The 57,671-nt window shown below is 59.5% G+C and carries 52 protein-coding genes, 1 other RNA gene and 2 pseudogenes (1 of these 55 running past the window's edge); 28 read left to right on the top strand and 27 right to left on the bottom strand.

What is annotated here, in order from left to right:
- The 3 genes from BUC36_RS07035 to BUC36_RS07045 all read left to right on the top strand — a co-directional run.
- Positions 1 to 35: the end of a hypothetical protein gene (locus tag BUC36_RS07035; RefSeq protein ID WP_073273080.1), read on the top strand. 847 nt of this gene lie to the left of the window's left edge; the window shows 35 of its 882 coding nt (coding positions 848-882); its start codon lies off the left edge, out of view; its stop codon occupies positions 33 to 35.
- A 156-nt stretch (positions 36 to 191) separates the two neighbouring features.
- Positions 192 to 1,073, top strand: coding sequence for a hypothetical protein (locus BUC36_RS07040; protein WP_073273082.1), 882 nt, complete (start codon positions 192 to 194; stop codon positions 1,071 to 1,073).
- A gap of 532 nt (positions 1,074 to 1,605) precedes the next feature.
- Entirely contained in the window at positions 1,606 to 2,484 is an 879-nt protein-coding gene (locus BUC36_RS07045) for a hypothetical protein (protein WP_159435995.1), read from the top strand.
- 72 nt (positions 2,485 to 2,556) lie between these two features.
- On the opposite strand, the gene greA is transcribed toward BUC36_RS07045, so the two are convergent.
- The 7 genes and pseudogenes from greA to dapB all read right to left on the bottom strand — a co-directional run bounded on the left by greA (position 2,557) and on the right by dapB (position 11,325).
- A complete protein-coding gene (gene greA / locus BUC36_RS07050; protein ID WP_073273086.1) occupies positions 2,557 to 3,033 on the bottom strand; it encodes a transcription elongation factor GreA in 477 nt (158 codons plus the stop codon).
- 84 nt (positions 3,034 to 3,117) lie between these two features.
- Entirely contained in the window at positions 3,118 to 6,348 is a 3,231-nt protein-coding gene (carB, locus tag BUC36_RS07055) for a carbamoyl-phosphate synthase large subunit (protein WP_073273088.1), read from the bottom strand.
- Between the two features lie 149 nt (positions 6,349 to 6,497).
- Positions 6,498 to 7,631 (bottom strand): glutamine-hydrolyzing carbamoyl-phosphate synthase small subunit, encoded by a 1,134-nt coding sequence (carA, locus tag BUC36_RS07060; RefSeq protein WP_073273090.1) that lies wholly within the window; start codon positions 7,629 to 7,631, stop codon positions 6,498 to 6,500.
- A 350-nt stretch (positions 7,632 to 7,981) separates the two neighbouring features.
- A complete protein-coding gene (locus BUC36_RS07065; protein ID WP_234994913.1) occupies positions 7,982 to 8,569 on the bottom strand; it encodes a YfiR family protein in 588 nt (195 codons plus the stop codon).
- A gap of 489 nt (positions 8,570 to 9,058) precedes the next feature.
- Positions 9,059 to 9,988, bottom strand: coding sequence for a 30S ribosomal protein S6--L-glutamate ligase (rimK, locus tag BUC36_RS07070; RefSeq protein WP_234994956.1), 930 nt, complete (start codon positions 9,986 to 9,988; stop codon positions 9,059 to 9,061).
- An 84-nt stretch (positions 9,989 to 10,072) separates the two neighbouring features.
- Positions 10,073 to 10,477, bottom strand: a pseudogene (locus BUC36_RS19190) (ATP-dependent zinc protease family protein); the annotation flags it as partial.
- A gap of 26 nt (positions 10,478 to 10,503) precedes the next feature.
- Positions 10,504 to 11,325, bottom strand: a complete 822-nt coding sequence (gene dapB, locus BUC36_RS07075; protein ID WP_073273094.1) for a 4-hydroxy-tetrahydrodipicolinate reductase — start codon at positions 11,323 to 11,325, stop codon at positions 10,504 to 10,506.
- Positions 11,326 to 11,484: 159 nt separating this feature from the next.
- Between dapB and BUC36_RS07080 the strand changes: the two genes are divergently transcribed.
- A complete protein-coding gene (locus tag BUC36_RS07080) occupies positions 11,485 to 12,057 on the top strand; it encodes a hypothetical protein (protein WP_073273096.1) in 573 nt (190 codons plus the stop codon).
- 153 nt (positions 12,058 to 12,210) lie between these two features.
- Entirely contained in the window at positions 12,211 to 12,657 is a 447-nt protein-coding gene (locus BUC36_RS07085; RefSeq protein WP_073273098.1) for a hypothetical protein, read from the top strand.
- Between the two features lie 97 nt (positions 12,658 to 12,754).
- Here BUC36_RS07085 and dnaJ read toward each other — a convergent pair whose 3' ends face one another.
- From dnaJ to grpE, 3 genes are all read right to left on the bottom strand, one after another.
- On the bottom strand, positions 12,755 to 13,873 hold the full coding sequence (dnaJ, locus tag BUC36_RS07090; protein WP_073273100.1) for a molecular chaperone DnaJ: 1,119 nt from the start codon (positions 13,871 to 13,873) through the stop codon (positions 12,755 to 12,757).
- Between the two features lie 242 nt (positions 13,874 to 14,115).
- Positions 14,116 to 16,059, bottom strand: a complete 1,944-nt coding sequence (gene dnaK / locus BUC36_RS07095; RefSeq protein ID WP_073273102.1) for a molecular chaperone DnaK — start codon at positions 16,057 to 16,059, stop codon at positions 14,116 to 14,118.
- A gap of 124 nt (positions 16,060 to 16,183) precedes the next feature.
- Positions 16,184 to 16,825 carry a nucleotide exchange factor GrpE gene (grpE, locus tag BUC36_RS07100; RefSeq protein ID WP_073273104.1) on the bottom strand — a complete coding sequence of 214 codons (642 nt, stop codon included), beginning with the start codon at positions 16,823 to 16,825 and terminating at the stop codon, positions 16,184 to 16,186.
- 225 nt (positions 16,826 to 17,050) lie between these two features.
- On the opposite strand from grpE, the gene recN reads away from it, so the two are divergent.
- Together recN and BUC36_RS07110 are read left to right on the top strand one after the other, a co-directional pair.
- Positions 17,051 to 18,718 carry a DNA repair protein RecN gene (recN, locus tag BUC36_RS07105; RefSeq protein ID WP_073273106.1) on the top strand — a complete coding sequence of 556 codons (1,668 nt, stop codon included), beginning with the start codon at positions 17,051 to 17,053 and terminating at the stop codon, positions 18,716 to 18,718.
- Between the two features lie 141 nt (positions 18,719 to 18,859).
- Complete coding sequence (locus tag BUC36_RS07110; protein ID WP_073273108.1) at positions 18,860 to 19,453, top strand: 1-acyl-sn-glycerol-3-phosphate acyltransferase; 594 nt, start codon at positions 18,860 to 18,862, stop codon at positions 19,451 to 19,453.
- Positions 19,454 to 19,529: 76 nt separating this feature from the next.
- Here BUC36_RS07110 and fur read toward each other — a convergent pair whose 3' ends face one another.
- Positions 19,530 to 19,940, bottom strand: coding sequence for a ferric iron uptake transcriptional regulator (gene fur / locus BUC36_RS07115; protein ID WP_073273111.1), 411 nt, complete (start codon positions 19,938 to 19,940; stop codon positions 19,530 to 19,532).
- Positions 19,941 to 20,251: 311 nt separating this feature from the next.
- Here fur and BUC36_RS07120 point away from each other — a divergent pair, with 311 nt between their 5' ends.
- Positions 20,252 to 20,596: an outer membrane protein assembly factor BamE gene (locus BUC36_RS07120; RefSeq protein WP_073273113.1), complete on the top strand. Its 345-nt coding sequence runs from the start codon at positions 20,252 to 20,254 to the stop codon at positions 20,594 to 20,596.
- On the opposite strand, the gene BUC36_RS07125 is transcribed toward BUC36_RS07120, so the two are convergent.
- Entirely contained in the window at positions 20,593 to 20,931 is a 339-nt protein-coding gene (locus BUC36_RS07125) for an RnfH family protein (protein ID WP_073273115.1), read from the bottom strand. The genes BUC36_RS07120 and BUC36_RS07125 overlap by 4 nt on opposite strands.
- Entirely contained in the window at positions 20,928 to 21,368 is a 441-nt protein-coding gene (locus BUC36_RS07130) for a type II toxin-antitoxin system RatA family toxin (RefSeq protein WP_073273117.1), read from the bottom strand. The genes BUC36_RS07125 and BUC36_RS07130 overlap by 4 nt, the downstream gene beginning before the upstream one ends.
- 193 nt (positions 21,369 to 21,561) lie before the next feature.
- Between BUC36_RS07130 and BUC36_RS07135 the strand changes: the two genes are divergently transcribed.
- The 6 genes from BUC36_RS07135 to rnr all read left to right on the top strand — a co-directional run bounded on the left by BUC36_RS07135 (position 21,562) and on the right by rnr (position 28,543).
- Entirely contained in the window at positions 21,562 to 22,980 is a 1,419-nt protein-coding gene (locus BUC36_RS07135) for a sodium-dependent transporter (RefSeq protein ID WP_073273119.1), read from the top strand.
- A gap of 21 nt (positions 22,981 to 23,001) precedes the next feature.
- The gene (gene smpB, locus BUC36_RS07140) at positions 23,002 to 23,481 is read left to right on the top strand and encodes an SsrA-binding protein SmpB (protein WP_073273121.1); all 480 of its coding nucleotides are present in this window, start codon (positions 23,002 to 23,004) and stop codon (positions 23,479 to 23,481) included.
- A gap of 66 nt (positions 23,482 to 23,547) precedes the next feature.
- Positions 23,548 to 24,894 (top strand): sodium-dependent transporter, encoded by a 1,347-nt coding sequence (locus tag BUC36_RS07145; protein WP_073273123.1) that lies wholly within the window; start codon positions 23,548 to 23,550, stop codon positions 24,892 to 24,894.
- A 94-nt stretch (positions 24,895 to 24,988) separates the two neighbouring features.
- Positions 24,989 to 25,377, top strand: a transfer-messenger RNA (tmRNA) gene (gene ssrA, locus BUC36_RS07150).
- A 419-nt stretch (positions 25,378 to 25,796) separates the two neighbouring features.
- A complete protein-coding gene (locus BUC36_RS07155) occupies positions 25,797 to 26,006 on the top strand; it encodes a cold-shock protein (RefSeq protein ID WP_073273125.1) in 210 nt (69 codons plus the stop codon).
- A 263-nt stretch (positions 26,007 to 26,269) separates the two neighbouring features.
- On the top strand, positions 26,270 to 28,543 hold the full coding sequence (gene rnr / locus BUC36_RS07160; RefSeq protein ID WP_073273127.1) for a ribonuclease R: 2,274 nt from the start codon (positions 26,270 to 26,272) through the stop codon (positions 28,541 to 28,543).
- Between the two features lie 464 nt (positions 28,544 to 29,007).
- Here rnr and BUC36_RS07165 read toward each other — a convergent pair.
- Positions 29,008 to 29,631, bottom strand: a pseudogene (locus BUC36_RS07165) (glycosyltransferase family 8 protein); the annotation flags it as partial.
- A gap of 33 nt (positions 29,632 to 29,664) precedes the next feature.
- Positions 29,665 to 29,835 (bottom strand): hypothetical protein, encoded by a 171-nt coding sequence (locus BUC36_RS18975; protein ID WP_159435996.1) that lies wholly within the window; start codon positions 29,833 to 29,835, stop codon positions 29,665 to 29,667.
- A 440-nt stretch (positions 29,836 to 30,275) separates the two neighbouring features.
- Between BUC36_RS18975 and BUC36_RS07170 the strand changes: the two genes are divergently transcribed.
- The 6 genes from BUC36_RS07170 to BUC36_RS07195 all read left to right on the top strand — a co-directional run bounded on the left by BUC36_RS07170 (position 30,276) and on the right by BUC36_RS07195 (position 37,094).
- A complete protein-coding gene (locus BUC36_RS07170; RefSeq protein ID WP_159435997.1) occupies positions 30,276 to 30,941 on the top strand; it encodes an OmpW/AlkL family protein in 666 nt (221 codons plus the stop codon).
- A 119-nt stretch (positions 30,942 to 31,060) separates the two neighbouring features.
- Entirely contained in the window at positions 31,061 to 33,508 is a 2,448-nt protein-coding gene (locus tag BUC36_RS07175; protein ID WP_073273134.1) for an autotransporter family protein, read from the top strand.
- 112 nt (positions 33,509 to 33,620) lie between these two features.
- Complete coding sequence (gene bufA2 / locus BUC36_RS07180) at positions 33,621 to 34,082, top strand: BufA2 family periplasmic bufferin-type metallophore (RefSeq protein ID WP_073273136.1); 462 nt, start codon at positions 33,621 to 33,623, stop codon at positions 34,080 to 34,082.
- A gap of 28 nt (positions 34,083 to 34,110) precedes the next feature.
- The gene (bufB, locus tag BUC36_RS07185) at positions 34,111 to 34,989 is read left to right on the top strand and encodes an MNIO family bufferin maturase (RefSeq protein ID WP_073273138.1); all 879 of its coding nucleotides are present in this window, start codon (positions 34,111 to 34,113) and stop codon (positions 34,987 to 34,989) included.
- Positions 34,959 to 35,771: an HvfC/BufC N-terminal domain-containing protein gene (locus BUC36_RS07190; protein ID WP_084535686.1), complete on the top strand. Its 813-nt coding sequence runs from the start codon at positions 34,959 to 34,961 to the stop codon at positions 35,769 to 35,771. Before bufB ends, BUC36_RS07190 begins: the two co-directional genes overlap by 31 nt.
- A 15-nt stretch (positions 35,772 to 35,786) precedes the next feature.
- Positions 35,787 to 37,094 (top strand): MFS transporter, encoded by a 1,308-nt coding sequence (locus BUC36_RS07195; protein ID WP_073273140.1) that lies wholly within the window; start codon positions 35,787 to 35,789, stop codon positions 37,092 to 37,094.
- On the opposite strand, the gene BUC36_RS07200 is transcribed toward BUC36_RS07195, so the two are convergent.
- From BUC36_RS07200 to BUC36_RS19195, 4 genes are all read right to left on the bottom strand, one after another.
- Entirely contained in the window at positions 37,083 to 37,979 is an 897-nt protein-coding gene (locus tag BUC36_RS07200) for a glycosyltransferase family 2 protein (RefSeq protein WP_073273144.1), read from the bottom strand. The two genes, BUC36_RS07195 and BUC36_RS07200, sit on opposite strands and share 12 nt — an antisense overlap.
- Before the next feature lie 309 nt (positions 37,980 to 38,288).
- Positions 38,289 to 38,885, bottom strand: a complete 597-nt coding sequence (locus BUC36_RS07205; RefSeq protein WP_073273146.1) for an HD domain-containing protein — start codon at positions 38,883 to 38,885, stop codon at positions 38,289 to 38,291.
- 11 nt (positions 38,886 to 38,896) lie between these two features.
- The gene (locus BUC36_RS07210; protein ID WP_234994914.1) at positions 38,897 to 39,529 is read right to left on the bottom strand and encodes a class II aldolase/adducin family protein; all 633 of its coding nucleotides are present in this window, start codon (positions 39,527 to 39,529) and stop codon (positions 38,897 to 38,899) included.
- Positions 39,496 to 39,669: a hypothetical protein gene (locus BUC36_RS19195; RefSeq protein ID WP_234994915.1), complete on the bottom strand. Its 174-nt coding sequence runs from the start codon at positions 39,667 to 39,669 to the stop codon at positions 39,496 to 39,498. Before BUC36_RS19195 ends, BUC36_RS07210 begins: the two co-directional genes overlap by 34 nt.
- 85 nt (positions 39,670 to 39,754) lie before the next feature.
- Here BUC36_RS19195 and BUC36_RS07215 point away from each other — a divergent pair, with 85 nt between their 5' ends.
- Complete coding sequence (locus BUC36_RS07215; protein WP_073273148.1) at positions 39,755 to 40,447, top strand: Crp/Fnr family transcriptional regulator; 693 nt, start codon at positions 39,755 to 39,757, stop codon at positions 40,445 to 40,447.
- 40 nt (positions 40,448 to 40,487) lie between these two features.
- Here the strand turns inward: BUC36_RS07215 and BUC36_RS07220 are convergent, their stop codons facing one another.
- Positions 40,488 to 41,399, bottom strand: a complete 912-nt coding sequence (locus BUC36_RS07220; protein ID WP_073273150.1) for a bile acid:sodium symporter family protein — start codon at positions 41,397 to 41,399, stop codon at positions 40,488 to 40,490.
- A 136-nt stretch (positions 41,400 to 41,535) separates the two neighbouring features.
- On the opposite strand from BUC36_RS07220, the gene BUC36_RS07225 reads away from it, so the two are divergent.
- The 4 genes from BUC36_RS07225 (at position 41,536) to BUC36_RS07240 (ending at position 45,557) form a co-directional block, all read left to right on the top strand.
- Positions 41,536 to 42,441, top strand: coding sequence for a DUF1853 family protein (locus BUC36_RS07225; protein WP_073273152.1), 906 nt, complete (start codon positions 41,536 to 41,538; stop codon positions 42,439 to 42,441).
- A 96-nt stretch (positions 42,442 to 42,537) separates the two neighbouring features.
- Positions 42,538 to 43,095, top strand: a complete 558-nt coding sequence (locus BUC36_RS07230; protein ID WP_073273154.1) for a GbsR/MarR family transcriptional regulator — start codon at positions 42,538 to 42,540, stop codon at positions 43,093 to 43,095.
- A 66-nt stretch (positions 43,096 to 43,161) separates the two neighbouring features.
- Positions 43,162 to 44,541: a cytochrome ubiquinol oxidase subunit I gene (locus BUC36_RS07235; RefSeq protein ID WP_073273157.1), complete on the top strand. Its 1,380-nt coding sequence runs from the start codon at positions 43,162 to 43,164 to the stop codon at positions 44,539 to 44,541.
- 11 nt (positions 44,542 to 44,552) lie between these two features.
- Entirely contained in the window at positions 44,553 to 45,557 is a 1,005-nt protein-coding gene (locus BUC36_RS07240) for a cytochrome d ubiquinol oxidase subunit II (RefSeq protein ID WP_073274672.1), read from the top strand.
- A 132-nt stretch (positions 45,558 to 45,689) separates the two neighbouring features.
- Here the strand turns inward: BUC36_RS07240 and BUC36_RS18760 are convergent, their stop codons facing one another.
- A complete protein-coding gene (locus tag BUC36_RS18760) occupies positions 45,690 to 45,875 on the bottom strand; it encodes a hypothetical protein (RefSeq protein ID WP_143186903.1) in 186 nt (61 codons plus the stop codon).
- 397 nt (positions 45,876 to 46,272) lie between these two features.
- On the opposite strand from BUC36_RS18760, the gene BUC36_RS07245 reads away from it, so the two are divergent.
- Positions 46,273 to 46,968 carry a TetR/AcrR family transcriptional regulator gene (locus tag BUC36_RS07245; protein WP_073273159.1) on the top strand — a complete coding sequence of 232 codons (696 nt, stop codon included), beginning with the start codon at positions 46,273 to 46,275 and terminating at the stop codon, positions 46,966 to 46,968.
- A 126-nt stretch (positions 46,969 to 47,094) separates the two neighbouring features.
- Here BUC36_RS07245 and BUC36_RS07250 read toward each other — a convergent pair whose 3' ends face one another.
- Positions 47,095 to 48,216, bottom strand: a complete 1,122-nt coding sequence (locus tag BUC36_RS07250) for a PepSY-associated TM helix domain-containing protein (protein WP_073273160.1) — start codon at positions 48,214 to 48,216, stop codon at positions 47,095 to 47,097.
- 101 nt (positions 48,217 to 48,317) lie between these two features.
- The gene (locus BUC36_RS07255; protein ID WP_084535688.1) at positions 48,318 to 50,438 is read right to left on the bottom strand and encodes a TonB-dependent siderophore receptor; all 2,121 of its coding nucleotides are present in this window, start codon (positions 50,436 to 50,438) and stop codon (positions 48,318 to 48,320) included.
- 154 nt (positions 50,439 to 50,592) lie between these two features.
- On the opposite strand from BUC36_RS07255, the gene BUC36_RS07260 reads away from it, so the two are divergent.
- Both BUC36_RS07260 and BUC36_RS07265 read left to right on the top strand, forming a co-directional pair.
- Entirely contained in the window at positions 50,593 to 50,844 is a 252-nt protein-coding gene (locus BUC36_RS07260; protein ID WP_073273162.1) for an HP1242/YdcH family protein, read from the top strand.
- 67 nt (positions 50,845 to 50,911) lie between these two features.
- Positions 50,912 to 51,514, top strand: coding sequence for a glutathione S-transferase N-terminal domain-containing protein (locus tag BUC36_RS07265; RefSeq protein WP_073273164.1), 603 nt, complete (start codon positions 50,912 to 50,914; stop codon positions 51,512 to 51,514).
- 11 nt (positions 51,515 to 51,525) lie between these two features.
- Here BUC36_RS07265 and pelA read toward each other — a convergent pair whose 3' ends face one another.
- From pelA to BUC36_RS07285, 4 genes are all read right to left on the bottom strand, one after another.
- Positions 51,526 to 52,731, bottom strand: a complete 1,206-nt coding sequence (gene pelA, locus BUC36_RS07270; RefSeq protein WP_073273166.1) for a pectate lyase — start codon at positions 52,729 to 52,731, stop codon at positions 51,526 to 51,528.
- Between the two features lie 159 nt (positions 52,732 to 52,890).
- Entirely contained in the window at positions 52,891 to 53,568 is a 678-nt protein-coding gene (locus tag BUC36_RS07275; RefSeq protein ID WP_200797200.1) for a hypothetical protein, read from the bottom strand.
- Positions 53,528 to 54,925 (bottom strand): selenium-binding family protein, encoded by a 1,398-nt coding sequence (locus BUC36_RS07280; RefSeq protein ID WP_073273170.1) that lies wholly within the window; start codon positions 54,923 to 54,925, stop codon positions 53,528 to 53,530. Before BUC36_RS07280 ends, BUC36_RS07275 begins: the two co-directional genes overlap by 41 nt.
- A gap of 429 nt (positions 54,926 to 55,354) precedes the next feature.
- Positions 55,355 to 57,562 carry a S9 family peptidase gene (locus tag BUC36_RS07285; protein ID WP_073273173.1) on the bottom strand — a complete coding sequence of 736 codons (2,208 nt, stop codon included), beginning with the start codon at positions 57,560 to 57,562 and terminating at the stop codon, positions 55,355 to 55,357.
- Between the last annotated feature and the right edge of the window lie 109 nt (positions 57,563 to 57,671).

Here is a 57,671-nt window from a genome sequence, read left to right on the forward strand (position 1 = left end):
ATGGATTTGGCAATGTTGGCTTCATTTCCCAATAAGCACATTGCATAAACGCACATCCGGGCGGTCCTGGTGGCCGTCCGATTAACTAAGCGCTGGAGCCTCTCCAGCTGGACCAGTCGACATTCGCGATGACGGCGCCCAGATTCCAGGGTCCGGTCGGTGAAGCCGTAAAGGAGCCCTCAGTGAAACTCATGTTCTCCATGGCGGCCGCATTTTTACTGGCGGCCAGCGGCCTGGCATTGGCGGCGACGAATACTGCCGAACTCGACCAGAACGGTGTCGGCAACTCCGCCTTTGCCGACCAGACTGACCCGAGCGCCATCGACAATTCCATCTCCCAGCAACAGACAGGCAACCTGCACCGGGCCGATGCGGTGCAGCGGAGCGAGATCGGGTCGACGATTTACCAGGTTCAGGAAGGTGACCTGAACAATGCCTACACGCTGCAGCAGGGTGGCGCTTACAACGAGGCCGGCACATACCAGGACGGAGCGTTCAACAGCGGCACCATTTACCAGCTCAGCAGCCACGACAGCGCAGCCTGGATAGTCCAGTCCGGCTTCGGCAACCAGGCACAGATCGCGCAGCTACTGGGCGCGGGCAATGTGGCCAGGATCGAACAGCGCGGTCAGGTTCACGAGGCCTTTATCGGCCAAAACGCCAGCTTCGACTCCGACGCATTTATCTATCAGCAGGGCACCGGCAATGAGGCGCAGGTTGCCCAGAGCGGCAGCGGGCACTTCTCGAATATCAGCCAGCACGGAAGTTTCAACCGCGCCCATACGAGCCAAACCGGTATGTATAACGAGGTAGACATACTGCAAAGTGGCTTCGCCAATAAAACCCATGTCGTGCAAGTGGACTGGGGCAGCAGCGCCAGAATCCACCAGGATGGTTTCGCCAACAATGCCAACGTCATGCAGTCCGGCACCTTCGGTTTCGGCGGCGGCCATTTGGCCATTATCAGTCAATCGGGCAGTCTCAACGATGCCACGGTAATCCAGAGCGGATTCTCCGAAAGCGCCATCATCACGCAATCCGGCAACGGCAATACCGCTATTGTCGTGCAGTAAACGCCCCGCCGGCGAAGCAGCGCTTATTCATTCACGCCGCCGGCGTCTTGGGAAAATCGCGGCTCTCCCTCCGCAACGCCGGACTTGCGCACTGGCCAGCGGCCAGCATTTGCACAAGCGCGCATCCGGCAGGATGCACCGGGTGACAAATCGCCGTCGGCGCAAATTCTCCCTTGAATCACTGACGGAAGCGGCTCCGGGAAAATAGAACTTTTTTCCTATAGCGACCGGATATTTTTACGACAAGACTCTCTTAAGCAATAAGGAAATGTCGATAAAGACTATTCAGACGAAACAAGGATGCCACCCGATATGACGCAACTTCTCCTGCCATTGTGCAAGGCCGCGGACTCACTCGAGTTCCGGCACTGCCACTGGCGGGAAAGATTTACAGCGGCAGTTACCAGCCTGGTATTGCTCCTTCGCTGTAAAGCCCAATGGTACTGGAACAGGTGCCATATCCAATCAGCATGACGATGCTGACCCTCTAACGTCAGATGCTCATTGTAGTTTTGTAGTAATGGAGACACTCATGAAGACGTTAACCCCGATTGCCGCAGCCCTACTGCTTGCCCTTAGTGGCGGCGCTTTTGCTGCGGGCAACACCGCCAATCTCTCGCAAACCGGTGATGGCCACGACGCCACCGTGGACCAGACCGGGCCGCTCACCCAGGACAACCTCGTCGATCAGGATCAGAGCGGTTTCTTTAACGATGCGCACGCCACCCAGTCAGCGACGCAGAATAGCGCGATCTTCCAGACCCAGAGCGATGCCTTTAATGACGCCTATGCCCTCCAGTACGGTGGCAGCCTGAATACGAGCGACACGACCCAGAGCGGTTACTTCAATGATGCGAAGTCGCTGCAGGTCTGGCAGCAGGGCAGCGTCGTCATAATCAACCAGACCGATATTGGCAACGATGCCTATGTGCTGCAGGCCTTCGGTTCTGGCAACAGTGCCGATATTGATCAATCCGGCTGGTTTAATGACGCGAAAGTGTTGCAAATTGTCGCTGCGGACAACTCCGCGACGATCAATCAGGCCGGCGGATTCAACGACGCCAAGGTAAGCCAGGTATTCAGCTTCGGGTCCACCGCACTGATCGATCAGGATGGCTTCGGTAACGATGCCCGGGCCAAACAGAGTGGCTTCGATCACGATTCGGTGATTATTCAAGATGGCTGGAAAAACGATGCCCTGACCGATCAGAGCGGCGTCGGCCATATGGCCAATATCATGCAGGATGGTTCGAGAAACTATGCCGGCATCGTCCAGTCCGGTTTCAACCATGTTGCCGGGGTGACTCAGATCGGGGCGAAAAACAGTGCCTATGTGAACCAGAGTGGCCTCAACGAAATGGCCGTGGTGAGCCAGATTGGCGACGGTAACAACGCGGTAGTCATGCAGTAAGCGATCCTGCGCAGACAGAAAAGGGCGACCCGCGGGCCGCCCTTTTTTGATGGTTCCGGTCAATCGTTGCGGTCAGAGGTGCTGTACTTGGTCGATCTCGTATTCAACCGCACCGGACGGCGTCTTCACCACGACTACGTCACCCACTTCCTTGCCAATCAGCGCACGGGCAATGGGTGAGTTAACGGAGATCTTTTGGTTTTTCACATCGGCTTCGTCGTCGCCAACGATCTTGTAGGTCACTTCCTCGTCGTTATCCATATGAATAATGGTCACGGTAGTGCCGAAAATGACTTTATCGCTGGGCGCAATAGATTTCACATCGATAACCTGCGCCAGTGACAGCTTGGCTTCGATCTCCTGAATACGCCCTTCAATAAAGCCCTGCTTTTCGCGCGCGGCGTGGTATTCGGCGTTTTCTTTCAGATCGCCGTGCTCACGCGCTTCGGCAATGGCCTGTACCACCGCCGGACGCTCGACCTTCTTCAGGTTTTCCAGCTCCGTACGCAGCGCCTCGGCGCCTTCTACAGTCATTGGTACCCGGTTCAAAGTGGGACCTCCAATTTTTATTACAACGAAGCCAGGCTTCACCCATCAGGTGAAGCCTGGCCAGTATGTTTGTTCGCTTTCGGACTATTCGGGCAGCTTCACCACGCGCTGGTGCAGATCCTGCAGACGGCGCACCTTGAGCGACTCGCCCTGCTGCATGGCCAGGGCCATGGCCTTGGCCGCGGCCAGCGTGGTGGTGTAGCACACCTGGTGATTCTCCGCACTGCGGCGGATATCGGCGGAATCGCGAATGGCCTGACGCCCTTCGGTGGTATTCACCACCAGTACGATCTCGTCGTTTTTGATCATATCGACGATATGCGGGCGACCCTCGCTCATCTTGTTGACGGTTGTAACGGGAATATCGCTGTCTTGCAAGACCTTGACGGTGCCGCGGGTCGCCACCAGCTCGAAACCAATCGCTACCAGGTCGCGGGCGACACTGACCACCGCCGGCTTGTCGAAGTCGCGCACCGAGATGAACACACGGCCGGATTCCGGCAGCTTGTCGCCGGCCGCCAGCAGGCCCTTGTCGAAGGCCTCGGCGAAGGTCTCGCCCACGCCCATCACCTCGCCGGTGGATTTCATCTCCGGGCCGAGGATCGGGTCCACCTTCGGGAACTTGTTGAACGGGAATACCGACTCCTTGACGGAGAAGTAGTCCGGCACGATTTCCTCGGTGAAGCCCTGCTCCGCCAGGCTGATGCCCGCCTGGCAGCGCGCCGCGATCTTGGCCAGTGACGTGCCGATGCACTTGGACACGAACGGCACGGTGCGGGATGCGCGCGGGTTGACTTCGATCACGTAGATCTCGCCGTCCTGGTAGGCCAGCTGGGTATTCATCAGGCCCACGACGCCCAGTTCGCGCGCCATCGCCTTCACCTGTTCGCGCATCTTGTCCTGCACATCGGACGGCAGGCTGTAGGGCGGCAGGGAGCAGGCGGAGTCACCGGAGTGTACGCCGCACTGCTCGATATGCTGCATGATGGCACCGATCACGACATCCTTGCCGTCGGATACCGCATCGATATCCACCTCGATGGCCGCGTTCAGGAAGTGATCCAGCAGTACCGGCGCCTCGTCTGACACCTGCACCGCTTCCTTCATGTAGTTCAGCAGCTCGTCTTCCTTGTAAACGATCTCCATCGCGCGGCCGCCGAGCACATAGGAGGGGCGCACCACCAGCGGGTAGCCGACATCCTTGGCCGCCAATACCGCTTCAGAGACCGAGCGCACGATGGCGTTTCTCGGCTGCTTGAGGCCGAGGCGCATGATCATCTGCTGGAAGCGCTCGCGGTCTTCGGCGCGGTCGATCTGCTCCGGAGTGGTGCCGATAATCGGCACGCCCTCGGCCGCCAGGTAGCGCGCCAGGTTCAGCGGCGTCTGGCCACCAAACTGCACGATCACCCCTTCCGGCTTCTCCTTGCGCACGATTTCCAACACGTCTTCGAGTGTCACCGGCTCGAAATAGAGGCGGTCCGAAGTGTCGTAGTCGGTGGACACCGTCTCCGGGTTACAGTTGACCATAATGGTCTCGTAACCGTCTTCGCGCATCGCCAGTGCAGCGTGCACACAGCAGTAGTCGAACTCGATGCCCTGGCCGATGCGGTTGGGGCCACCGCCGAGCACCATGATTTTCTTCTTATCGGACGGGTTCGCCTCGCACTCCTCGTCGTAGGTGGAGTACATGTAGGCGGTGCTGGTCGCGAACTCAGCAGCACAGGTATCGACGCGCTTGTAGACCGGGAATACACCCAGCTTGTGGCGGAATTCGCGCACGGTTATCTGGCTGACGCCGAGCAGGTCGGCGAGGCGGCGGTCGGAGAAACCCTTGCGCTTCAGGTAGCGCATATGCTCGGCCGTCAGCGCCGAAGTCGGCAGTGACTTGAGCGGCTCCTCAATCTTGATCAGCTCCTCGATCTGCACCAGGAACCAGGGATCGATGCCGGACAGCTCGTAAATCTGTTCCACAGTCATGCCCATGCGGAAGGCATCGCCGACATACCAGATGCGCTCGGCACCGGGTACGGACAGTTCGCGGCGCAGGCGCTCCTCGGCGCCATCTTCGCTCGGATCGATCTTGCTCTCGAGACCGAAGCTGCCCACTTCCAGGCCGCGCAGGGCTTTCTGCATGGACTCCTGGAAAGTGCGGCCGATCGCCATCACCTCACCGACGGATTTCATCTGGGTGGTCAGGCGCGCATCCGCCTCGCCGAATTTCTCGAAGGTGAAGCGCGGAATCTTGGTGACCACGTAATCGATGCTCGGCTCGAAAGACGCCGGGGTGGCGCCGCCGGTAATATCGTTCTGCAGCTCGTCCAGCGTGTAGCCGACCGCCAGCTTCGCGGCAACCTTGGCGATCGGGAAGCCGGTGGCCTTGGAGGCCAGCGCCGAGGAGCGGGATACCCGCGGGTTCATCTCGATCACCACCATGCGGCCGGTCTGCGGGCAGACACCGAACTGCACGTTGGAGCCGCCGGTCTCCACGCCGATCTCGCGCAACACCGCGATGGAGGCGTTGCGCATCAGCTGGTATTCCTTGTCGGTCAGGGTCTGCGCCGGTGCCACGGTGATGGAGTCGCCGGTGTGCACCCCCATCGGGTCGAAGTTCTCGATGGAGCAGACGATGATGCAGTTGTCGTGCTTATCGCGAACCACCTCCATCTCGTACTCTTTCCAGCCGAGCAGGGATTCGTCGATCAGCAACTCATTGGTCGGCGACAGGTCGAGGCCGCGTTTGCAGATCTCCTCGAATTCCGGCCAGTTGTAGGCCACACCACCACCGGAACCGCCCATGGTGAAGGACGGGCGGATGATCACCGGGAAGCCGAACTCTTCCGGTACCTTCTTCGCCTCCTCCAGGGAGTGGACGATCTTCGCGCGCGGCGTCTCCAGGCCGATGGCCTTCATGGCCTTGTCGAACAGGTCGCGGTCCTCGGCCTTCTCGATGGCATCCTTGTCGGCGCCGATCAGCTCCACGTTGAACTTGTTGAGGATGCCGTTCTTGTCCAGGTCGAGCGCACAGTTGAGCGCGGTCTGGCCGCCCATGGTCGGCAGGATCGCGTCCGGGCGCTCTTCTTCAATGATCTTCGCCACGGTGCGCCACTCGACCGGCTCGATGTAAGTCGCATCGGCCATCGCCGGGTCGGTCATGATCGTGGCCGGGTTGGAGTTCACCAGGATGACCCGGTAGCCCTCCTCGCGCAGCGCCTTACAGGCCTGGGCACCGGAGTAGTCGAATTCACAGGCCTGACCGATCACGATGGGACCGGCGCCGATAATCAGAATGCTTTTGATGTCTGTGCGTTTTGGCATCTTTCTTCCGTTTCACACCGGCCTGTCACCGGCAATCTATGTAACTGTTTTTGGCGTAGGATGGGCAAAGCGCAGCGTGCCCATCAGTCCCGTCGCGATGGGCACGTCGCTGCGCTCCTTTGCCCATCCTACAGATAGACAGACGGCGCCTAGCGGCGTGCTTGCATCAACTCGATAAACTGGTCGAACAGCGGTGCCACATCGTGGGGGCCCGGGCTGGCTTCCGGGTGCCCCTGGAAGCTGAACGCCGGCTTGTCCGTCAGGCGAATGCCCTGCAGCGTGCCATCAAAGAGGGACTTGTGGGTGACTTCCACATTGTCCGGCAGCGAATCCGCATCGACGGCAAAGCCATGGTTCTGCGCGGTGATCATCACCTTGCCGCTCTGCAGGCATTGCACCGGGTGGTTGCCGCCGTGGTGGCCGAACTTCATCTTCAGCGTGTTGGCGCCAACCGCCAGGCCCAGCAACTGGTGGCCGAGGCAGATACCGTAGGTCGGGATACCCACGTCGAGGAATTCCTTGATCGCCGCAATCGCGTAGTCGCAGGGCTCGGGGTCGCCCGGGCCATTGGACAGGAAGATGCCATCGGGATTCATGGCCAGCGCTTCGGCGGCCGGGGTCTGCGCCGGCACCACGGTGACATCGCAACCGCGGTCCACCAGCATGCGCAGGATATTGCGCTTTACGCCAAAGTCGTATGCCACAACCTTGAACGGCTGTTCCGGGGCAGGCTTGTGCCCTTTGCCCAGTTCCCAGGAGCCCTCGGCAAATGGATAATTCTGTTTGGTGGACACGACCTTGGCCAGGTCCATCCCCTTGAGGCCGGCAAACTCCTTCGCCTTCGCCAGGGCTGCATCCCGGTCGATGTTATCGCCGGCAACGATGCAACCATTCTGCGCGCCCTTGTCGCGCAGCAGGCGGGTCAGGCGACGGGTGTCGATATCGGCGATGCCGACCACGTTGCGCTCCCGGAGATAGTCCTCCAGCGACTGCTGGTTGCGGAAGCTGCTGGCCAGCAGTGGCAGGTCGCGAATAACGAGTCCCGTCGCCCAGATTTCCCCGCACTCCTCGTCTTCCGAGTTGGTGCCGGTGTTACCGATATGGGGATAAGTCAGGGTAACGATCTGGCGTGCATAAGAGGGATCGGTAAGGATTTCCTGATAGCCGGTCATGGAAGTGTTGAATACCACTTCACCAACCGCGCTGCCGTGGGCGCCGATGGCGCGCCCTTCAAATACACTGCCATCTGCCAATACCAGCAGAGCCGGGGTGGTGGGAGGCATCAGGGCCTCAGGCGTGGGGACAGCTTTAGTCAAATTGATCTCCAGTCTTCAGAACTGCTTCCGGGCGGGGGTTTGTGAGCAGCGAGTGCGGCGTCGCAGGCGACGGTTTGCGCCTATAAAAAAGCGAGATGAAACTCCGCAGCTTCATCTCGCTTTTTTCAATTTATTCACGCGCGGCTCTCACACTGTGGCCGGCGCTTGCCGCCGGCATTCATGGGCATCGCTCTCCACGATTCGGCCTCGCGGAGCCTACCCAAACCGGGCGCAGATTCTACGCGAAATGCCCCGCTGACGCTAGTGCAAAAATGCGTCAACCGCTTCCGGCTTCACGGAGGCCACCCCAGTGCCGCTCAGTTCAGCTTCCGACTCAGGCGGAACAGGCTGTTGCCCATTTTCAGTTCCGCCCGGTCCAGCATGGTCTTGTTCAGCCGCAGGGCCACGTTTCCGCCGTTTTCGACGAACTGAATCATACCGCCGGTGACCGCGAACCGCTCCGCATCGCTCACCGTCAGCACCGGAAAGAACTCCAGCGCCCCCAGCGCCTTCACCAGGCTGGAACGCTCCATCTCGCCCAGCACGACGATCTGGCAACTGCGCGCGCGCATCAGCTCCCCCTGATTGACGCTTTCCAGCGCCACCATCCGGCCGTTGATTCGCTGATGTTTCAGTCGCTCCGCCAGCGGTTCACGCAAGTCGCCACCGCCCATCACACAGATGCGGAACGGAGCATCGGTACCGGAAAAGGCCTCGATGGGCCACTGCAGGTGATAGGCAAAATGGACGATATAGTCGACCATCACCCGCCGCCCGACTGCGGAGTCAGACATTTGTGCCGACGCCTGCGCACTGGTCACGCCCAATACAATCAACAGCACCGCGAGGTGCGAAAGCATCAACACGAGATTGCTCAGAATGAAACGGAACTTGTGCTTGTTCATGCCGCTTCGAGCCCTACGGTTTACACCATCTGGCCACCGCGCGCGAGGGCGCGCCGCCGCGCCTTCGCCTACCGCCATCCATGGCAGACAGTTTCGGAGGATTGAGGCTCCCCCTCAGGTCAGGAGAAAGAGCCCACCGGGATAAATCCTGCGCCGGAATCACGGTCCGGCGACTACACCAGAAGGTTAGTCTCGGCCGGAAGGCAACGCCAAGCAGTACTGAGGGGAATGACGCCAAGCCGCAGGGCAGTCGCGCGCTGCCACAGGGTCTAAGGGCCTAGCGGGCTTCCATTGCAGACCGCCCGGTCGCCGCCCGGGCCCGCGGTGCGAAACTGCTGTGCGGCACCGCCAGGGGAAGTAAAAAAAGAGGGGAATAAAGATTCCCTCTTTATTTGTCGAGGGGTTGCAGAGGCTTGCGGGCCCCATACCGCGTTTCAGGACGGTAGGGGCCCCAACGACCAGCCCACATATCCGCAGGCTGACGCGCAATCAGCTGCCTTTGGCGGTCGAGGCCTCTTCCGCCGCACCGACGGTGGCGCGCCATTTCAGCGCTTTCTCGATGGAGATGATCATGGAACCGGCAACATCCTTACGCGTGGCGCTCTCGATTCCCTCGAGGCCCGGTGAGGAGTTCACCTCCAGCAGCAATGGCCCCTTCTTCGAGCGGATGATATCCACACCGGCCACTTTCAGCCCCAACACCTTCGCCGCTTTCACCGCCAGGCGCTTCTCCTCCGCAGTCACCTTGACGACGGAAGCCGTGCCGCCCTGGTGGATATTGGCGCGGAATTCCCCCGGTGCCGCTTCACGCTGAATGGAGGCCACCACCTTGCCGTCGATCACGAACAGCCGCAGGTCCTTGCCCTGCGCCTCCCGGATAAATTCCTGCACCAGCAGGTTGGCCTTCAGCGACTTGAAGGCATTGATGACCGACTCACCCGCCTTGCGCGTTTCGGCGAGCACCACTCCCCGCCCCTGCGTGCCCTCCAGCAGTTTCACGATCAGCGGCGCGCCGCCCACCATCTCGATCAGCTCATTGGTATCCACCGGCGAGTTGGCGAAACCGGAGGTAGGAATGTTCAGGCCGTTCTGCTGCAGCAGCTGTAGCGAAAACAGCTTGTCGCGGGACTGGCTGATCGCCGCGGAGCCGTTCAGCGCGAACACGCCAATACTCTCGAAGTGGCGCGTGAGGGCGCAGCCATAGAATGTCTGGCTGGGGCGAATGCGCGGAATCACCGCATCCAGGTTGTTCAGTATGCGCCCGTCGCGGTAGTGCACCTCCGGCTCGTTCGGGTCCAGCTTCATATAGCACTGGCGGATATCGAGAAAGCTCATGCGATGTCCGCGCTCGGCACCGGCTTCCATGATGCGCTGGTTACTGTAGAGATCCGGGTTGGAGGCGAGCAGGCCGATCCGCAGGCCGGTCCCGGCCATATGGTGCTCGTCCCGGTAGTACTCCTCCAGCTGGCTCGGCGGCATATCCCCCAGGCAGAAACTTTCGGACGGGTCCACCATCATGCGTCCCAGCATCGCCTCGCGCCCCAGCAACATGCGATAGCCCATGCTGTCGCGGTTGGTCAGGGTCAGCTCGATATCCCAGACACTGCCGCCGATAGACAGGGATGTGCGGATTACCGGGCGTTTCTCACTGTCGCCGGAGGAACTGCGCACCAGGCGCTTGTCGAGCAGTCGCGCCTCACAGCGCACCGACGGCCGGCGCAGGTGTTGCAGCGGGTGCGCCTCAAAGCTCACCCAGGGTTCGCCGTCGCGCTTGAACGTCTGGATGTTGTAGGCGTGCAGGCACGACGTCTTCGCCCCCGAGTCCACCCGCGCCTTGATGGCAGGGATACCCAGGGAGGGGAAACTGCACCACTCTTCACTGCCGACGATTAATTTTTTTTCCAACACCTAATCCTCAAAAGTTACCTTCGCTGTCAGGCTTTCAGGCCCAGCACATCGCGCATGTCGTAATGCCCCGCGGCACGGTCCCCATTTTGCCCGTCGCCCGTCAGCCACAGCGCCGCCCGCACAGCACCGCGCGCAAAGGCCAGGCGGCTGCTCGCCTTGTGCGTAATCTCCACCCGCTCGCCGTCCGCCAGAAACATCACCGTGTGATCGCCAACCACATCGCCGCCACGTACGGTGGCAAAACCGATGGTGTCGCGCTCGCGCGCGCCGGTCTGGCCCTCGCGTCCGTATACCGCCACTTTTTCCAGGTCGCGCCCCAGTGTCTCGGCAATCACTTCACCCATGCTCAGCGCCGTACCGGAAGGTGCGTCCACTTTGTGGCGGTGATGCGCTTCGACCACCTCGATATCCGCATCGTCACCGAGTACGCGCGCAGCGGTTTCCAGCAAATTGAAGCAGAGGTTCACGCCAGTGGAAAAGTTACTGGCGAGACACAGCGGTACCTTCCCTGCCTGCGCCAGCAGCTCTTCCTTCTGTGCCGCGTCGAACCCGGTAGTACCGATCACTATCGGGCGGCCGTGCGCGGCGCAGTAGGCGGCGTTCACCTGCGTTGCCGCCGGCGCCGTAAAGTCGATCAGGACATCGAATTGCGCCTGCTCCAGGCTATCGACGATGGCGAGCCCATTGCGGCCCAAACCAGCGACCTCACCGGCATCCGCGCCCACCAGGCTCGAGCCCGGGCGCACTATCGCCGCGGACAACTCAGCCTTGTCCGACTGCGCCACCGCTTCCGCCAGGGCGCGCCCCATGCGACCGCCGAATCCCGTTATCGCTATCTTTACCGCCATGGTGATTCCTCCTGCCTGACCCCCGGATAAAGTCGCGGATTCTACCTGCGACCGGCGCCGCGGCATAGGTTTAAGCCGCGCAAATAGCCACCAAGCAAGAATGAAGCCCTCACTCGGGAAGCGCCGCAACTGGAACAATTCAAGCAGAGGTTACTGGCGATGCAATCTGAACCCGCCACGTTTGCAGAAACCGCACGGCGCGCCGGTCACCCGGTACAGCTGGACCAGACCCGTGTCGACAGGCTGCCGCGCTGCTACGCTTGTATTCAAATGGGTGATTGGAGCGCCAACATGCAGGTTTTCACTCGCCCGGGCACTATTGCCCGGCTCATGGCAATCCTGTTCTCGCTCAGCGTGCTGTTCTGCGCACTGCAGCTCAATGCCGAGGACAAAGATCGTCCCGATGATTTCTGGAAAAAGTACGGCGATGTGACGGAATGGGTCTCCGCGCGCCTGAAACTGACCCCGGAACAGGCGGAAAAGGCACTGCCCATCCTGAAGACGAGTTTCGAGCTGAAGCTATTGATGCTCGAGGATTACGGCCTGAAAGACGGCAAGATGCCACCGCTGACCGACGAACAAAAAGAGGAGCTCGATGCGGGCATGATCGCCATACGCGCAAACACCCGCGGAGAAATGGTCAAAATTCTCAACAAGGAGCAGCTGGAGGAGCTGAAGAAAATCCAGGAGGAATATCACAGGTCCTATCGCGAGTGGCTGGCCAGGCAGTAACGTCGGATTATCTCCGTTTCACTATCGAGCGCCGTGCTCAGCACCCAAGAAAATAACCGGAAAATCGCTTATAGCGAAGTGCAATCTCAACCACCCTCGTCCTGGATCTTCCGCTGCTACGCTTGTAGGCAGGTAGGTGATTGGAGCGCCAATATGCAAACATTCACACGCGCGGGCACAACAGCCCGCCTGCTGGCTCTACTATTTTCGCTGAGCGTGTTTTTCTGTGCACCGCAGCTGCAGGCGGCGGACGAAGATGCCGAAGGCGATTTCTGGGAAAAATATGACGACATAGCCGACTGGGTGTCGCTGCGCCTGAAGCTAACGCCCGAGCAGGAAAAGTCTGTGCTGCCCATACTCAGCGGCAACTTCGAACGCCGCCTGGAACTTCTCAAGAAATATGGCTTCAGCCCGAGCAAACGCCCCAAACTGAGCCGCGTTCAGAAGGAGGAGATAGACGCGAGAATGATTGGTATCGGCGCAGACACACGGGCCAGGCTGGTGCCGATACTGGACGAAAAGCAGCTGGCGGAATTGAAGAAAATACAGGAGGAATTCCACCTCGACTTCCGCCGCCGGCTGTTCAAAGACAAGCTGTGAGCGGGTCTGAACGCGGAAATACGGCAAAAAAAAAGAGCGGCCCGCGGGCCGCTCTTTAGGTTCCTGCAGCGGCAGTGCCAGACCTGCCGCCGAAGCACTAAAGCTTCATATCACCGAAAAAATTCTTCACCCCTTCAAACCAGCCGGTCTGTCGCGGCGAGTTCTTCTTTTCGCTGAGGGTATTGGCGAACTCCTCCAGCAGCTCTTTCTGCTTGCCGGACAGGTTGACCGGCGTCTCCACCACCACGCGACACAGCAGGTCGCCAGTGGCACCGCCACGCACCGGGGTCACGCCCTTGCCGCGCAGGCGGAACAGCTTGCCGGTCTGGCTTTCGGCGGGGATCTTCAGCTTGACCTTGCCATCCAGGGTCGGCACCTCGAGCTCGCCACCGAGTGCCGCAGTGGCGAAGCTGATCGGCACTTCACAATACAGGTTCTTGCCGTCGCGCTGGAACAGCTCGTGCTCCTTCACCACCACCTGTACGTACAGGTCACCGGGTGGGCCGCCGTCCGGTCCCGCCTCGCCCTCACCGGACAGGCGGATGCGGTCGCCGGTATCGACACCGGGCGGCACCTTGACCGACAGGGTCTTGGTTTCCTCTACCCGGCCGCGGCCGTGACAGCTGCCGCAGGGGTCGGAAATGATAGTGCCGCGCCCGCGACAGTTCGGGCAGGTCTGCTGCACGGAGAAGAAGCCCTGCTGCATACGCACCTGGCCGTGGCCGCCACAGGTACCACAGGTCTGCGGCGAGGAGCCCGGCTTGGCGCCGGAACCGTGGCAGGTCTCGCAGGAGGACAGGGTCGGTACGCGAATCTTGACGGTGGTGCCGCGCACCGCGTCTTCCAGGTCCAGCTCCAGGTCATAGCGCAGGTCGGATCCCCGCGCCGGACCGCTGCGGCGGCCACCACCGCCGCCGAAAATATCGCCGAACACGTCGCCGAAAATATCGGAGAAACCGCCGAAGCCACCGGCGCCGCCACCCATCTGCCCCTCGACACCGGCGTGGCCGAACTGGTCGTAGGCCGCCTTCTTCTGCGGGTCGGACAGCACTTCGTAGGCCTCATTGGCCTCCTTGAACTTGTTCTCCGCCTCTTTGTTGTCAGGATTGCGGTCCGGATGGAATTTCATCGCCACCCGGCGGTAGGCCTTTTTCAGCTCTGCTTCCGAGGCGCTCCGCTCGACACCCAGGACTTCGTAATAATCGCGTTTCGACATAAAACTGTATTCTCTGGCCCGGCACCGGCGCCGGCCAAGCTCTGTTCTTTTACTTTCCGGTCCCTAACCACACCCCGGGCCCCTCCCGGTCCGGGGTCGCTACCGGCGCTTTTCCCTGGGGAATTTGCCGGCGCTTCTGAAACAACACAGGGCGCGGGCCTCTCGGAAGATGGCGCCGCGCCCTCGCGCACCGTCGCCCGGCGGCCCTTCCGGGCCACCGCCGCGACATTGTAAGCGAATACTTACTTATCTTCTTTCTTGTCTTCCTTAACTTCTTCGAACTCGGCGTCCACCGCGTCGTCACCAGCGCCAGTCTGTTCGGCCTGCTCGGCACCGGCAGCGCCCTCGGCGGCACCCGCGGCCTGGGCCTGCTCGGCGTACATCTTCTGCGCCAGCGGACCGGAAGCCTCGGTCAGTTTGTTGGTCGCGGCTTCCATGGCGGCCTTGTCGTTGCCCTTCACGGCCTCCTCCGCTTCGGCGATGGCGGCTTCAATCGCGGACTTCTCCTCGGCGGTGGCCTTGTCGCCCGCCTCTTCCAGGGTTTTCTTGGTCGCGGAAATCAGGCCGTCCAGGGTGTTGCGGGTCTGCACCAGCTCCTCGAACTGCTTGTCCGCCTCGGCGTTGGCCTCGGCATCCGCCACCATCTTGTCGATCTCGTCCTCGGACAGGCCGGAGGAAGCCTTGATCACGATGGACTGCTCTTTGCCGGTGGCCTTGTCCTTCGCGTGCACGTGCAGGATACCGTTGGCATCGATGTCGAAAGTCACTTCGATCTGCGGCATACCGCGCGGCGACGGCGGGATGTCGCTCAGGTCGAAACGGCCCAGAGACTTGTTCTGGGACGCCTGCTTGCGCTCACCCTGCACCACGTGAATGGTCACAGCAGTCTGGTTGTCCTCCGCGGTGGAGAAGGTCTGCGACTTCTTGGTCGGGATAGTGGTGTTCTTGTCGATCAGCGGCGTGGCCACGCCACCCATGGTTTCGATACCCAGGGTCAGCGGCGTCACGTCCAGCAGCAGCACGTCTTTCACGTCACCGGCCAGTACCGCGCCCTGAATGGCGGCGCCCATGGCCACGGCTTCGTCCGGGTTGACGTCCTTGCGCGGCTCCTTGCCGAAGAACTCGGTTACTTTCTGCTGCACCAGCGGCATACGGGTCTGGCCGCCAACCAGGATAACGTCGTCCACGCCAGAAGCAGCCAGATCGGCGTCCTGCAGGGCGATCTTGACCGGCTCCAGGGTGCGGTTCACCAGCTGCTCGACCAGGCTCTCGAGCTTGGCGCGGGTCAGCTTGACCACCAGGTGCTTCGGGCCGGTGGCGTCGGCGGTGATGTACGGCAGATTCACTTCGGTCTGCTGACTGGAGGACAGCTCGATCTTGGCCTTCTCGGCGGCCTCTTTCAGGCGCTGCATTGCCAGCGGGTCGCCTTTCAGGTCGATACCCTGTTCTTTCTTGAACTGCTCGGCCAGGTAGTCGATCAGGCGCAGATCGAAGTCTTCACCACCGAGGAAGGTGTCACCGTTGGTGGATAGCACTTCAAACTGCATCTCGCCATCGACGTCGGCGATCTCGATGATGGAGATATCGAAGGTACCACCACCCAGGTCGTAAACGGCCACGGTGCGGTCACCGCCCTTCTTGTCCAGGCCGTAGGCCAGCGCAGCAGCGGTCGGCTCGTTGATAATACGCTTCACGTCCAGACCGGCGATGCGGCCGGCATCCTTGGTGGCCTGGCGCTGGGAGTCGTTGAAGTAGGCCGGCACGGTGATCACCGCCGCTTCGACCTTCTCACCGAGGAAGTCCTCGGCGGTCTTCTTCATTTTTTTCAGTACTTCGGCGGAGATCTGCGGCGGAGCCTTCTTGTCGCCCTTCACTTCCACCCAGGCATCGCCGTTTTCGGCTTCGACGATGGTGTAGGGCACCATCTTGATGTCCTTCTGCACCACGTCGTCTTTGAAGCGGCGGCCGATCAGGCGCTTGACCGCGAACAGGGTATTCTGCGGGTTGGTCACCGCCTGGCGTTTGGCGGACTGGCCCACCAGGATTTCGTTGTCGTCGGTGAACGCAACGATCGAGGGAGTTGTGCGATCGCCCTCGGCATTCTCGATCACGCGCGCCTTGTCACCTTCCAGTACCGCAACACAGCTGTTGGTGGTACCCAGGTCGATGCCGATAATTTTTCCCATTTATAGAATCCTCTTTTGTTTGCGCGTTGCCGGCCCGGTCGGCGTCGGCCGCGCGATTAAATTCTGATGTCAGCTATATTGGTGCCGGCGGAACTATTTCAAGGCCGGCCACTTTTAATTGCCGTTATGGCGCCTTACTGACCACCACCATTGCCGGACGCACGAGACGGCCGTTAAGGCGATAACCTTTCTGGAATACATCCAGCACGGTATTCGGCTCCACGTCACCATTGGGCACCTGGGTCATGGCCTGATGCAGCTCAGGATCGAAGGGCTCGCCGGCCGGATCGACGATTTCGACCGAGTATTTACCCAGGGTGTCAACGAACGATTTGTGGGTCAGCTCGATACCCTCGATGATCGCCTTGTTGGCTTCGTCGCCCGCATCGATGGTGGCCAGCGCTCGCTCCAGGTTATCCACCACTGGCAGCAGGTCCTGCAGCAGTCTCTCCACGGCGAACTTGTGCGCTCTCTCCACGTCCTGCTCGGCGCGGCGGCGAGCATTCTGCGCCTCGGCTTGAGCACGCATCGCCAGCTCTTTCTGGATGACCAGCTGCTCCTGCAGCTTGATGACATCCTCGTGCAGAGCATCGGTGCTCTCGGGCTCGGCGTGCAGCGCCTCTTCTGCCACGTGCTGCTCCTCCGCAGAGGGCTCCTCGATTTCGGCACGGGGCGGCTCTTCATTTACCGGTGTGTGCTCATCGGTAAGCGCATCCGGATGCACGCCTTCTTTAATCTGATCTTCTTCGCTGCGCTCTTTGGCCACTGCTTTCTCCGTCGCGTCGACTGTCAGTTAACTGGGGATTCGCCCGCCGCACGGGCAATGCAGGGCTATATGGGGCCTAGCCCTCACACTTCAAGGGGATTTATGCCGCGGATTGTCCCAGCAGAGTAATGTGCCTCCACACCTGTAGCGAACCAGCATCGATTACTGTATAAATAACCACTAATTGACCCCCTCAGCGCCCCGACAAAAAAGGCCACAGAAGCTATGTTGCTGCACCTGTCTATCAGCCAATTCACCCTGGTGGACCAGCTGGAGCTGGAATTCGGTCCCGGCACCAGCACCCTGACCGGCGAGACCGGCGCCGGCAAATCCATCACCCTCGATGCCCTGGGCCTGGCCCTCGGCGATCGCGGCAATGCCGAGCTGGTGCGCGCCGGTGCCAGCCGCGCCGACATCAGCGCAACCTTCGATATCGGTGACCACCCCGCTGCCACCGCCTGGCTGCAGGAGCAGGAGCTGGATGTCGGGCAGGAGGTAATCCTGCGCCGTACCATCGGTGCCGATGGCCGCTCGCGGGCTTATATCAACGGCCAACCGGTGACGCTGCTGCAGCTGCGCGCCCTGGGCGAACAGCTGATCGACATCCACAGCCAGCACGAGCACCAGTCGCTGCTGAAGAAAGAAACTCACCGCCGCCTGCTGGATGAATTTGCCGAGGCGCAGGAGGTCGCCGCGGAGACCCGCATTCACTTCAAGACCTGGCAGGACCAATACCGTCGCTACCGCGCCCTGGCCGACAGCGCCGAGGAGACGGAAGCGCGGCGCCAGCTGCTGCAGTACCAGCTGGAGGAACTGGAACAGCTGGACCTGCAGGCGCACGAGATCGAAACACTGGAGAGTGAGCAGCGCCAGCTGGCCAACGCCGGACAGATTTTGAGCGGCAGCTATCAACTGGCAGCCCTGCTGTCCGGCGGTGAGGGAGACATTGCCGAACAGCTGCACCGGGCGCTGCAGCTGTTGTCAGCGATGCCGGAACAGTCGCCGGCCCTGGCAGAAGTCGCGCAGATGCTGGATAGCGCACGCATCCAGGTCGACGAGGCGGCGGGCACACTGTCGCGCCATATCGACCGCTTCGAGATGGACCCGGAACGCCTGGCGGAAATAGAGGAGCGCCTCAGCGCCATCTATCAGGCCGCGCGCAAACACCGCGTGCAACCGGATGAGCTGCCGGCCCTGCAGTTGCAGCTGCAGGCCGAGCTCGATGAAATCGGCGCGCCGGATGCGCTGGACAAGCTCGCCGCCGACTGCGCAAAGCTGGAGGCCCAGTTCCGCGCGACCGCCGGCAAGCTGAGCAAACTGCGGCAAGAGGCCGCCGCCAGGCTGGCGACGGCAGTGAACAGCCAGCTGGCGGAGCTGGCGATGCCCCACGCGCGGGTGGAATTGGCCCTGCAGCCGCAGGAAAAGCCCGCCTCCAGCGGACTCGAGGAAGTGGAGATCCTGATCTCTACCAACCCCGGCCAGCCGCCGCGGCCGCTGGGCAAGATTGCCTCCGGCGGTGAACTGTCGCGGGTCAGCCTGGCGATTCAGGTGGTCACCGCCCAGACGTCACGCACACCGACACTGGTATTCGACGAAGTGGACGTGGGTATCGGCGGCGCCACCGGCGACGTGGTCGGGCGCCTGCTGCGCCAGCTGGGCGATAGCCGCAACGGTCGCGTCGGCCAGGTGATCTGCGTGACACATCTCGCCCAGGTAGCGGCCCGTGCGCACCGCCAGTATCTGGTGGAAAAGCACAGCGACGGCGATGCCGCCTTCGTCGCCCTGCGCGAACTGAAAAACGGCGAGCGCCGCGAGGAAATTGCGCGCATGCTCGGCGGTGAGACCACCACGCAATCGCTGGCCCACGCCGAGGAAATGCTGACACGCACCTGAGGCGCGCCCGGACTTCGCCGGGAGAGCGACCCATCATTCACAAATCCGGCGGCTATTTGAGGCGAAAGGGCCGAAAATGACCGAGTACTGCAGTGAAAGTCACACTATACTGCAACGCTTTTGGTTATTTCGGCCCGATTCATGCAGAGAACGATTTTCAACACCCCCATCCTGACCCCAGTGCTGCGCCAGATCGCCAGGCTGCTGCTGAAGCTGCACGGCTGGCGTGTCGTCTGTGATCAGCAGGCGCTGAAACTGAAGAAATACGTGCTGCTGGGGGCGCCCCACACGAGCAACTGGGACGGCTATTACTTTATCCTCGTCGCCCTCAAGCTCAGGTTGACCCCGCAGTGGATGGGCAAGGACAAGCTGTTCAAGTTTCCGCTCGGCGCCACCATGCGCTGGTTTGGCGGTATCGCCGTCGATCGCAGCAAAGCCAACAACCTGGTGGAAGCGACGGTGAATCAGTTCAATGCGAGCGACGAGCTGATTATCGCGGTGCCACCGGAGGGCACGCGCGGTGCCACCGAACGCTGGAAGACCGGCTTCTACCACATCGCCCGCGGCGCCCGCGTGCCGGTGGTGTGCGGCTTTATCAACTTTCCGAAAAAGGAAGTGGGGCTGGGCCCGGTGCTGGAGATGGGAGAGAACCTGGCCGCCGAGCTGGCCAGATTTCGGGATTTTTACGCAGACAAGATCGGCAAGTTCCCCGAGCGCTATACGCCACCAGCCTGATTCAAACAGGCCTTTGCAGCATGCCGGGCCCCTGCCCGGCGAGCCGGCCTGCGGCCCGCTCGCCGAATACGGGAACTTACTTCCCCTTCTCCTTTACATAGAGCACCAGGCTGTGGCCGGTCAGCTCAAAGCCGTGCTCTTCGGCGATCTGCTTCTGCAGCTTCTCGATTTCCTCGTTGTGGAACTCGATCACCCGCCCCGTATCGGTGCACACCATATGATCGTGATGGTCGCCGCGATCGAGCTCGAACACTGAGTGGCCGCCATCGAAATTGTGGCGCATCACCAGGCCCGCGCTCTCGAACTGGGTCAGGACCCGGTAGACGGTGGCCAGACCGACATCTTCCCCGGCCTCCAGCAGCATTTTATAAACATCTTCGGCGCTGAGATGCTGCTCGCTGGCGTTCTCCAGCAGCTGTAGGATTTTGACTCGAGGCAAAGTGACCTTCAGTCCGGCCTTGCGCAGTTCCTGATTTTCGTTAGGCATGTATCTATTTTTCCCGACAGAATTCTCTTGTTTCTCTATTTATTCGACCACTTGCCGCACGGACCGAAGTCCCGGGCAGACGCGCGATGCGTAGCTGTCAGCGAGCGAACTCTTCAGGTATTATCCCATGCCCAACGGAGTCAGCGGAACCCCGGGCCCCTCCGGGTCGCCCAGCGGCGTCTGGATTGCCAGATTACGGGAACTTTCCCCGCCTGCGAGCGCCTATTCTGTTTAGCCGTAAACAATTGGCCGGCGATCGCCACGGGGCCGCTCGAGTTACCGCTGACCGACAACGCATAATGGAGCAATGAATGCCGTCTAGCCTGAGAATTATCGCCATTGCGGGCCTGTGTGCCCTGCTGGGCGCCTGCAGCCTGTTCAAGTTTCCCGGTGTACACCGCATCGAGATCCAACAGGGCAACATCGTCACCCAGGAAATGGTCGATCAGCTGAAGCCGGGCATGACCCGCCGGCAGGTGCGCTTTGTAATGGGTACCCCGTTGCTGGAGGACACCTTCAACCCGAACCGCTGGGACTATGTCAATCGCGTGCGCGATCCCAAGGGCGACGTCACCGAGAAGCGCTTTACCGCTTACTTCAATGGCGACATTTTGATCGCCACCAGCGGTGACTGGCAGCCGGCGGGCTGGCCCTAATCCGCTTTTTGCCGTTCGGCCAGCTTTTTAGCCTTCTCCGCGCGCTGCTTGCGCGCCTGTTTCGGATCCGCAATCAGCGGCCGGTAGACTTCCACCCGGTCTCCCGGCTGCAACACATACTGGTCCGCGGGTAGCAATCCCTTGGTACCCAGGGCCTGCCCGAATATTCCCAGCTTGGCGGTGGCCGGATCCACTTCCGGGTACTCCTCCGGAATTCCCGAGCGCACCAGCGCCTCCAGCGCGGTAGTCCCCGGCTGCACCAGCAGGCGCATCAGCCGCTGCTCGTGTGGCAGCGCGTAAACCACTTCCACTGCAATAGTCTTGATGTTGGTCATGACGGTTTTCCGTAGATCTCCTCTGCGCGCGCGCACATGGCGCCGACCATCTGATTGGCGAGATCGCTGAACAGTTTGCCCACGGCCACTGCCATCAAGCGGCTTTTCATACTGAATGACAGTGTAAATTGCACCTTACAGGCGTCCACCGCCAGCGGCACAAAATCCCAGCGACCGGTAAAGTCCTGGAAGGGACCGTCCACGAGAGTCAGAGTCATATGCAGCGGACGCTCGAGATGATTGCGGGTGGTGAAGCTCTGGTGGATACCGGCCCGCGACAGATCCAGCCGCGCCTCAAGCGTGTGCTCATCCCTGTACAAAACTTCGGCACCTCTGCATCCGGGCAAAAACTGCGGATAGCTGGCCACGTCATTCACCAGGTCAAACATCTGTTCCGCGTTGTACATTACCAGTGCGTTGCGCTCAATCTCAGTCATTCTTACTGCCAATTCCAATACCGCGAGCTAAATTGCCTATCATGGGCCGCCAGCGGGCAATTTTGCCAGTCGGCGCTACTCAAGCAAGTCAATTCCTGCAACAATCGCGGTTTTAACTGGCCGGTCGCACTCCGACCAGGCAGGAAAAACTCAAACGACAAGAACGTCCGACAAAAATAATAGCGAGAATACTATGTCCGCAGTGAGAGAGCATTTTGGATCGCGGCTGGGCTTTATCCTGGCCGCTGCGGGTTCCGCCGTTGGTATCGGTAACCTGGTGGCATTCCCGGTAGCCGCCACCAAGAGCGGGGGCGGCGCCTTCCTGCTGGTTTACGCACTCTTTGTTTTCTTCATTTGCCTACCCGTCATGATGGCCGAGCTGGCGCTGGGCCGCCGATCCGACAAGGATCCGGTAGGCGCCTACCGCGAGGTTTCCGGCGGCTCCAGGTTCTGGCGCATACCCGGCTGGCTGGCCCTGATCACGCCATTCATGATCGCGGTCTTCTACCTGGTGGTCACCGTCTGGGTGCTGGGCTACCTGGTGGAAACCCTGCGCGGCAATCTCGACCTGCTCGCCACCGAAGCCCACTTCGGTCAGTTCATCAACTCACCGGTAGTGTTCTTCTACCTGGTGATACTGATGCTGGCGATCAACGGTATCCTGGCCATGGGCGTCAAGGATGGCATCGAACGCGCGGCCAAAACCCTGATGCCGATGCTGTTTGTGATGCTGCTGGGGCTGGTAGCTTTCGTGCTCACCCGTGAAAACGCGATGCTTGGCATCAAGTACTACCTGGTACCGGACTTCTCCAAACTGGACGCAAGGGTAGTCAACAATGCCATGGCGCAGGCGTTTTTCTCGCTGTCGCTGGGTATGGGCATCATGATCACCTACGGGTCCTACATGAAGAAACAGGACTCAATTCCCGGCTCGGCGCGGGCGGTGGCCATTACCGATACCCTGGTCGCCTTCACCGCTGGTCTGCTGATACTGCCCAGCATTTTCCATTTCAATCCGCAGATTGACACCGCAACCCTCAGCGATTCTTCCGCCGGAATGATCTTCCTGTTCCTGCCGAAGATCTTCCTCGCCCTGCAGGACGGTGTCGGCTACTTCGGCGCGAGTGTGGTGGCAGCCATCTTCTTCTTCCTGGTGCTGGTAGCCGCAATCACCTCGCTGGTATCCATCATCGAGGTGCCGCTCGCCACCCTGCGCGACGAGCGCGGCATGAACCGCAAAAAGGCAATCTATACCGTCGCCGCTATCCAGGTTGTACTGGCCATCGCCTGCGCCATGTCTTTCGGCATGGCCGACTGGCTGACCTCATTCGCCCCGATTGCCGGAGAGAATGTCTCCTTCTTTGATCTGGTGGAGCTGATCTTTTATTCTACGATCCTGCCACTGAACGGCCTGCTGGTTTGTCTCTTTGTCATTTACAAGTGGAAGTGGGCCAATTTTGACCGCGAGTTGCAGCAGGGTGATCCCACCTTCGCCGGTTCAATCTCCCAGAAGTATGTGAATTTCTCCCTGGGAACCTTTATTCCCCTGATCCTGTTAGTTGTCTTCATCATTACGGTGGCAGACAAGTACTTCGGGTACAGTTTCTTTTAAATCAGGCACCCAGTTGTATTTATGGCCAAAAAGAAAAACGCCCAGTCCTCCAGCACCATTGCCCTGAACAAAAAGGCCCGGCACGACTACTTCATCGAGGAGAAGTTCGAGGCGGGCCTGGAGCTGCAGGGCTGGGAAGTGAAGAGCTGCCGCGAGGGCAAGGCACAGCTCACCGACAGCTACGTCATTTTCAAGAATGGCGAAGCCTGGCTGCTGGGCGCCCGTATTCAGCCTCTGCCCAGCGCCTCGACCCACTTCGTCACCGAGCCGGACCGCACGCGCCGCCTGCTGCTGAACAAGCGCGAGCTGGCCAAGCTGATCGCCGCAGTGGAGCAGAAGGGCCACACCGTCGTGGCCACGGCGCTCTACTGGAAAAAGCACCTGATCAAGTGTGAGATAGCGCTGGCCAAAGGCAAGGCCATGCACGACAAGCGTGAAACCGAGAAGCAGCGCGACTGGAACCGCGAGAAGCAGCGCCTGATGCGCACAGATCACAAATAAATTCGGCGCGATTGACCGCGCCGCTCATCGAACACAGCACACAGAAGAATAACGAAGAGATTTACTATGAGTGCACCGCGAGGACAATTCAGCTCCAATATCGGCTTCCTGATGGCTGCGGCGGGCTCCGCCGTCGGCCTCGGCAATATCTGGGGCTTCCCGACCAAAGCTGCCAGCAATGGCGGCGCTGCCTTTGTGGTCGTCTACCTGGTGCTGGCCTTTTTGCTCGCCTACCCGGCGCTGATGGCGGAACTGACCATCGGCCGCCACGCCCGCAGCAATATGGTGCAGGCACTGCGCGGCATTTCCACCGGGCCGATAAGCCGCTTATTCGGCAGCCTGGCGGGATTCGGCGGCATCCTGGTCGCTTCATTGATCCTTAGCTTCTACGCCATTGTGGCCGGCTGGATGGTTGCCTATCTGGCCGATCCCTTCGCCAGCCTGCTCGGCGCCGACGGCGCCGCCGCATGGCTCACCGGCAACAGTGTTGGGCGCAACCTCACTTTTACCGCCATCTTCAGCGGTATGACCATGCTGATCATCGCCGCCGGCGTGGAAAAGGGTATCGAGCGCTGGTCCACCCTGCTGATGCCATCACTGATCATCCTGTTGCTGCTGCTGATTGTCTATGTTCTGACCCAGCCCGGCGCCACGACCGGCCTCGAGGTCTACCTGATGCCGGACTTCAGCCAGTTCAGCCCGAAACTGCTGATCTCCGCCATGGGCCAGGCATTTTTCTCCCTGTCCCTCGGCGTGGGCACCATGCTGATTTACGGTTCCTACCTGAGCCAGCAGGAGAGCCTGCCGCGCCTGGGCGCCCTGGTTACCCTGATCGACGTGGGTATCGCATTCACGGCCGGCCTGCTGATTCTGCCGGCCATGTATGTGGCTCAGGAAGCGGGCACACAGATCTTCTCTGCCGGTGGTGAACTGATCGCGGGGCCGGACCTGATCCTGCAGGTACTGCCGGCCCTGTTCGATACCATGGGCACCGCCGGCCTGTTCGTGGCCATCGCTTTCTTCGCGCTGATGGTAATCGCCTCCCTGACCTCCTCCATCTCCATGCTCGAAGTGCCGGTGGCCTTCTCCATCGAGAATCTGGGCGTTCAGCGCCGCCTGGCGACGCCACTGGTAGGGCTGGTCATCTTTGCCATCAGCAGCGTGATCATCATCAATTTTGATACTCTGTTCGGACTGGTAGTCAGCATCAGTACCGAGTACGGCCAGCCGCTGCTCGGCGTTGCACTGTGTATTTTCGCCGGCTGGATCTGGCGCCGCGACCAGCTGCTGGCGGAGCTGCAAAAGGGCCATCCGGGCATCGAAAAGTCGCTGTTCTGGAAAATCTGGCCCTGGTATGTGCGCATCGTCTGCCCGCTGCTGATACTGGCCGCCTTCGCGCAGTCAGTATTGTAAAACTGTGACCAGAGAGTTCCCGGCAACCACCGGTGGTGTATTGTTCGGGGGCTCTTTCAGGTATAATTAACTCACACGAATGAGTTTCGCTTTCGGGGATGACTTGGATTCGACGCCGGTAACGAAACCATGGGTGCATGCCGTGATGGCAGCCAATCACGTAAATCCAAAGCTGCAATTTATTAGTTGCCAACGACGACAACTACGGTGCCCAACTCGCTGCGTAAGCAGCCCGTGAAGCACTAACTAAGGGTTCGCCCTTAGCGGCCTACAGTAAGGTTCCAGTACCGCGCTGCAGGCTGTCATACAGAACTGGATCGTCCTGAAGCGTGCCTGACGCGGATGGCCTAAAACTTATTCAGGCTCGCTCTTCACGTCTTGCCCGCTGGGCTGTAAAGAGCTAAATCAATAGGCGGAACTAAGCATGTAGAGCCTCTGGCAGAGTGCTGACGGACGCGGGTTCGACTCCCGCCATCTCCACCAAATTAAAAAGGCCCGTTATCGCAAGGTAACGGGCCTTTTTAATTTGGAAGAACGGACAAGGGTGGAACGCAGAGCGCCGGGTTCGATCAACGCGCGCAGCGCGTTAAAACAGCCACAGGCAGCCCCGCAGGCGTGAGGACCACAGCGACGAACCACTCCCCACATGCGAACTTCCCGCACCTACTATCACGTCCAAGGACACCGGCCGTTTTTGACAGCACACGAGATACTTGTAAGAAAAGCTTTGACTTAGTTCATAGGGGGGCCTACAGTGGCCCTAGTTAAAAGTAAGCCTCTTGTTTAAATCCTCAGTTACGTCGTATCCGCTCTTCTTCGTCCTGTAGCATCTAAATTCCAGTCTTTTTTTTGCTATCCATGCCCCACAAAGGCATAACTTCATTTGTTTACAGGAAAATATCATGTCCAAGACAACGACCGGCACTGTTAAGTGGTTTAACGAATCCAAAGGCTTTGGCTTTATTGAACAGAAGTCTGGCCCAGACGTGTTCGCACACTTCAGCGAAATTGTAAGCTCGGGTTTCAAAACCCTGGCCGAAGGCCAGACTGTTGAGTTCTCTGTGACTCAGGGCCCTAAAGGCCCGCAAGCTGAAAATATTGTTTGTATCTGAGCCATTGAGCTAAAGCAGGCCGTGTACCGGTCTGCCGCTGAGAGGCCATAAAGGCCTCTCCGGTTGAGCTACTACAAGGCGGCTCAACCAGGACAACGGAGGTTCAGACTGTGCTCAGTTTGAACCTCCGACTGTAATCCCCCTCAACACCGTTGAGCAATCTCCGCCTGCATACCTTGCCGAGTAACACCTGATCTGTCCTGACACATCACTCCAGTTTTTACCAAGCGCAATCTTATTGGCGGCTTTCCCGAGAGGAAAACATGAACAAATCCCCAATAGTTGCGTTTAATCCGCTGGACGCCGAAAAATACAGCAACCCAATTCCCGCGCGCGAGTTCATTATGAGCTTGCTCGAAAAGAACAGAAAAGTACTCGATCGGGAGCAGCTGGCGAAAGTCCTGCATCTCTCCTGCGACGATCAGAAAGAGGCATTGCGTCGCCGTTTACGCGCCATGGAGCGCGACGGCCAAATTCACTTCGATCACAGCAATGGCTACAGCCTGGTGAGACCCGAAGATCTGGTGAGCGGGCGCGTGATCGGCCATCCGGATGGATTCGGCTTTCTGAACAGTGATGACTCCGACGAAGACCTGTTTTTATCCGACAACGAAATGCTGACCGTCTTTGATGGTGACCGCGTACAGGCCCGCATCAGCGGAACTGATCGCCGCGGCCGCAAAATAGGCGCTATCGTCAATGTACTTGAACGCAACACCACTCATCTGGTGGGCCGCGTACAGTTCGAGGACGATCACTATTTTCTCAAACCGGAGAATAACCGCATTGCCCATGAGATTGATCTCGATCGAGACCAGTTGATGGGCGCACGTCCCGGGCAGTATGTGTTCGTCGAGCTCACCGAGTTCCCCAACCGTCGCTACAATGCCTTCGGACGAGTGACCGAGCTGCTTGGTGATTCGATGGTACCCGGGATGGAGATCGATGTCGCAATCCGCAGCCACGGCATTCCCCACAACTGGCCACAGGACACCATGCGCGCAGCGAAAAAGCTGGGCACTGAAGTACCCGAAGTGGACAAGCTGCACCGTGCCGACCTGAGGAAACTGCCGTTTGTAACCATCGACGGAGACGACGCCAAGGACTTTGACGACGCCGTGTACTGTGAAAAAGATCTGTCGGGTGGCTGGCGCCTGTTCGTCGCGATTGCGGATGTTTCCCATTACGTCGCGCCCGAAACTGCGCTCGATCTGGAAGCACAGAAACGCGCAACCTCCGTGTACTTTCCCGGCCGCGTCGTACCGATGCTGCCGGAATCACTGTCGAACGGCTTATGCTCGCTCAACCCAAAGGTAGACCGGCTGGTTATGGTCTGCGAGATGACCATCAGCAAGTCCGGTAAAATGACCGGTTACACCTTTTCGGAAGGCGTGATCCACTCTCATGCCCGGCTCACTTACAACCAGGTAAATGCGTTCATTACTGCACCTGATTCGCGCCCGGGACGGCATACTGCTCGCCAGCTCGGAGGAACGGCGCCGCACATCCAGGCGCTGCACCAGTTGTATACGGTCTTGAAAACAGGCCGGAAAAATCGCGGGGCAATGGATTTTGAAAAGCTGGAAGTGCAGTTCGAATTCACCGAAGACCGCAAGATCGAACGTATAGTCCCAGTCGTACGCAAGGACGCGCACAAGATGATCGAGGAGTTCATGCTGAGTGCCAACGTGGCTACCGCAGATTTCCTCAAGCGACAGAAAATTCCAGCGCTGTATCGCGTGCATGAAGGTCCGCGAGATAAAAAGCTGACTACTCTGCGCGCCTTCCTTAATGCCAAGGGACTTAAACTGTCCGGTGGCAATAAGCCCTCGCCCGCACATTATGACCAGCTACTGCGCAGTATTGGGCAGCGTGCCGATGCGCAGACCATCCGCACCATGATGCTGCGATCCCTGAGTCAGGCGGAGTACAGTCCGGATAATCGGGGCCATTTTGGCCTGGCTTACTCCGCGTATGCGCACTTTACCTCGCCCATTCGCCGCTATCCGGACCTGCTGGTACACAGAGCCATTCGGTCAGTGATCCGCCAGGAAAAACAGCGCAACCCTCTCCGTCGCGCGCTTAACTATGTCTTCGATGCAGGCGCCACACCGGTGCAGCGGTTCGATGGCGCAAAGACCCTCGCCCCGGGAAAAAGTTACCCCTACGACAAGGCGGCGATGCAGACCCTCGCGGTACATTGCTCTAACGCTTCACGCCGCGCGGACAAAGCGAGCTGGGATGTCGAAGCCTGGCTGAAATGCAAGTATATGCAGGACTTTATCGGCGACACCTTTCATGGGTTAGTGAGTAGCGTCACGCACTTTGGCCTGTTTATCGAAATCAGTGATACACAGGTTGAAGGTCTGGTACACATATCTGCACTGAAAAATGACTACTACAACTTTGATGCGGCCGCGCAACGTCTTGTCGGCGAGCGGGGCAATACCAGCTTTGCCATCGGCGATGCGATCAAGATACGCGTTGTGGGCGTCGACATGGAGCGGCGTAAAATCGAGTTTACGCTGGCCCGTTAGAATTCGAGCAGTAACATCACAAACTCCCACCACTTCGTCAAATTAGAAAAGCCCGTTAGCGCAAGGTAACGGGCTTTTTTAATTGGCAGAATGGCGCGACTGGGACGAAATAGCGCCTTCACTCAGCGCGCCGCGCACTAAGACAGCCGAAGGCTGCCCCACAGGGGGAGGAGTGCAGCGACGAATTACTCCCGAGAACAGGTATTTTTAGAAGCTAGCATCTGCCTAGGAAACTAGGGGCTTGCCAACTCAAAGTTAAAACAAAACTAATCGACACCACCTTCTTCGCTAGAAATATTTAAAAGTCTTCATTTTTCAGCGAATCTGGTCTACCACAGTAGCAGCCGGTTCAGGCTCGAATTCCACATTTATTTTGCCATGTCGACCCCGAGCTTTATCTCAACTGGGTTGCTGAATTGCACTGTGAATGACTGCCCTTTTTCCGACGGACCGAAAAATTTGCCTTAATCTTCTCCAGCTGCGCAGCCAAATGGTGTTGCGCCAGCCCCGTCAGGGCGTCGTAAAGTGAATGATGAACGGATCATCGCGTACCAACCTGAAAAGCGATTCACCATAGGGGCTCCCCCTCCAGGTTGGATAGGTGTGCAGTACATGCATCTGATTCCATCGCGGATCCAGGTCTCCCTACGTGTCAGCCAACACCACATTGAGGGCATTCTGATCAGGGAAGAGTACGTGTCGGCATGCTGTTCTATATAGTGAATAGATTTTTCCGAGATACTTGCTGAACGCCACTTTTCCAGGTCGATAATCAAAACATCCGCATTGCTATACTTGCTGCTGGGGGCAATCCCCAGGCGCAGGCGGTCGATATGACGAACCATGCCCATGGTTCTCTGGCACAGATTGGGCACCGCCAATGTCGACTTCCCGTCTTGATCAGCATCCCAAAGCCTTGCCCCCCTAATAATCAAATCTGCATCCAAATAAATGATTTTCTTTAAATAACTTGGGATAAGCGTCGGAAGTAACAGCCGATAATAAATAGATATCGGGTATTTCTCTGTAGACGGCAGGTCATGGATAGTGCCCTCAGAGACTTTTATCCAAGGCATATCCACTTTTTCCCTTTCAGAGAAAGCAGACTGTTCAACCTTGCTTTATTTGGCCACACTCACACCCACATCAACCACAAAAATGAAGACATCGCGCCCGACGCCCAAACTGAAAAGTAACGACTTTATCGTCACTGCCATCGGCATGGCATAGTTATAATCCACCGTAAATGCGACTACGATTGGATCACTTTTTAAAATTCCCTCGAAATTCATAGCAACCCCACTAAAGCAACCTTCACCTGCCTGCCGAATGCGTCCAAATGACAGGAACTTACCAGAAAGAAGATAGAATTTATTTGTTTAAATTTTCTTAACGAAATCGTGACCCGGCCAAAATCATCCAACTTAAAGTCGAAGATTTAGCGCATCAAAATTTCAATTTTCTTCGAATATTTATTTTCTGACATATCTCGCGCCAGAATATTGATTTGACACTTAGCAACGAAAGCAAATGTAGCGCTTACTGCTATTTTTTATTGTTACTTTACGAGTGCTTCCTCACGACTTTGGATCACTTATAAAAGCAATAAATGGACACCCGCTGTTACCACAAAAGAATTAGTTGGAGTTACCCGATGAAGTTACTGCCACTTGTCATGGCACTGGCAATATCTGCCCCCCAAAACGCAAATGCGCAACAAGACTGGCGGAACGTGGATTGGGGAGATTTTATTATTCGGGTCGGCGGCAGCTATATCCACCCGGACGACGAATCCACTTCGCTCAAGTTCCGCGTCCTGCAGCACTGGGATCTCTACAACACAACCTGGAAGATTGACACCGCGAAAGCCTGGCAGATTGCCGGGGTTTGGCGGCCGGCAGAATACTGGGGCGTCGAACTGATGCACATCGACGGCGCCGACTACGATGTCGACCTGGACTATTTCACCGGGACTCCCGGCAGGGAGACGATAGGGCTAGGTAATTTCAAGGCCTCCTCCACCCTGGCCTTCGTCAACTGGTATATGCTCGACGCCAACTGTCTCGGGCGCCCCTATATTGGCGCTGGAATCAATTACACCGACTTTTACGACGTAGACCTCAACCGAGAGTTCAATGATTTTCTCGTCGATTCCGGCCTGGCTACCGGCCGGGCGGAATTCAACCTTGGCCACTCCTGGGACTGGGCCGTGCAGGCGGGTATCGACTTCCGTTTTAGCGCGGATTCCCCGCTACAGCTCAATGCATCGGTGCTCTATTTCCTGTCGGATACGGACGCCAGAGTTACCTTTCCAACGGAACTGGGGCATAACCGCCTGTATGCGCAGTTCGACTACGACCCCTGGATCGTCAACCTCGGTGTGGGTTTCAAATTCTGATTGTTACTGGCGTGAAGCAATATGCGACGGCGCGGTGTGTCAGCCGGACTGCACGGCTGAATACGCACTTTTGATTCGGCGCAAAATTACAATGGCCATGGATTAGAACAGGAATAAACGTGGGCAAAAATATTCGCACCAACAATTTGAGCAACATAAAGGCGTTAAATTCACGAGTCCCGCGCCTGCTCGCCCATTGTGCAACTGCCGCTCTGTTCACCTTCACCGGCCCGGTACTCGCGGACTGCACCCCGGGCAATATTGGCACCGAAGGGCCGGACCAGATTAGCTGCGATGAAAACAACGATGCCGGCGGCGCCGATGTGGATGCGCTTGGCGGGGACGACACCATAGATGTTAACGGTGGAACTGTCGGCAGCGTGTTTGGCGGCAGTGGTGCAGACACCATCAATATTGGTGGCGGCGGTGATGACAGCTCGGTTGATATCGACGATGCCGAAGAATTCGATCCCGGCAGTCTTATCGGCGTCACCGTGACGATCGAAAATGTCATCGATGCCGGCAGCGGTGACGATACCATCACCTTGAACAATCGCCTGGCAGACGTCGGCAACTTCTCAACCGGGGGAGGCATCGACGGCGGCAGTGGCGATGACACCATTCAGCTACTCGACGGCCTGGCATTCCATGTCTGGGGCGGCGATGGAAACGACACTATCACCCTCGACGGCGGCTTCGTATTCAATTACATCGACGGCGGAGACGGCGACGACAGTATCTATTGGGACGAAGGCCTAACCGATGAAGTGCGTGGCGGCAACGGCTCCGACAGTCTCACTATTGATGCCTTTGCCTTCGAGGGAGAGGCGATTCTGGATGGCGGCGATGATACAAGCCCGGTTGACGGCTACATCGATACGCTGACATTTGTTCTCGACTATGCAATGGATGGCCGCCTGCTGCGCAACTGGGAGCGAATCGTCATCTGGGGTAGCTCCAAGATGGTGTTTTCCGGCGCACTGAATGTCGGTGGCGGCCTCGATGGCGACGGCAACGATCTGGGACTCGACATACTCTTCGGTGGCCTGGTGCAATTTACACCGAGGCACTTCGTGGTCACCGGCAATATCGCCAATGCTGGCACACTCGACCTCGGCAACGAGCGCTACGACAGCCTGACCGTGGCCAGGGACGCGGCGGGCAATTTCGGCGACTACATCGGACACCGCGGCAGGCTGTGGCTGGACGCCCGGCTGAATAGCGACGACTCCCCTGCCGACCTGTTCAGCATCGCCGGCGCCGCCTCCGGCCGCACGTTTATCCGCGTCGCAAACAGGGGCGGTACCGGAGCGCGGACCAGCGGCGACGGTATCAAGCTGGTGGAAGTTGGTGGCAATTCCCCCGACGGTGCTTTCGAACTGGACGGTGATTATGTCGCCAAGGATGCACAACCCGCAGTGGTCGCCGGCGCCTACGCCTATACCCTGCACCACAATGGCAGAGCCGATCCTGCCGATGGCGACTGGTACCTCCGCTCGGTAGTCAGCAATGCGGAATGGCTCGGCGCGGGCGAAATGCCACGCTGGCAACCGGGCGCCGTGATGTATGAGACGTATCCACAGCTACTCAGGTCGCTGAACATCCCCCCGTCGCTGCGCAGCCGCGTCGGCAACCGCTTCTGGATGGGCAGCAGCTACAGGGATGCAGAGAGGTACGATTACGCCACCGCTGAAGAGCGCATCATCGATGGCGGTGGCCCCTGGATGCGCAGCAGTGTGCGCCGCCTCAAGTTCGATCCACAGCAGTCCACTACCAGAGCATCCTGGGACCAGGACTATTTTCAGTTGCAGCTGGGTGTCGATACTGCGCTGAACTTCACCGTCCGGGGAACGCAGCCGGTAGCCGGCGTTGCGCTGCTTTACGGTGATTCGGAAAACGATCTCGAATCCTTTTTCGGCAACGGCAATATTGACGTGAAAGGCTATGGCGTCAGCGGCTTTATGACATGGTACGGCAATGGCGGCGAATACCTGGATGCCCAATTGCTGCTGAACTGGTTCGAATCCGATATCACAGCATTCGATCTGCGCGACCTGGCCAAAGGCGCGGATGCATTCGGCTACGCCTTTTCCCTCGAAGCCGGGCGCAGCTTCCGGTTGCACAACCTGTATTCCGTCACACCCCAGGCCCAGCTGATCTATTCGTCGGAAGAGGCGGACAACATTCACGATGTCTATGACGTGAGTGTCACCGACATTAACAATCATGGGTTTCTCGCCCGATTCGGGGCGACACTGGAAAAGCGGGTCAGCCGCCGCAAGTCCAGTCGCAAAATGTACGGCAGCCTCCCCCTGGAGCGTTTCAGCTTCTATGCCACCCCCAGCGTTATCTACAACATCGACCAGGAGACTGACGTCACCGTCTCCGGCACACGGCTGTATCAGGACAGGGACGATTGGCTGGGCGAACTCAGTATCGGCGCCACCTATGACGAGTGCGGTGACTACTGTTCCATCTATGGGGAAATCTACTACGCCACCAGCCTGGAAAATTTTGGCGATAGCGACGGTGGCGGCCTGGTGCTCGGCTTCCGCTATAAGTGGTAGCCCGCATCGCCTACCCGGCAGCGCCCGTGTTCCCGGCTAGACTGAAACCAAGGCGCTGTGACCCCTTCGGTCGCACACACCTTTTATCAGTCTTAAAACCGAGGACTTCTGCATGAACCGCGAGCGCAAAATGATTCTGACCGGGGCGTCACTGGCCCTGGCGGCGGCCAGCCTGATCACCAGCGGCGCCAGCCTGGCCAACCAGAAACAGGCGTCCAGTGGCGACACCACCGATCTCGTGCACTGCTACGGCGTCAATGTCTGCAAAGGCCACAACGACTGCAAAACCGCCAACAACGACTGCGGCGGCAAATCTTCCTGCAAGGGCAGCAGCTTTGTTGCCATGCCTTCGAAAGCCTGTGCCGATGTCGGCGGCAAGGTAAGCGATGACTGGAAAGGTTCGGTCAAGACCGCGGACCTGGCCCACTGTTATGGGGTCAATGTCTGTAAAGGACACAACGATTGCAATACCGCCAAGCACGACTGCGCCGGCAAGGCCTCGTGTAAAGGCAGCGGCTGGGTTGCCATGCCCGCCAAGGCCTGTACGGACATTGGCGGCAAGGTAAAAAGCTGAGTCGCCCTTTTCGTTCGACGCTACCACCATGCCAGCTAACTCCCCGGCGACCGCCAGCACATCTGCACCGCTGCCTTTTCTCGGCTTCGGCCTCGGGCTGCGCACGCAGCATTTTCAGCAGGTACTGACGCAATCGCCGGCGGTGGACTGGTTCGAGGTGGTGTCGGAAAACTTTATGGTCGCCGGTGGCAAACCGAGATATTTTCTGCGGGCCATCGGCGAGCGCTACCCGCTGGTGATGCACGGCGTTTCCATGTCGATCGGCAGCGCCGACCCACTGAACTTCGACTACCTGGCGCAGCTGAAACAGCTCGCGGCGGAGGTGCAACCGGCCTGGATTTCGGATCATCTCTGCTGGACCGGCGTCGACGGGCGCAACAGCCACGATCTACTGCCGCTGCCCTACGATGAGGAAGTGGTGGAACACGTTGTGGAACGGGTATGCCGCGTGCAGGACTATCTCGGCCGGCAGCTGCTGCTGGAAAACGTATCCAGTTACCTCACCTTCTCCGAGCAGTCGATGTCGGAATGGGAGTTTTTTGCCGAGGTCTGCGCCCGCGCTGACTGCCTGATGCTGCTGGATATCAACAATGTTTACGTCAGCGCCCGCAACCACGGCTTCGAACCGCGGGAATATATCGATTATCTGGATCCGGCACGGGTGCAACAGTTTCACCTCGCCGGCCACTCGGACTACGGCGACTATGTCATCGACACCCACGACCACGATGTACCCGACCCTGTGTGGGCGCTCTACCGACACGCACTCCGCCGCTTCGGCGCGGTAAGCACGCTGATCGAACGGGATGACCATATTCCCGAGCTGCCGCAGATGATCGAGGAGCTGGACAGCGCGCGACAGGTCTTTGCGGAGGAATGCGCCGCGGGGGCGGCCTGCGTGTCGTGAGTGGGCTGCTGCACGCGCGTCAACGCCAGTTGATGGCCTTCCTGCTGCAGGGAGACACAGCCATCAACGATCACATCTGCGAACAGGGCACCGCGGCCAAGTCGGTCCGCCTCGGTATCTACGCCAACGCCTACCGCAAGCGCCTGCAGGAAACCCTCGAATCCGATCACCCGGTACTGGGCAGCTACCTGGGCGATGCCCTGTTCGAGGAAATGACGCTCGGCTATATCGATAACTGCCCGTCACATCGTCCGTCGCTGCGCGACTTCGGCGAGCAATTACCCGACTACCTCCGCAGCGCCGAGCCCTTCAGTCGGCACCCGCTGATCGCCGAGCTGGCTTCGTTCGAGCGCCTGCTGATGACGGTCTTCGATGCGGCGGACGCACAGCATTTAGCGCTGGAGGAGCTGCAGGGTGCACCAGCGGCGCTGTGGCCGCGCATGCGCCTGCGCTTTCACCCCAGCATCCGGTTGTTACGCTGCGACTGGAACTGTGTGCAGGTGTGGCAGGCACTCCGTGCGGAACAGGTTCCTCCGCCGCCCACCGAGGGGCATTTCCACTGGTTGCTGTGGCGCAATCGCGAGCGGCTGACCGAATTCACATCTCTCGCCGGCGCCGAACTGGTGGCGGTAAGCACCGCGCTCGACGGCGCGGATTTCAGTGAACTTTGTGAAGCACTGCTGGCCATAGTGCCGGCGGAGCAGGCGGCCGGCACTCTGGTGCAACTGCTGCAGACCTGGATTCAGCGCGGCTGGCTGAGCGGGATCGGCGACAGCGGTTAATTCGGCACTGAGTCGATGGACACGGCGAAGGAGAAAGGAGAAGCGACGGAAACTACAGGGCGGCGCGCCGTCTGGAGCTGGGCCTTCTACGACTGGGCCAACTCCGCCTTCGCCACCGTGGTGTTGGCCGGCTTCTTTCCCCTCCTGTACCAGGACTTCTGGAACGCCGGCGTAGACGCCGAGACGGCCAACCTGCGCCTCGGCTGGGCCAATGCCGCCGCGTCGCTAGTCATTGCCCTGGGTGCGCCGCTGATTGGCGCCCTCGCCGATCGCGCCGGTGCGCGCAAGCGCCTGTTGCTCCTGTTCGCCGTGCCGGGCATGTTGGCCACCGCACTGCTCGCCGGTGTGCCCGGCGGTGCCTGGCTTGCGGCGTCGCTGCTGTTCGTCTGTGCCAGCGTTGGCTTCCTCGGCTCCAACCTGCTGTACGACGCCCTGCTGACCAGCGTGGCGCCGCCGGCGCGCTGGCACGCGGTATCCGGTCTCGGTTTCGGCCTCGGTTATCTCGGCGGTGGCCTGCTGTATATCGGCTGCGTCGCCGCCGCGCTGAAGCCTGCGGCTTTCGGCTTTGCCGACACGACTTCGGCAGCGCTGGCGGCGTTCGCGATGACCGCACTCTGGTGGGCGCTGTTCTCGCTGCCGCTGGTACTCTGGGTCCGCGAACCGCCGGCGACGGCGTCGACTGCTGGTGGCTCCCTGTTGCGGCAGACACTGCGAGAGCTGCGCACGACCATCGGACACTTGCGCCACTACCGCACGGTAATGGTTTTTCTGTTCGCCTACTGGCTCTATATCGACGGTGTCGGTACCGTCATCCGCATGGCCGTCGCCTACGGTCGCGCCCTGGGCTTCGAGCGCTCGCACCTGATTCTCGCGCTGCTGCTGGTGCAGTTTGTCGGCTTCCCGGCGGCAATTCTCTTCGCCCGACTCGGTGAAAGAATAGGTCCCCAGCGCGGTATCTATATCGGCCTCGCTGTCTACATACTGGTGTGCGTCTGGGGCGCGTTCATCCGCGCCCCCTGGGAGTTCTACGCGATTGCGGTGCTGATCGGGCTGGTCCAGGGCGGGGTACAGGCGCTGAGCCGCTCGTGCTACGCGCGCCTGATCCCCACCGCCAGAAGTGGAGAGTTCTTTGGTTTCTATAATCTGATGGGGAAATTCGCCGCGCTGATAGGCCCACCGCTGTTCGGGCTTTTTGGCAGCTGGTTCGGGGATGTGCGCTACTCGATGCTCGCACTGATACTGCTTTTTGTCGCCGGCGGGCTGATCCTGTCGCGGGTGCCAGCAGCGGCATTTACCGCAGGCGCGGAGCCTTCAGCCGAGTGACTCGAGGAGTCCGTATTCGGTAAATACCTCGCGTATCTTGCAGTCATTGCCGCCATTCTTTTCCCAGTTTTCTTTTTTCAGTGACTGCGACTGGGAGCCTTCAATGGTCAGGAAGCGCTTTTTCCAGTGGCGCGAATCGGCGACCCGCGCACTGAGCGTGCCATTTTTCAGGCTCATGGCCTTGAGCCAGACATCGTCCGCGTTCGGGCACAGCGCCATAAACTTGTCTTTATCGAAGGCATCCTCGTGCAGCGATCCGGGGAAATACAGCACTCCCCCCATTCCCGTCGGAAATACCAGGCTGGACGGTTCCGCATCGATCACGCCGGACTGCCATTGATCGTAGGGCAGCAGCCCCCCATTCTTATCCAGCACCATCTTGTGTCCGCGCAGGCAGTAGATATGGGCGGGATCGCGCCGGTAGGCACGGTAAAGCATGTCGATCGTATCCGGTGGATACAGAATATCGTCATCGACGGTAATGATCAGGCTGTCCGTGAACTGTTCGAAGGCGTACACATATTTTTTGTAGGGGCCGAGATCCTCGTCCACGAAGAAAATCTGCAGCCCGCGTTCCCGCTGCTTGAGCAGGGTCTCCGGCAGTGATTTATCGGGAAAATTCTTTGTCGACAGCCACAACACGATTGCATCGGCTTTTACCGACTGCTGGAACAGGCTCTCGATGCACAGATAGAGATCGTTGATACGCTTTTCGAAGGATGTCAGCGATACGACGATTTTGTGCTCCTTGTCGTTGCCAACTCCCACCTTGTTGCTGGACAAGGCCTGCTGCATCAACATCTGCCTGCGAATCATGGATTCCAGTTTCAGGTTGTTGTAGGCGTCGTGCTTCTTCAGGCGCTTTTTCAGAAAGTAGTGCAGCATACAGGTTGTTGACTTCGACCGTTTGAACCTTGATTCGAGCCCGGCTGCCCCCTATTTGCACTCCGACTCGCGCAATCGTTCAAAAAACAATCAACATGCGTGACCCAACAGCCGAAACAGGACGGATGCAACCGACTCAAAAACCAGCGCTATAGTGCCTTTAATGTACCCGCGCGGCTAGGGGCAAGGTCAGATTTCTGGCAATAGGGCGGGCTGCGGAACACGGAAGAGCGGGAATTGAGCCGGAGTCAGGCCTGTGGCTGAGGCCTCCGTACCAGCTTGACTGGCCGGAGGCCCCTGTTCACAACCTCAGCCGGCGGTTTCCAGTGCCTGCTTGTACAGCGTCTTGCGCGGCTGCGCAAACACCCGCCGCAGCATCGGCTCGAAGAATTCCAGCGGCAGGGATTCACCGTCCTTATCGAACGCCGGGGCATCATACTTGGACACGAACTCAATCGTGCGCGCATAGTGCGGATGGTCCTTGAACTGTTCCCGCAGTGTGGGATCCATGCCCAGGTACGCGAAGAAGTAATAGCCCTGGAAGATCGCATGATGCTTGATCATCCAGTGATTCGCCTCGCTGACAAAGGGCTCCAGCAGCACCGCAGCCACGTCGGCATGGTTGTAACTGCCGAGGGTATCGCCGATATCGTGCAGCAGTGCACAGATGACATACTCCTCGTCCTGGCCATCGCGGTAAGCAAGAGTTGCGGTCTGCAGGCAGTGCATCAGGCGGTCCACCGGGAATCCGCCGCAATCGCCCCCGAGTAGTTTCAAGTGGGCAATAATGCGATCCGGCAGTTCCCGCGCAAAAGGCCCGAAGGCCTCGGCAATGATCGTCCAGTCCTCGGCGGTACCGTTTTCCATATGGGTGAACTGGGCTTTTCTTTCGATAACGTGATCCATGCGATTGCCCCTTAATTACGGTAGCTTGGGTCTATGCGGTCGAGCTTGCGCAACAGGCCTGGCCAGGCGAGCAGACCGCCCTGACTGCTGGTGACCTTGTCGCCCTCACCCTGGATTTTGTCGATGATCGGCTGCGGCACCGGGGTCAGCGGGCGATTGCCGGCGAGTGCCGCCACCTGAATCTCACAGGAACGCTGCAGGATGAACATAGCCAGGAAGGCATCGGCCACCGTCGGCGCACAGGTGAGCAGACCGTGGTTGCGCAAGATCAGGTAGTTGGCCATACCCAGGTCGGACACCAGGCGCGCCTTCTCGTCCTCGCGTACGGCGATGCCCTCGTAATCGTGATAGGCCAGGTTCGACAGCGGGAACAGCGACTGCTGGGAGATCGGCAACAGTCCCTCGCTGTGCGCCGCCACCGCAACGCCCTCGGTCGTGTGCGTGTGCATCACGCACTGGGCGTCTTCGCGCGCTTCGTGAATCGCGCTGTGGATGGTGAAGCCGGCGGGATTGACCGGGAATGGAGTGTCATCCACTTTCTCCCCGTGCACGTCGATCTTCACCAGGCTGGACGCGGTGATCTCATCGAACATAGCGCCGAACGGATTGATCAGGAAGTGGTGCTCAGGGCCGGGAATGCGCACAGACAAGTGGGTAAAAATAAGGTCGTCCAGCCGTAGTGGGCAACCAGGCGATAGGCGGCCGCCAGGTCGACGCGCAGCTGCCACTCGGCGTCGCTGACCTTGCCCTTCAGGGACGGGATCGTATCCAGTTGCGTATGCATCGATGTTCTCTCTTATCGTTATTGGACCACCCCATTCTAGAAACCGCCCTGCCCACAAGACTGTCAACTTGTTTACACTTGGCGGATGAGCGATCCAACACAAATTCTCGATGCCTGCCCGCTGCTGGCGGGACTGCCCGCACAGGCCAGACAGACACTGGCCCGCCTGGCCCGCAGCCGGCGCTTCAGCGCGGAGGACGTCATCTATCTGCCCGGGGCGATGCAGAGCCAGCTGTCGATCGTTGCCGCAGGCCGAGTGCGTCTCTGCTCCAGCAATGCCAGTGGCCGCGAAGCCACACTGGCGATCCTCGATGTCGGCGCCTGGTTCGGAGATACCGTTTTTTCGCCCGGAATGCCGCGGGTATTTGGTGCCACCGCACACGATGACTGCCAGCTAGTGGATATTCCCGGCGAAGCCTTGCTTGCGGTAATGGCGGATAACCCGGAGGCCTACCCGGTCGCGCTGGACCTGATCAGCCGCAGGCTGTGGGCGGCAATGTCAATTATCCAGGACGACGTACTGCGCGGCACCGAAGCGCGCCTCGGCCAGCGCCTGCTGTTTCTCGCACAGATGCACAACTCGCAGGGGAACGCCGGCAGCAGTGTCAGCTTTCGCCTGACCAGGGAGCTGCTCGCGAACATGATGGGCATGACCCGACAGGGTGTACATCGGGCGCTTAAGAATATTGAAGGGCAAGGCCTGGTCGAGTTCGCCTACGGCCGCGTCACCATTCCGGATACCGAACGCCTACAGGCCTATATCGACCAGCAGAGGTGAGCCGCCGCGCACTTTGCTGGCGGCGGCTCGAAGCCGAAGGCTAGCCCGCCTCGGAAATCTCGCCGGCGGCAGCCGCATCGCGCTCTTTATTCGACGGTATAACACGCCGGCCATAGGCGGCCAGCAGAAAGCCGATCGGGAACATCAGCACACCGTAGATGGCGGAGGGAATCGACATTTCGCTGGAATGCAACAGCGTCAGGGTCACCATCAGGCCGAGCGTGCCGTTCTTGATCCCCAGCTCCGTAGCCACTGCCAGCCCCTCGCGCCGCGACAGGCCGCAGAGGCGACTGGTCAGCAGCCCCAGGGCGACACCGGCCAGATTCAGCAGAATCGCCGACGGGCCCGCCTGCGCCATCAGCTCCAAAAAGCGATCGCGGATGCCGTACACGAGGCCGATCACCAACACCGCCAGTACCAGAGCGCCGAAAATACTGACCACGCCTTCCGCACGACTCGCCAGTCCCGGCAGCCAGGCGCGCACCGCCATACCGATCACCACCGGCAGCAATACGATTGCCGACAGCATGACCACGGTCTTGCCGAAGGGCAGCACAATTTCCTGCTGGGTTCCGGAGAACGTCTGCAGCGCATAATTGGTGAACACCGGCAGCGACAGGATAGTGATCAGACTCGCGGACACCGTCAGCACGATCGACAGCGCCACATTGCCGCGCGCGAGCAGAGTGAACAGGTTGGAAGTAGTGCCGCCGGGACAGGCCGCAATGATGACCAGGCCAACGGCGATGGCCGCCGGCAGGCTCAGCAGCCAGCAGAGCGCAAAGGCGATCAATGGCATGACCAGGATTTGGCTGATAGTGCCGACAATAAGTCCGGCCGGCTTCACCGTGACCTGGTGAAAATCCCTCGCCGTCAGGGTCATGCCGATGCCGATCATGATGATAAACAGGGAGATCGGCAGGCCGATCGAGATCAGTGGTCCGGATTCCACACAAAGCTCCTTTAATTATTATGTCGTTGTGCTTGGACAGACCCTAGCACAACGCATGCGGATACACCGCCATTTAGCCGGCAGCCGCAGTGTTTTTTATTTTTAGTAGCTGAAAATTTTCTTGGCGAAACACCCGATGGACATCAATAAAGAAAAGGTGCAACCAGACCTCTGGGCCAACCTGCTCTGGGCGCTGGGCGCGCCCGATATCGTTCGCGGCAGCGGGCTGCCCTGGTTGCCGGCACAGCGTCGCGCCGAATTGACTGCCTATTTCTCCCGCGCAGAGATTGCCGCGCGACTGGCACCACTACTGGACGTCGAGCTGCGCAACCGGGACGAGCGCGGGTCGGCCGGCCGGCTCGGCGTGTATTTCGAGAACCTCTGGGCATTCGCCTTTGCCAACCACCCAGCCTACGCGCTGCTGCACCGCAATCTGCCACTGCGCGCCGCGGGACGCACACTCGGTGAACTGGATTTTGTCGTGCGGCACCAGCCGAGCGGGTCCGTCGAACACTGGGAGATCGCGGTCAAATTTTACCTGCAGGTGGCCGGCGAATACTGGGTCGGACCGGGGCTCCGCGACCGGCTCGATATCAAGCTGGCGCGGATGCGCGAACACCAGCTGCCGCTGATCCGCCAACCGGCCGCAGTGGAAATCCTGCAGCACAAAGATATTCATATCGACCGCCAGTGGGCGCTGATGCCCGGCCGCCTGTTCCGCCCTCTCGGCGAAGACGCCGAGCCTTTGCACACCGCCATCAACCCGGGAGCCTGCCACTACTGGTGGGCACCGCTTGATGAATTTCAGTTCCACTTCTGCGAGCGGCCGCTGCACTGGATCCGCCTGCCCAAACGCACCTGGCTGGCCGAGCGCAATCACCCGCTATCGGGCGCTGACAGCTGCGCCACACTGGCCGACCATCTCCGCACAATGGATCTGCGCAGCCCCGTCTGCGTCGCCGCGCTGAACACTCACCGGGAAGTGAGCCGTGGCTTTATCGTGCCGGACGACTGGTACGAATCGGCGCTCCTCGCAATCTGAGCCAACAGGCCCGAGCGCACTTTTCCCGCAAGCGCGCATTGACATATATCAATTTATATTTACAATTTTCAGAAATTTCTGAAAATTAAGAAATTAATGAAACTTTCCAGTCAGGCCCAGGCCTTCGTGCTGCACTTCGGCGAGATGGGCAGCCGTTGGGGATTCAACCGCACCGTCGGGCAGATGTTTGCACTGCTGACTATCCACCCCGAACCCGTAAACGCAGACCAGCTGGCGCAGGCACTGAAGATCAGTCGCGGCAACGTCAGTATGGGGCTGAAAGAGCTGCAGGCCTGGCGCCTGGTGGAGCTGCACCACCTGCCCGGAGACCGCAAGGACTACTTTACCGCCGCCGGCTCCATTTGGGACCTGGCCCGCACGGTATTCGAAGAGCGCCGCAAGCGCGAACTCGATCCGACCCTGACCCTGCTGCGCCAGCTGCTGCTGAACGAACCGCAGGATGAACAGGAGGCCGAGGCGCAGGAAAGAATACAGGAGGTCTACGACCTGCTGGAACTGCTGGACCAGTTTGCCAACACCCTGAGCCGGCTGCAGCAGAAAGACCTGCTTAAATTGATGAAACTGGGTTCCGGTCTCAGCAAGCTGCTGGAACTCAAGGGCAAGGTAAAAGGAGGCCCGTCCAAAGCCAAATAGAACCCCCGGGGCACCGCATGCCCCCAATTTCCGGACAGCAATTACCATTCGTCTGCAGAGGTCACCATGCTAGATACCCTGGTCCTGTCAAGGATGCAGTTCGCCGCCAATATCAGTTTTCATATCCTCTTTCCCACCATCACCATCGCCCTGGGCTGGATCCTGTTCTTCTTCAAATTGCGCTTCGACCAGACCGACAATCCGGTGTGGATGCGCGCCTACCGGTTCTGGGTCAAGGTATTCGCGCTGACGTTCGCGCTGGGTGTCGTCAGCGGTATCACCATGTCGTTCCAGTTCGGCACCAACTGGCCGGGGTTTATGGAGACGGTGGGCAATATCGCCGGCCCCCTGCTCGGCTACGAAGTGCTGACGGCTTTTTTCCTGGAGGCAACCTTCCTCGGCATTATGCTGTTCGGCATCAACCGCGTGCCGAGCAAGATACACACCCTCTCCGCTCTGGTTGTGGCCGTAGGCACCACCCTCTCCGCCTTCTGGATTCTGGCACTGAACTCCTGGATGCAGACACCCACGGGCTACGAGATTCGCGACGGCGTGGTGCACGCCACCAGCTGGCTGGAGGTGATTTTCAATCCATCTTTCCCCTACCGCCTCGCGCATATGCTGCTCGCATCCGGACTGACGGCGTCCTTCTTTGTCGCCGGCATATCCGCCTATCGCATCCTGCACGGAGATCCCAAACTGGCGCCGCGCCTGGCACTGAAAACCGGCCTGGTACTGGCCGCAGTGCTGGCCCCGATTCAGGCCTTCGTCGGCGATCTGCACGGACTGAATACCTTTGAACACCAACCGCAGAAAATCGCCGCAATGGAGGGCGTGTGGGAGACGGAAAAAGGCGCACCGCTACTGCTGTTTGCGATTCCCGATGAACAGCAGCGCACCAATCACTTTGCGCTCGGTATTCCGAATATGGCGAGCCTGATCCTGACCCATAAAACCGACGGCGAGGTTCGCGGCCTCAACGAATTCGAGGGCAACCACCCGCCGGTCAAACCCCTGTTCTTCGGTTTCCGCATCATGGTCGGCATGGGCATGTTGATGCTGGCGGTGGCCTGGACCAGCTGTTTTTTCCTGCGCAGGCGCGGCGAGCTGCCGCAGTGGATGCTCAAAGTCGTCGTGGCGATGACCTTCTCCGGCTGGCTGGCGACACTGGCGGGCTGGTACGTCACCGAGATCGGCCGCCAACCGTGGCTTGTGACCGGCGTGTTGAGGACCGCCGATGCGGTAACACCGCTGGCCCCGGCCAACGTGGGCTTCTCGCTGACACTGTATCTGCTCGTCTACGCAGTGCTGATGTGGGCCTATATCCACACCCTACAGGTAATGGCACGCAAGTCGGTGAAAGTCGAGGAATTCGAGACGGCGCCGCCACAGGCCAGCGGCAAGCTCACTAACCTGCCGGAAGCCACCGAGGAGGGCGCCGCATGAGCATTGCATCCATGAGCCTCGCCGACTGGTTACCGGTTATTTTTATTGGCCTGATGGGGCTGGCGGTACTCGTCTATGCGGTCCTGGATGGATACGACCTTGGTGTCGGTATCCTGCTGCCGCTGGGCGCGAACGACGAGCTGCAGCGCGACACCATGATCGCCTCCATTGGTCCCTTCTGGGACGCCAACGAAACCTGGCTGGTGCTGGCAGTCGGACTGCTGCTGATCGCCTTTCCCACCGCGCACAGCATGGTGCTGATGCATCTTTATATTCCCACCGCAATTATGCTGATCGGTTTGATCATGCGCGGCGTCGCCTTCGACTTCCGCGCCAAGGCGGCGGTGGACCACAAACTCACCTGGGACCGGACGTTCAAGGCCGGCTCCCTGCTCACCAGCCTGACCCAGGGCTATATGCTCGGCCAGTACGTGATGGGCTTTGAGTCCGGCTGGTCTGCACAGCTCTTCTCGGCACTCAGCGCCGTTGGCGTTACAGCCGCCTACAGCTATATCGGCGCCGCCTGGCTGATTATGAAAACCGAAGGCGCGCTCCAGCAACGCGCCATCCGCTGGACCCACCGCGCCGGCCGGGCGGCCTTTGTCGGGGTGGTCGCCGTGTCCCTGGTCAACCCGCTGGTCAACCCGGGCGTGTTCGACCGCTGGTTTACCTTCCCACTGGTGATGTTCGTGCTGCTGATCCCGATGCTGTGCTTCTTCGCCTTTGCCGCCAACGAGATTTTGCTGCGACGCCTGCCGAAAGTGGACGACCGCCACAGCTGGATCCCGTTCGTAAACGTGGTGCTGGTCTTCCTGCTGTGCTTTGCGGGCCTGGCGTTCAGCTTCTACCCGCAGATAGTGCCGGGCCAACTGGATATCTGGCAGGCGGCCAGCGCTACGGAATCGCTGCTGTTTATTCTGGTTGGCGCGCTCATCGTAGTGCCGGCCATTCTCGCCTACACGGTGTTTTCCTACCGTGTATTCCGCGGCAAAGCCACGGAATTGCGGTATCACTGATAGTAGCCGTAGAGAAAAGGGGCCTCTCGGCCCCTTCTTTTTCCTTAGGGTTCACCCTTATTCTGCCCCCCTTTTACTCACCGTTCCCGGAGCAAGAGTGTCTTCACATTTTGGCGTTGCGGAGCGGGCGTTTTAGAAGTGCACCACGTTTTCCAGGCTCTTGAAGAAACCGTTGCGGGCTTGCACAAATTCCTTGTGCGGGCGCTTGTCGACATTGCGCGCTGTTTGCGTGCGGATGAAGCAGCATTCATTGTTGAGCCTGCCCGAATACACATTCAGGCCACTGGCGGAACAAAAACTTTTCCGGAGTCTCGGCATGCCAGAGGGAACCTGGCCTTAGTCGAAGATTCTTATGTAAAGGCCAGGTAACCGACACCAAATGAACAGGAAGGCCGCGCCAAGGTTTCCCGGGAGAAATGCCCCCTTTTCCGGTGGCACAGCGTATGTTCAGCATAGGCTTGCAATCCCGCTGAGAAGAATTTTTCAGCCGTCGTGCCGTCACTGAAAAATTCACGCTGCAAAAGCATCGGGTGCCCGTGCACGGGCCTTGCCACATAATTGGCGCGCGTAACCGGAACTAAGCCACAGTTTTGGAAAAACGCTCTTGCCCCGCGCCGCGACTCTATTAATAATTGCCGTCACCAAAAGACAACGTTTTTACAGGGAAGTAAAGCGCCGTCGGTAGTTAGCCGCGTGCGCCAGTCGGGGTGGTGAATTGAATCAAGTCGATCAACGGACGGTCAGCCGGCGCGATACTGCGAGCCCGCGCAAGCCGCAACGCAAAAACGGCCGCGAGAAGTATGAAAAACTTCTCGATGCACTCGAGGCGCTAATTACCGAACAGGACTCCAGCGATATCAGTCTGGCCAACCTGAGCCAGGTTGCCGGAGTTCCCGCTGCCTCCGTATACCATTTCTTCCCCAGCGTAGACGCCAGCCTGACCGCATTGGCGGAGCGCCACTACAAATTCTTAAGTGACACCCTACTCTGCCATTCGGAGTTTACGCGACTGGACAGCTGGCAGGACCTGCTGTTCCAGGTCTTCGAACGGGTGCGCGCTTACTATGAGGAAAACGCCGGAGCACTGAAGGTGCACTTTGGCCCACAGTCAAGCTGGGCCCTGCGCCAATTACAAATGGAGAACCACTGGCTCCTGGCCGATACACTGCTGAAGAGCCTGTCCCGTGAATTTGAGCTGCCGCCGTCGCAGGACTGGCGCGAGCGATTCATGCTGGCCATCACTATCAACGATTCGTTCTGGTCTCAGTCTTATTCTCGCTTCGGGCGCATCACCGATGAGATAGCCGCAGAGGGTAAGCGCGCTGCGTCGGCCTACCTGAAACTCTATCTCGGAGAGCTGCTGCAGCGACGTCAGCGACGGTTTGTCGCAGCGGATGCCCCCGTCTACTGAGTAGCGCCGGTCGGTTTTAAGCCGGCCGTTCCAGCGATACGGCGGAGTCCGGACGTCTGGCAACCAGGTCCGCACTGTGTCACCGCCGGAAGCTCAGCAAAATTCGCCGGCACCGCAGGGGAGATGTCAGGCAGTCGTCGCTGTGAGCTTTTTGTTGCGGCGTTTGACACGCGCGCTGCGGCGCTTGTCCCGGCGCCGATACCAGACGTAGACACCGGTGACCGAGAGCAGCAGCGGACTCAACCCCATCACGCACCAGAGCAGTTTGCTCACCAGTCCCGCAAAGTCACCGAAATGCAAGCGGCGATAGCTGTCGACGACTTTGGCCCCCGGCCCGGCATCCCGAATATCGGATGCCTGAATAAACTCGCCGCTTTGCGCATCGTAGGTCACGCTGCTGGCGTACTGGCTCAGCAGCGGATTGCTACTGTGCACATCGCCCCAGAAGGTAATGTTTACACCCGGCTCCCAGGGCATGGTGATGTACGTCGCCTCAAAACCTTTCACCTTCCCGGCAGCGTCCTCGCGCAGCAACTGCAGTGAAAGACTGTCGCTATAGAGACGCTCTGCCATCGCATAATGCTCCTTGCCCTCGGCGTGCTCGCGCAGCTCGTGGGCGAAATGCGTGATGTTCCACCAGGCACCGGTGAAGCCGACGATCAGCAGGATCGGCGAGGCAAACACGCCGGTCATTTTATGCAGGTCACTGAAGTAAACGATCAAGCGCGCGTTCCAGCGCAACGTGAAAAGCCGTTTCCAGAACTTTCGGTAGAGTACCAAACCGGTAATACCGAGCAGGCACAGCAGAATGGAAAAGACACTGGTAACGGCCAGGCCCGGGTCGTCCAGCAGCAGGGTGTAATGCAATTCGAGCAGCCAGTCGGTGAAGTAGTGCGTTAAGCCCTGCGGCTGCGCCAAGATCACTCCCGTATAGGGATCGAGTAGCGCGTAGAACCAGTCGCTGCTACCGCGCCGCATCATATAGACCTGATCCGCCCGGTGCGGATCCTGGAACAGATGCCAACCCACCACCTCGTAAGCCGGGTAGCTTTGATTGACGCTGCCAAGCAGTGTATCCAGCGATTGCCGCGCGCGACCGTCCGCTGTCACGCGGACCCGCTCCTCCATCAGCGCGGTATCAATTTCATGCTTGAACACCAGGATACTGCCGGTGATACAGATAATCAGCAACGGCACGAAGGCGATCAGGGCCATCCAGCTGTGCAGCTTAAACAGGGTCTTATTCATGTTGCTCAAATTTCGCTGACGGACTTTCTTCTAAACGCAAAAAAGGATGGCGGGGCCTATCAACCCGCCACCCTCAAGAGAGCGCATTAACGATGCACGGATCAGTAGCGCCAGTTTACTGAGGCACTGAAGTTGCGCGGTGCGGCATAGAAGCCCTGATCCCAGTAGAGACTGCTGATGTACTTCTCGTCGGTCAGGTTCTTGCCGTTCAGCGAGAGGCTCAATTGCTCGCTCACGCGATAGTTGGCGAACAGTTGCAGTGTGGCGTAGGCCTCCTGCTCGATCAGGTGACCGGCACTGTGCGTGCGCTGGATGTCGTCCTGCCAGTTGATGCCGCCGCCCACTTTCAGCTGCTGCAGCATCGGCGGGCGGTAGCTGGCAAACAGGCGCAGGGTCTGGGCCGGAATGTAATCGCGATTCAGGCCATTGCCTTCCCGATTCTCGATATCCACACTGGCATAGCTGAAGTCCACCTGCAGACCATCGCTGAGCTGGCCGCTCAAGGTCAGGTCGTAGCCTTGGCTTTTGTAGTCACGCCCCTCGTAGAAGTCGATCAGGATCTGCTCGTTGACCGGGTCTTCCACCTGGCCGGCATACTCCGCCACATTGGCCTGCTCGGTCTCGTAGTAGGAGACGGTGGCCATCAGCTTGCCGCCGAAGAACTGCCCCTTGGCACCGATCTCGCTGTTGGAACCCTCGGTAGGGTCGATAAAGGTCAGATCCACCGCGATGTCGTCCTGGGGCATAAAGGTTTCGGTGTGGCTGGCGTACACGGAAAAATTATCGCCGATGCGATACACCAGGCCCGCATAAGGCAGCACCTTGCCGGTTTCCCTGGTGACCTTGCTGGTGCCGTAGCCAGTCCCTTTCGCTTCCCAGTCCACCACGCGGGCACCGCCAATCAGGCTCACCGCATCGGTGACATGGAAGCGGGTTGCGGCGAAGAAAGCGCTCTGCTCGTCATCGAAGTCACTGCCGGTCAATCCGTCGGTGAATACCGGGCGCACCGGTGTCTGGCCATTCCATTCGGTGAAGTCGCCGATCCACGGGAAGCCGTTGGTGTAGTCGTAGAGAGACACTTCCTCCACGCTGCCCTTGGCCCAGTTGTAGCCAAACAGGACATCGTGCTCGCGGCCCAGCAGCCTGTAGCTACCGGCCAGGCGCAGATCGAACAGATCGCGCTGCTCGTCGAGGGTGTATTCACTGGCGTAGCCAATCAGGCCTTCATCGGTCGCGGCATCCGGCAGGCTGTACATGTACAACAGCTCGCTGTCGCTCTCGATGTCGCTGTGAATGAAGTAGGCCTTGGCCTCCCAGCCGTTGGCGAACTGGTGCTTCAGCTCGGCGAAGACTTCTGCCTCGATGTTGTCCCAGTAGGCCCACTCGGCGGAGGTGGAGGCGGAAACATCGTAATCGGTGGGAGCACCGTCGCTGTAGACCAGCGGCAGTGCGCCCCACAGCGGGCTGTCGGCCTCACTGCTCAGGTAACTGGAACCCAGGGTAAGTTGCGTTGCTGCACCCAGGTCTTTTTCCACGACGCCGTAGACCGCTGTCTTGTCCATGGCATAGAAGTCGAGGTACGACTCGCGGTCTTCCCTGGCCACCACCATACGGCCGCGCAGACCGTAGGTCAGGGTGCCGGATACATCGGCCTCGGTGCGCAGCTTGTTCCAGGAACCGGCGCTGGCACCCACGGACAGAGCGAAATCCTCAGCGGGGCGCTTGCGCACCATATTGACCGTGGCGGAAGGGTTGCCGGCGCCACTCATCAGGCCGTTGGCACCGCGCACCACTTCGATGCGCTCGTAGATCGCGGTATCCGTCTCGCCGTCACGATTGCCATAGGTGGCGGGTACGCCGACACCATCCACCTGGAAGTTGGTGACATCGAAGCCGCGAGACGAGTAGTAGGTGCGGTCGGTCTCGACACTCTCCACCTGGATGCCCGGCATCGACTGCAGGGCGTCGTTCAGGCTGTACAGCTTGAAGTCGTCCATCTGCACCCGGCCAATAGCGGACACCGATTGCGGTGTTTCCAGGCTCGAGAGACCAAGACCCGTAGCGGTATCCATGTCGTCTATCAGGTAAGACTCCGAGGTCTCACCGGTGACTTCAACGGTTTCGAGCTCCCGCTCGCTCTCCGCCCAGGCGGTGGAATAGGCCATACAGACGGCCATCGCGATAAGTGTGGGCTGAGCAAATCTGCGCTTGTTCTTGGTCACTGTCCTTTCCCCTCGTGAGCATTGCGCGCATCTTAAGCCGAGTCAAAATCAAATGCAATATATTCTCATTTAGATTTGCATTTATCTCAACATAGCTGGGTAGCAACTACACTTGGGGATGGCATTACTATCAAACCACACGGAGGCTTCCCCTATGCCCATCGCCCCTCACGATCTGGATCAGGATTTTCCCGAATACGTAGACACCATCAGGCGACTGCAACAAGAAGACGTCCAGTTCAAAGTTGAAAGCGACAACTACCACAAACTCGACAAACAGATTCGCGGTTTACAAGAAAGCGGCATAGGCACCGACGACGAACACTACAACGCCCTGAAAAAACAGCGCGCTTACCTGAAGCAGCACCTCTACCATCGAATAACCAACAGCTCACTCTCCGGCTAGCCGTCGGCTGGACACCCCGGGCGCCATTCTGCACACTGCAGGCTTTCCGCAAGGAGCGAATGGCGCCATGCAACTCTACTTCACCCACGCCTCCCCCTACGCACGCAGTACCCGCATCGTCCTGCGCGAGCAGCGACTCGAACAGCGCGTGCAGGAAGTGGTTTCCCACCCGTTCAATAATGCTGAGGACTTCATTGCCACCAATCCACTGGGCAAGGTGCCGTGCCTGAGCGGGGAAAACGGCGAGGCGATGATGGACAGCGAGGTGATCTGCGCCTATCTGGACAGGGAACTCGGGGACGGCCGTCTGAGCCAGGCGATGGAGGCAGACTGGGAGCTGAAAACTTTCTACAGCGTCTGCTCCGGCCTGCTCGACACGCTGGTGCTGTTGCGCTTAGAAAAATTGCGGGAGAAGGAAGGGCTGCGCTCCGACTTCTGGTGGCAGCGCTACGAGAATGCGATACAGCGCACGCTCGATTATCTGGAGCGACGCGCGGGCCAGCTACCCGAGCCGCTGAACCTGGCCCATATCAACCTGGCCTGCGCCCTCGCCTACCTGGACTTCCGCCACAGCGAAATCGACTGGCGCAGCCGCCGTCCGCAACTGGCCGATCTCGCCCAGAGACTGGAAAGCCGCGACAGCTTTGCCGCGACTGCACTGCGGGAGTAAATCGAGGATCTCTACCTGACGGCCTCAAATTTTTGCGGCTTGTGACGCTCGCGCCAATCGGGGAAGCGCTTCAGCACCTTATACGGATGCTCTGTGTACCAGCCGTATCCGCGCAGCCGCTCTTGTGACACCTTGCGGATGTCGTAATAAACAGCGCCGTCACGATCGCCGAAAATCGGCCGGTTGCTGCCGATCTCGTAGAAGCGCGCCCACAGCGGATCGGTATTAGCAGCGGGCAGCAGCTCTTTGTAGTCGTGCTCGCCCTTGGCCCAGCGATAACCTTTTTTCTGGTTCGCCGCAAACCAGTCGTGCGCACTTTCGATGGCCCTCTTTATCTCGACGGACGGGCGCTCGAGTTCCATCAGAAATAACACCAGGTCTGCGCTCTCCGCGGTGGCCAGTGATGCCGGTTCGAAGGCCCGGGCCGCCGCCGGCTTCAGAGTCTCGGGATCGTGCTGCGCGCCCCAGATGGTGGTGCGGCCGTCGCTGACCACCTGTGTCTTGAGCAGCATCTGCAGCCCCCGCTGCAGGCTGTCTGCGGCGCGCGCCCGCAGTGCCTCCGGCAGAAACTGCAGCCCCTCTTCACTCTGCGCGGCGGCGCGGACAATACTCAGCAACTCAAAGGTGACGCCGTCATTGAAAGTGAGCAGTTCGTGGTATTTGCCACGCAGCGGAAAGCTCTGCGGCCAACCGCCGTTCGGGTACTGCGCCAGCAGAATCAGCCGCAGCGCGCGCTCGGCGGCCGCGGCGTAGCGCTTGTCCCCTGTCGCCCCGTAGGCCCGCGCCATGATCCAGAACTGGGTGCTGGTGGCACTGTTATCGAAGGTGGGAATATAGTTTTTCTCGACCCCGAAGGCCTGCCCCGCCTGGCGCGGACTCGCGCCCATGTCGGTGCGCTTGGACCAGCCGCCGGACGGCGTCTGGTAGCTCAGCACCGCGTCGGCGATACGGCGCCCCTCCGGGGTGCGATAGAATTCCGCTGGCTGGCGGGGATCGAAACCGAAACGCTTCGCATACCGGGGCGGCAGCGGCCGCTCCAGACCCAAGCGGGACAATTCCGCGGCGGTCTGGGCCCGATCCAGCTGCCGCAATGTCGCCGACAACTCACGGTACTGCGCCAGCGTTTGCGCAGGCTGCATTTCCCCCGCGACTTCCGCACCGACGACACCGCCGGCCAGCAACAGCCAGCCGCCCAGCAGCAAACTGCTTATTTTCATTTTGGTGTGCTCCCGATGGATCCTTCCGCCGCTCACAGCAGCAGGCTGGCAGTACACGTGTACCCCAGCAGATTCTGTCAGGCAGGATTATTGCATTGGTAAGGCCAATATTGCTATAGCAGCAGTCGGCCGATTGGGAGATGCGGGTGGAAGCGTCATTCAGTGCGCGAATGCCATCCACAGTGCTATAGAGCCGACGATCAGCAGCGCCACTGCCCAGATCAGGTCGAAATTGATCCAGCTACTGCGCAGGACCGCGAGCCCGAGTTTGCGGTACACAACCCAGGCCACGGTACCCATGACCAGCAGCATGGTGAGCGTATGTAATCCCACCGCCAGGAACATGCCCGCTCCTTGCGGTAGCGCGTGCGCGCCGTGATGTGGGTGGGCCGCATCGCTGCCGCCCAGCAGCGCCGGCACCAGCATCAGGCCGGCACCGTGGGCACTGGCCATCAGGAACGACCACACCACAAGATCAACGCCGCCCACTTTCATACCCACCCAGCGCGGGTGGCGGTAGTAGTTGAACAGCTTGTAGAAGCCAAACGCCAGTAGTGCCAGCGCGCTGAATTTCTGCACCGTGGCCAGTGGAATAAACTGCAAGCCCGCCAGCACCAGCAGCACCACGGCGATCACGGCAATGGCGTGGCCCAGCGCAATCGGCAACAGCGACAGCCAGATGACCTTCTCGCTGCGCTGCTGCAGCCCCAGGTTCAGCGCAAACAGCCACCCCATGCCCGGGTTCAGCCCGTGAAAGGCGCCGAACAGGATCATCGCCAGCCACATATGCCAGTCTTCAGGAAGAGAAGCAGTAGGAATCGGTAGACGCGTCGCCACCTTCGAGCCTTACCTGGTGCACGCGGGTCTCGCCGAAATCGATAAAGAAATCCTTATCCAGGCTGATGCCGCCGCCCGGGTCCACGTCCACCTTGACCATCCACCCGGTCATCTTGTCCGGATAGAACTGGTCGTCCCAGCTGCTGTAGAGCGAATTGGTGAAATACACGCGGCGGCCATCGCGGCTGATCTCGACCATCTGCGGTGCCCCCAGCAGCGGCCCCTCAACTTTCGGGTGCCCTTTCTTATTGACCACCCCACCGATTTCCACTTTGCCGGTGAGTTGCGGATTGTGCGGGTCAGAGACATCGTATTGATGCATCTCACCGGTACCCCAGCAGGCGACATACAGGAAGCGGTCGTCGAGGGACAGGTCGATATCCGACACCAGCGGCGGCACCGCCTTGAAGCCCTTCAACAGATCCGGCAGGTCTTTTTCGTCGGCGGGCACCGGTGGAATCGTAATGACCTTCTTGATCTGCCACTGATCGTTGTCCCGGTACCAGAGCCAAATGGAGGCGCTCAGATCCTCGGTGCTGACCACCACGCCGGCAAAGCCGTAGGACTCGCGCGGATCGTGGGACGGCCGCAGCTCCAGCAGCATCTGGTGCTCGGCACCCAGGTCGATAGTCTGTTGCAGTTTGCGCTTGCGCAGATCCCAGAAATGGATGCGGTGACCGTACTTGTTCGCCAGCAGATCCTCCGCCACCAGGCCGTTCTCGAACTGCGAAGGTTTGGCCCACTCGCTGCTGATCAGTACATCCTGCGCCAGGTGCCACCAGAAGTCGTAGGCCAGTTCCTGGTCGCCGCGGTGCAGTTCCCAGGGGCCGATAACGTTGAAGCTGAAATGGTCGAGCATAAAGATGCCGCCGGGCCCCTCGTCACCGTTGGCCGATCCCATTGCGGAAACATAAATGGCGTCGGGGCCGCAGTGCACCGTGTGCGGGCGGCTGTAACCGGATTTCGCCATCACCTCTTCCGGCTCCAGCGTCTTGATAATCTGCGGCTTGCGCGGATCCGGCTTGGTGTCGATCACATAGATGCGCGAGCTGCGCAGCCCCGGCACTATCAGGTAGCGCCGCTCCAGATGCGGATGCGGCGCATAGGGGCACAGCGCCGAGCTGCAGGCATTCCAGCCGAAGTGATGCAGCTCGTCACCGATATTGGGCAGCTCGAGCGTATTGACCACCTGGGCATAGGTGGCCGAATCCGGATCCAGGTCGACGACACAGATGGCATCCGGTTTGTCGGTACCGGCGGGATTCAGCGCGGCCACATAGGCGTGCCGCTCGGGGGGCGCCTGCATCGCCATTTTGGCGGATGGATAAAACGACGGGTCGGGTTTCCACAGAGCCACGGGCGTTGTCTCCTCTCGCACCTGCGCGACAGAACTTTTTAGGAAAGTCCGAGTATAGGAAGCGGTTGCGACGCGCTGCCAGCAGTCAGCGGGTCATCGAGGCGTATTCCGCGCCGAATTGTTGGCAGCAGAAAATTTACAGGAGTGATCGCAGATGCAGGCGGACACAATAGCCGGGCAAAAAGCCCGGCTCAGGCTGTTGATAAACCCCGCATTCCGTTCTGAGCTGGTGTGGTGGCGGCCAAGCACTAGAACGAGCATTTCGAAACGCTGTGAATACATCCCTGTAAGCTCCGGCGGCGACGTCCTGTCGCCGACGGTTCGAAATACTCGTCCTAGCACTTTGCCTTAAATTTTGACAGTGTAACTTTGTCAGCAACCTGTGCCGGGCAAAAAGCCCGGCTATTGTGCAGTGAAAAACTACTGAGGTCAGTCTTGTCCCTTAAGGTGGCGATCAAAGAAATCCTTGATCATGGTGTACTGGTGCGTGCGGGTCTGCTTGCCGCGCAGGCTGTGCTTCTTGCCCGGGTAGGTCATCAGTTCGAACTGCAGGCCTTTGTCCTGCAATTCCTTGATCAGCTTGGTGGTATTGGTGAACAGCACGTTGTCGTCCGCCATACCGTGGTAGACCAGCAGCGCCCCCTGGAGCCCGTCCGCATAGGGAAAGACCGAAGAGGCTTCATAGGCCTTGCCATCCCGGTTCGGGTTACCCATGTAGCGCTCGGTATAGTGGGTGTCGTAGAGGGACCAGTCGGTAACCGGCGCGCCGGATACTCCGGCCTTGAAATAGTCGCCGGCCTTGAACATGCTCATCAACGCCATATAGCCACCGTAGCTGTGACCGTATACGCCGATATTATCGCCGTCCACATAGGGCAGTGAGCGCAGGAATTTCACACCGGAAACCTGATCTTCAACCTCCGGGTTACCCATGCGTTTGAAGATCGGATTTTCGAACTCGGTGCCGCGGTGGGCGGAGCCGCGATTGTCCAGGGTGAAGACGATATAACCCTGCTGCGCCATGTACTGGTTGAACTCCTTGTCCCAGCTATTGGTCACCAGCTGCGCGTGGGGACCACCGTAGAGGAACACCATCACCGGATAGCGCTTTTTCACATCGAAATTCGCCGGCTTGTACATCCGGTAATAGAGCTTGTGCCCCTGCGGCGCATCGATGGAACCGAATTCCGGCGCAATCCAATCTTGCTTGTACGGGTACAGCGGGTGGCCTTTGACCACCGCATTTTCTTCCAGCCAGGTGACCTGGTCGCCGCTGGCCTTGTGCAGGCTCACCTGCGCCGGCGTCGAGACGTTGGAAAACTTATCGATATAGCCGGAGGCGTCCTTGGCAAACTCGATATCGTGCATGCCGGCACGTTTGGAAATTTTCTGCGCACCCTGGCCACCGTTCAGCGCGACGGAATAGAGGTGGCGCTCGAGCGGCGTGTCCTTGCGGCCGGTGAAGTAAATTTTACCCGCCGGTTCATCGACCGCTGCCAGCTCGTCTACCGCCCAATTGCCCTTGGTCAGCTGTTGCAGCAGTTTGCCATTCAGGTCGTACAGATACAGGTGCCGGTAACCATCGCGTTCGGAAGACCAGATAAAGCGATCGCTGTCTTTCAGGAAATGCAGATCGTCGTGCAGGTTGACCCAGGTATTGCTGTTTTCCGCGAGCAGCACACGGCTTTTTCCACTGTCGAGATTGAACTGGCGCAGTTCCAGTTTCTGCTGGCTGCGATCCTGCCATTGGTAGGTGAGCATATTGTCCCGCGCCCAATCCACGCGCGCGATATAGATATCCTCGTCTTTACCCAGGTCGATCCAGCGAGTCTTGCCGCTCGCGACATCGAGCACGCCCAGTTTGATTTTTACGTTCGGGCGGCCGGCGGCGGGATAGCGCTGCTGGATCATGTCGATACGGTCCGCGTAAATCTCACTGCGCGTCACCTCGTCCACCGGCGACTCGTCCACCTGCAGGTAGGCGATATGACGATCGTCCGGCGACCACCAGTAGCCGGTCATGCGGTCCATTTCCTCCTGGGCGACGAACTCGGCCATGCCGTTCTTGATCGGTCCCTCGCCGCCCCGGGTCAGCTGGCGCTCCTGGCCGGACTTCAGGTCGACGATAAAAATATCCTGATCGCGGATAAACGAGACATAGCGGCCCGTTGGCGATACCCGCACGTCGGTTTCGAAGGCTTCGGTTTCGGTCAGCCGTCGCGCCGCCTTCTTGCCGAGATCGTAGTAGTAGACATCCCCGGCCAGCGGGAACAGCAGGGACTTGCCGTCATCGGACCAGGTGTATTCCATGATGCCGCTGCCGTAGATACGCTGGCGCTCGCGGCGGGCTTTCTCTTCGTCCGACAATATCTCCTCACCCTTGTGCAGGGAATCGGAGTTCACCAGTACTCGGGACTTGCCGTCGGCGATGTTGTATTCCCACAGGTCGTAGCGGTCGTAATCCTCTGCACGCCCTTTCAGGAAGGTCACGCGGCTGCCGTCCGGCGAGTACTCGAGTGCCCGCGGCGAAGTGCCACTCAGGGCCGGGTCGGAGAAGATTCTCTCGATAGTCAACTGTTCAGCAGAACAAATGCCGGCAAATGCGCAGCCGAGCAGAAGAAGCAATTCTCGTTTCATACAACGTCTCTTTTTTAATCGTGCGTTTGTATCGGCATTCCTTGCAGTTGGGCCGCATTTTACAACGGTTTCACTAAGCGGGCGCCGGTTGCGCGACCGGCGGAGCCAG

This window comes from Microbulbifer donghaiensis, from assembly GCF_900129095.1.
In the GTDB taxonomy this organism is placed as follows: domain Bacteria; phylum Pseudomonadota; class Gammaproteobacteria; order Pseudomonadales; family Cellvibrionaceae; genus Microbulbifer; species Microbulbifer donghaiensis.

Coding starts and splice junctions, on each gene's coding strand:
- BUC36_RS07155 (WP_073273125.1), top strand. CDS start 25,797: ATGTCCAAGACAACGACCGGCACTGTTAAGTGGTTTAACGAATCCAAA.
- BUC36_RS07240 (WP_073274672.1), top strand. CDS start 44,553: ATGAGCCTCGCCGACTGGTTACCGGTTATTTTTATTGGCCTGATGGGG.
- dnaJ (WP_073273100.1), bottom strand. CDS start 13,873: ATGTCGAAACGCGATTATTACGAAGTCCTGGGTGTCGAGCGGAGCGCC.
- BUC36_RS07215 (WP_073273148.1), top strand. CDS start 39,755: ATGAGCGATCCAACACAAATTCTCGATGCCTGCCCGCTGCTGGCGGGA.
- rnr (WP_073273127.1), top strand. CDS start 26,270: ATGAACAAATCCCCAATAGTTGCGTTTAATCCGCTGGACGCCGAAAAA.
- dapB (WP_073273094.1), bottom strand. CDS start 11,325: ATGGCGGTAAAGATAGCGATAACGGGATTCGGCGGTCGCATGGGGCGC.
- fur (WP_073273111.1), bottom strand. CDS start 19,940: ATGCCTAACGAAAATCAGGAACTGCGCAAGGCCGGACTGAAGGTCACT.
- BUC36_RS07130 (WP_073273117.1), bottom strand. CDS start 21,368: ATGACTGAGATTGAGCGCAACGCACTGGTAATGTACAACGCGGAACAG.
- BUC36_RS07085 (WP_073273098.1), top strand. CDS start 12,211: ATGCAAACATTCACACGCGCGGGCACAACAGCCCGCCTGCTGGCTCTA.
- BUC36_RS07230 (WP_073273154.1), top strand. CDS start 42,538: ATGAAACTTTCCAGTCAGGCCCAGGCCTTCGTGCTGCACTTCGGCGAG.
- carB (WP_073273088.1), bottom strand. CDS start 6,348: ATGCCAAAACGCACAGACATCAAAAGCATTCTGATTATCGGCGCCGGT.
- BUC36_RS07190 (WP_084535686.1), top strand. CDS start 34,959: ATGCGCCGCGGGGGCGGCCTGCGTGTCGTGAGTGGGCTGCTGCACGCG.
- BUC36_RS07045 (WP_159435995.1), top strand. CDS start 1,606: ATGAAGACGTTAACCCCGATTGCCGCAGCCCTACTGCTTGCCCTTAGT.
- BUC36_RS07125 (WP_073273115.1), bottom strand. CDS start 20,931: ATGACCAACATCAAGACTATTGCAGTGGAAGTGGTTTACGCGCTGCCA.
- BUC36_RS07260 (WP_073273162.1), top strand. CDS start 50,593: ATGCCCATCGCCCCTCACGATCTGGATCAGGATTTTCCCGAATACGTA.
- BUC36_RS07250 (WP_073273160.1), bottom strand. CDS start 48,216: ATGAATAAGACCCTGTTTAAGCTGCACAGCTGGATGGCCCTGATCGCC.
- bufB (WP_073273138.1), top strand. CDS start 34,111: ATGCCAGCTAACTCCCCGGCGACCGCCAGCACATCTGCACCGCTGCCT.
- BUC36_RS07120 (WP_073273113.1), top strand. CDS start 20,252: ATGCCGTCTAGCCTGAGAATTATCGCCATTGCGGGCCTGTGTGCCCTG.
- recN (WP_073273106.1), top strand. CDS start 17,051: ATGTTGCTGCACCTGTCTATCAGCCAATTCACCCTGGTGGACCAGCTG.
- BUC36_RS07200 (WP_073273144.1), bottom strand. CDS start 37,979: ATGCTGCACTACTTTCTGAAAAAGCGCCTGAAGAAGCACGACGCCTAC.
- BUC36_RS07080 (WP_073273096.1), top strand. CDS start 11,485: ATGCAATCTGAACCCGCCACGTTTGCAGAAACCGCACGGCGCGCCGGT.
- BUC36_RS07135 (WP_073273119.1), top strand. CDS start 21,562: ATGTCCGCAGTGAGAGAGCATTTTGGATCGCGGCTGGGCTTTATCCTG.
- BUC36_RS07205 (WP_073273146.1), bottom strand. CDS start 38,885: ATGGATCACGTTATCGAAAGAAAAGCCCAGTTCACCCATATGGAAAAC.
- BUC36_RS07145 (WP_073273123.1), top strand. CDS start 23,548: ATGAGTGCACCGCGAGGACAATTCAGCTCCAATATCGGCTTCCTGATG.
- BUC36_RS07195 (WP_073273140.1), top strand. CDS start 35,787: ATGGACACGGCGAAGGAGAAAGGAGAAGCGACGGAAACTACAGGGCGG.
- BUC36_RS07235 (WP_073273157.1), top strand. CDS start 43,162: ATGCTAGATACCCTGGTCCTGTCAAGGATGCAGTTCGCCGCCAATATC.
- BUC36_RS07225 (WP_073273152.1), top strand. CDS start 41,536: ATGGACATCAATAAAGAAAAGGTGCAACCAGACCTCTGGGCCAACCTG.
- BUC36_RS18975 (WP_159435996.1), bottom strand. CDS start 29,835: ATGAATTTCGAGGGAATTTTAAAAAGTGATCCAATCGTAGTCGCATTT.
- BUC36_RS07265 (WP_073273164.1), top strand. CDS start 50,912: ATGCAACTCTACTTCACCCACGCCTCCCCCTACGCACGCAGTACCCGC.
- BUC36_RS19195 (WP_234994915.1), bottom strand. CDS start 39,669: ATGCATACGCAACTGGATACGATCCCGTCCCTGAAGGGCAAGGTCAGC.
- pelA (WP_073273166.1), bottom strand. CDS start 52,731: ATGAAAATAAGCAGTTTGCTGCTGGGCGGCTGGCTGTTGCTGGCCGGC.
- carA (WP_073273090.1), bottom strand. CDS start 7,631: ATGCCTCCCACCACCCCGGCTCTGCTGGTATTGGCAGATGGCAGTGTA.
- BUC36_RS07285 (WP_073273173.1), bottom strand. CDS start 57,562: ATGAAACGAGAATTGCTTCTTCTGCTCGGCTGCGCATTTGCCGGCATT.
- dnaK (WP_073273102.1), bottom strand. CDS start 16,059: ATGGGAAAAATTATCGGCATCGACCTGGGTACCACCAACAGCTGTGTT.
- smpB (WP_073273121.1), top strand. CDS start 23,002: ATGGCCAAAAAGAAAAACGCCCAGTCCTCCAGCACCATTGCCCTGAAC.
- BUC36_RS07040 (WP_073273082.1), top strand. CDS start 192: ATGTTCTCCATGGCGGCCGCATTTTTACTGGCGGCCAGCGGCCTGGCA.
- BUC36_RS18760 (WP_143186903.1), bottom strand. CDS start 45,875: ATGCCGAGACTCCGGAAAAGTTTTTGTTCCGCCAGTGGCCTGAATGTG.
- bufA2 (WP_073273136.1), top strand. CDS start 33,621: ATGAACCGCGAGCGCAAAATGATTCTGACCGGGGCGTCACTGGCCCTG.
- BUC36_RS07110 (WP_073273108.1), top strand. CDS start 18,860: ATGCAGAGAACGATTTTCAACACCCCCATCCTGACCCCAGTGCTGCGC.
- BUC36_RS07065 (WP_234994913.1), bottom strand. CDS start 8,569: ATGAACAAGCACAAGTTCCGTTTCATTCTGAGCAATCTCGTGTTGATG.